The sequence below is a fragment of the Nonomuraea angiospora genome, assembly GCF_014873145.1.
Classification (GTDB): domain Bacteria; phylum Actinomycetota; class Actinomycetes; order Streptosporangiales; family Streptosporangiaceae; genus Nonomuraea; species Nonomuraea angiospora.
On the sequence record NZ_JADBEK010000001.1, the window covers coordinates 8,164,301 to 8,219,494 of the forward strand.

At 69.6% G+C, this 55,194-nt stretch carries 56 protein-coding genes and 1 tRNA gene (1 of these 57 running past the window's edge); 29 read left to right on the top strand and 28 right to left on the bottom strand.

Annotation, left to right across the window (positions count from 1 at the left end):
* On the bottom strand, positions 1–90 hold the beginning of the coding sequence (locus H4W80_RS37365; protein WP_192789366.1) for a leucine-rich repeat domain-containing protein. 162 nt of this gene lie to the left of the window's left edge; only the first 90 of its 252 coding nucleotides appear in the window; it begins with the start codon at positions 88–90; the stop codon falls past the left edge of the window.
* A gap of 94 nt (positions 91–184) precedes the next feature.
* Here H4W80_RS37365 and H4W80_RS37370 point away from each other — a divergent pair, with 94 nt between their 5' ends.
* From H4W80_RS37370 to H4W80_RS37385, 4 genes are all read left to right on the top strand, one after another.
* Positions 185–943 carry an NUDIX hydrolase gene (locus H4W80_RS37370; RefSeq protein ID WP_192789367.1) on the top strand — a complete coding sequence of 253 codons (759 nt, stop codon included), beginning with the start codon at positions 185–187 and terminating at the stop codon, positions 941–943.
* Positions 940–2,076 (top strand): 5'-methylthioadenosine/S-adenosylhomocysteine nucleosidase family protein, encoded by a 1,137-nt coding sequence (locus H4W80_RS37375; protein ID WP_192789368.1) that lies wholly within the window; start codon positions 940–942, stop codon positions 2,074–2,076. The genes H4W80_RS37370 and H4W80_RS37375 overlap by 4 nt, the downstream gene beginning before the upstream one ends.
* A gap of 136 nt (positions 2,077–2,212) precedes the next feature.
* Positions 2,213–2,578, top strand: coding sequence for a hypothetical protein (locus tag H4W80_RS37380; RefSeq protein WP_192789369.1), 366 nt, complete (start codon positions 2,213–2,215; stop codon positions 2,576–2,578).
* Entirely contained in the window at positions 2,575–4,674 is a 2,100-nt protein-coding gene (locus H4W80_RS37385; protein ID WP_192789370.1) for a hypothetical protein, read from the top strand. The genes H4W80_RS37380 and H4W80_RS37385 overlap by 4 nt, the downstream gene beginning before the upstream one ends.
* Positions 4,675–4,735: 61 nt before the next feature.
* On the opposite strand, the gene H4W80_RS37390 is transcribed toward H4W80_RS37385, so the two are convergent.
* From H4W80_RS37390 to H4W80_RS37400, 3 genes are all read right to left on the bottom strand, one after another.
* Positions 4,736–5,533, bottom strand: coding sequence for a hypothetical protein (locus H4W80_RS37390; RefSeq protein WP_192789371.1), 798 nt, complete (start codon positions 5,531–5,533; stop codon positions 4,736–4,738).
* The gene (locus tag H4W80_RS37395; protein WP_192789372.1) at positions 5,530–6,291 is read right to left on the bottom strand and encodes a GntR family transcriptional regulator; all 762 of its coding nucleotides are present in this window, start codon (positions 6,289–6,291) and stop codon (positions 5,530–5,532) included. The genes H4W80_RS37390 and H4W80_RS37395 overlap by 4 nt, the downstream gene beginning before the upstream one ends.
* Positions 6,292–6,366: 75 nt before the next feature.
* A complete protein-coding gene (locus tag H4W80_RS37400) occupies positions 6,367–7,197 on the bottom strand; it encodes a phosphotransferase family protein (RefSeq protein ID WP_225963870.1) in 831 nt (276 codons plus the stop codon).
* Between the two features lie 229 nt (positions 7,198–7,426).
* On the opposite strand from H4W80_RS37400, the gene H4W80_RS37405 reads away from it, so the two are divergent.
* On the top strand, positions 7,427–8,035 hold the full coding sequence (locus H4W80_RS37405) for an SLAC1 family transporter (protein ID WP_192789373.1): 609 nt from the start codon (positions 7,427–7,429) through the stop codon (positions 8,033–8,035).
* Between the two features lie 208 nt (positions 8,036–8,243).
* Here H4W80_RS37405 and H4W80_RS37410 read toward each other — a convergent pair whose 3' ends face one another.
* On the bottom strand, positions 8,244–8,891 hold the full coding sequence (locus H4W80_RS37410; RefSeq protein WP_192789374.1) for a response regulator transcription factor: 648 nt from the start codon (positions 8,889–8,891) through the stop codon (positions 8,244–8,246).
* Positions 8,831–10,762, bottom strand: coding sequence for a sensor histidine kinase (locus H4W80_RS37415; protein WP_192789375.1), 1,932 nt, complete (start codon positions 10,760–10,762; stop codon positions 8,831–8,833). Before H4W80_RS37415 ends, H4W80_RS37410 begins: the two co-directional genes overlap by 61 nt.
* Positions 10,763–11,000: 238 nt before the next feature.
* On the opposite strand from H4W80_RS37415, the gene H4W80_RS37420 reads away from it, so the two are divergent.
* Positions 11,001–12,140 carry an acyltransferase family protein gene (locus H4W80_RS37420; protein WP_192789376.1) on the top strand — a complete coding sequence of 380 codons (1,140 nt, stop codon included), beginning with the start codon at positions 11,001–11,003 and terminating at the stop codon, positions 12,138–12,140.
* Positions 12,141–12,151: 11 nt separating this feature from the next.
* Here H4W80_RS37420 and H4W80_RS37425 read toward each other — a convergent pair whose 3' ends face one another.
* Positions 12,152–13,066, bottom strand: a complete 915-nt coding sequence (locus H4W80_RS37425; RefSeq protein WP_192789377.1) for a LysR family transcriptional regulator — start codon at positions 13,064–13,066, stop codon at positions 12,152–12,154.
* A gap of 99 nt (positions 13,067–13,165) precedes the next feature.
* On the opposite strand from H4W80_RS37425, the gene H4W80_RS37430 reads away from it, so the two are divergent.
* Positions 13,166–13,558, top strand: coding sequence for a VOC family protein (locus H4W80_RS37430; protein ID WP_192789378.1), 393 nt, complete (start codon positions 13,166–13,168; stop codon positions 13,556–13,558).
* A complete protein-coding gene (gene wrbA / locus H4W80_RS37435; RefSeq protein WP_192789379.1) occupies positions 13,555–14,166 on the top strand; it encodes an NAD(P)H:quinone oxidoreductase in 612 nt (203 codons plus the stop codon). Before H4W80_RS37430 ends, wrbA begins: the two co-directional genes overlap by 4 nt.
* A gap of 139 nt (positions 14,167–14,305) precedes the next feature.
* Here wrbA and H4W80_RS37440 read toward each other — a convergent pair whose 3' ends face one another.
* The 4 genes from H4W80_RS37440 to H4W80_RS37455 all read right to left on the bottom strand — a co-directional run bounded on the left by H4W80_RS37440 (position 14,306) and on the right by H4W80_RS37455 (position 19,224).
* Positions 14,306–14,773, bottom strand: coding sequence for an ester cyclase (locus tag H4W80_RS37440; protein ID WP_225963871.1), 468 nt, complete (start codon positions 14,771–14,773; stop codon positions 14,306–14,308).
* 20 nt (positions 14,774–14,793) lie between these two features.
* Positions 14,794–15,138, bottom strand: coding sequence for a DUF4333 domain-containing protein (locus tag H4W80_RS37445; RefSeq protein WP_192789380.1), 345 nt, complete (start codon positions 15,136–15,138; stop codon positions 14,794–14,796).
* Between the two features lie 202 nt (positions 15,139–15,340).
* On the bottom strand, positions 15,341–17,677 hold the full coding sequence (locus tag H4W80_RS37450) for an AfsR/SARP family transcriptional regulator (RefSeq protein ID WP_192789381.1): 2,337 nt from the start codon (positions 17,675–17,677) through the stop codon (positions 15,341–15,343).
* 317 nt (positions 17,678–17,994) lie between these two features.
* Positions 17,995–19,224, bottom strand: a complete 1,230-nt coding sequence (locus H4W80_RS37455; protein ID WP_225963872.1) for an MFS transporter — start codon at positions 19,222–19,224, stop codon at positions 17,995–17,997.
* Positions 19,225–19,285: 61 nt separating this feature from the next.
* Here H4W80_RS37455 and H4W80_RS37460 point away from each other — a divergent pair, with 61 nt between their 5' ends.
* The gene (locus H4W80_RS37460) at positions 19,286–20,260 is read left to right on the top strand and encodes an ArsR/SmtB family transcription factor (protein ID WP_192789382.1); all 975 of its coding nucleotides are present in this window, start codon (positions 19,286–19,288) and stop codon (positions 20,258–20,260) included.
* Positions 20,261–20,324: 64 nt separating this feature from the next.
* On the opposite strand, the gene H4W80_RS37465 is transcribed toward H4W80_RS37460, so the two are convergent.
* From H4W80_RS37465 to H4W80_RS37480, 4 genes are all read right to left on the bottom strand, one after another.
* Positions 20,325–20,936, bottom strand: a complete 612-nt coding sequence (locus H4W80_RS37465) for a DJ-1/PfpI family protein (protein ID WP_192789383.1) — start codon at positions 20,934–20,936, stop codon at positions 20,325–20,327.
* Positions 20,933–21,859, bottom strand: a complete 927-nt coding sequence (locus H4W80_RS37470) for a DMT family transporter (RefSeq protein ID WP_192789384.1) — start codon at positions 21,857–21,859, stop codon at positions 20,933–20,935. Before H4W80_RS37470 ends, H4W80_RS37465 begins: the two co-directional genes overlap by 4 nt.
* Positions 21,823–22,335, bottom strand: coding sequence for a MarR family winged helix-turn-helix transcriptional regulator (locus H4W80_RS37475; protein WP_192789385.1), 513 nt, complete (start codon positions 22,333–22,335; stop codon positions 21,823–21,825). The genes H4W80_RS37470 and H4W80_RS37475 overlap by 37 nt, the downstream gene beginning before the upstream one ends.
* Positions 22,336–22,413: 78 nt before the next feature.
* Entirely contained in the window at positions 22,414–22,671 is a 258-nt protein-coding gene (locus H4W80_RS37480) for a cupin domain-containing protein (protein ID WP_318787242.1), read from the bottom strand.
* A 134-nt stretch (positions 22,672–22,805) separates the two neighbouring features.
* Between H4W80_RS37480 and H4W80_RS37485 the strand changes: the two genes are divergently transcribed.
* Positions 22,806–23,645 (top strand): MFS transporter, encoded by an 840-nt coding sequence (locus H4W80_RS37485; protein ID WP_192789386.1) that lies wholly within the window; start codon positions 22,806–22,808, stop codon positions 23,643–23,645.
* Between the two features lie 68 nt (positions 23,646–23,713).
* Here H4W80_RS37485 and H4W80_RS37490 read toward each other — a convergent pair whose 3' ends face one another.
* Positions 23,714–24,343 (bottom strand): TetR/AcrR family transcriptional regulator, encoded by a 630-nt coding sequence (locus H4W80_RS37490; protein WP_192789387.1) that lies wholly within the window; start codon positions 24,341–24,343, stop codon positions 23,714–23,716.
* 111 nt (positions 24,344–24,454) lie between these two features.
* On the opposite strand from H4W80_RS37490, the gene H4W80_RS37495 reads away from it, so the two are divergent.
* Positions 24,455–25,888, top strand: coding sequence for an MDR family MFS transporter (locus H4W80_RS37495; protein WP_192789388.1), 1,434 nt, complete (start codon positions 24,455–24,457; stop codon positions 25,886–25,888).
* 403 nt (positions 25,889–26,291) lie between these two features.
* Positions 26,292–27,665, top strand: a complete 1,374-nt coding sequence (locus H4W80_RS37500; RefSeq protein ID WP_192789389.1) for an MFS transporter — start codon at positions 26,292–26,294, stop codon at positions 27,663–27,665.
* 295 nt (positions 27,666–27,960) lie between these two features.
* On the opposite strand, the gene H4W80_RS37505 is transcribed toward H4W80_RS37500, so the two are convergent.
* Positions 27,961–28,034: transfer RNA gene (locus H4W80_RS37505), tRNA-Pro, on the bottom strand.
* A 63-nt stretch (positions 28,035–28,097) separates the two neighbouring features.
* Positions 28,098–28,961 carry a metallophosphoesterase gene (locus H4W80_RS37510; protein ID WP_192793977.1) on the bottom strand — a complete coding sequence of 288 codons (864 nt, stop codon included), beginning with the start codon at positions 28,959–28,961 and terminating at the stop codon, positions 28,098–28,100.
* A gap of 96 nt (positions 28,962–29,057) precedes the next feature.
* On the opposite strand from H4W80_RS37510, the gene H4W80_RS37515 reads away from it, so the two are divergent.
* Positions 29,058–29,513, top strand: coding sequence for a GatB/YqeY domain-containing protein (locus H4W80_RS37515; RefSeq protein ID WP_192789390.1), 456 nt, complete (start codon positions 29,058–29,060; stop codon positions 29,511–29,513).
* A gap of 226 nt (positions 29,514–29,739) precedes the next feature.
* On the opposite strand, the gene H4W80_RS37520 is transcribed toward H4W80_RS37515, so the two are convergent.
* Complete coding sequence (locus H4W80_RS37520; protein WP_318787243.1) at positions 29,740–31,974, bottom strand: transglycosylase domain-containing protein; 2,235 nt, start codon at positions 31,972–31,974, stop codon at positions 29,740–29,742.
* Between the two features lie 243 nt (positions 31,975–32,217).
* On the opposite strand from H4W80_RS37520, the gene H4W80_RS37525 reads away from it, so the two are divergent.
* Positions 32,218–32,514, top strand: coding sequence for a WhiB family transcriptional regulator (locus H4W80_RS37525; protein WP_090771382.1), 297 nt, complete (start codon positions 32,218–32,220; stop codon positions 32,512–32,514).
* 51 nt (positions 32,515–32,565) lie between these two features.
* Here the strand turns inward: H4W80_RS37525 and bagB are convergent, their stop codons facing one another.
* Entirely contained in the window at positions 32,566–33,693 is a 1,128-nt protein-coding gene (gene bagB / locus H4W80_RS37530; RefSeq protein ID WP_192789392.1) for an ATPase BagB, read from the bottom strand.
* Positions 33,690–34,694, bottom strand: a complete 1,005-nt coding sequence (bagA, locus tag H4W80_RS37535) for an ATPase BagA (protein WP_192789393.1) — start codon at positions 34,692–34,694, stop codon at positions 33,690–33,692. Before bagA ends, bagB begins: the two co-directional genes overlap by 4 nt.
* 146 nt (positions 34,695–34,840) lie before the next feature.
* Here bagA and H4W80_RS37540 point away from each other — a divergent pair, with 146 nt between their 5' ends.
* The 4 genes from H4W80_RS37540 to H4W80_RS37555 are packed head-to-tail and all read left to right on the top strand — an operon-like array spanning position 34,841 to position 37,055.
* Positions 34,841–34,996: a Sp36 family protein gene (locus tag H4W80_RS37540; RefSeq protein ID WP_091100512.1), complete on the top strand. Its 156-nt coding sequence runs from the start codon at positions 34,841–34,843 to the stop codon at positions 34,994–34,996.
* Positions 34,993–35,451 carry a RidA family protein gene (locus H4W80_RS37545; RefSeq protein WP_192789394.1) on the top strand — a complete coding sequence of 153 codons (459 nt, stop codon included), beginning with the start codon at positions 34,993–34,995 and terminating at the stop codon, positions 35,449–35,451. Before H4W80_RS37540 ends, H4W80_RS37545 begins: the two co-directional genes overlap by 4 nt.
* Positions 35,452–35,457: 6 nt before the next feature.
* Positions 35,458–36,270: an NUDIX hydrolase gene (locus H4W80_RS37550; RefSeq protein WP_192789395.1), complete on the top strand. Its 813-nt coding sequence runs from the start codon at positions 35,458–35,460 to the stop codon at positions 36,268–36,270.
* Complete coding sequence (locus tag H4W80_RS37555) at positions 36,267–37,055, top strand: MBL fold metallo-hydrolase (protein ID WP_192789396.1); 789 nt, start codon at positions 36,267–36,269, stop codon at positions 37,053–37,055. Before H4W80_RS37550 ends, H4W80_RS37555 begins: the two co-directional genes overlap by 4 nt.
* Here H4W80_RS37555 and H4W80_RS37560 read toward each other — a convergent pair.
* Complete coding sequence (locus H4W80_RS37560) at positions 37,037–37,717, bottom strand: Crp/Fnr family transcriptional regulator (protein WP_185069893.1); 681 nt, start codon at positions 37,715–37,717, stop codon at positions 37,037–37,039. The genes H4W80_RS37555 and H4W80_RS37560 overlap by 19 nt on opposite strands.
* Positions 37,718–37,884: 167 nt before the next feature.
* Complete coding sequence (locus H4W80_RS37565) at positions 37,885–38,325, bottom strand: hypothetical protein (protein ID WP_192789397.1); 441 nt, start codon at positions 38,323–38,325, stop codon at positions 37,885–37,887.
* A gap of 84 nt (positions 38,326–38,409) precedes the next feature.
* On the opposite strand from H4W80_RS37565, the gene nth reads away from it, so the two are divergent.
* Positions 38,410–39,132, top strand: a complete 723-nt coding sequence (nth, locus tag H4W80_RS37570) for an endonuclease III (RefSeq protein ID WP_192789398.1) — start codon at positions 38,410–38,412, stop codon at positions 39,130–39,132.
* Between the two features lie 40 nt (positions 39,133–39,172).
* Entirely contained in the window at positions 39,173–39,820 is a 648-nt protein-coding gene (locus tag H4W80_RS37575; RefSeq protein ID WP_192789399.1) for an NUDIX hydrolase, read from the top strand.
* Here H4W80_RS37575 and H4W80_RS37580 read toward each other — a convergent pair.
* On the bottom strand, positions 39,817–40,329 hold the full coding sequence (locus H4W80_RS37580) for a HEAT repeat domain-containing protein (RefSeq protein ID WP_192789400.1): 513 nt from the start codon (positions 40,327–40,329) through the stop codon (positions 39,817–39,819). The genes H4W80_RS37575 and H4W80_RS37580 overlap by 4 nt on opposite strands.
* A gap of 81 nt (positions 40,330–40,410) precedes the next feature.
* Here H4W80_RS37580 and H4W80_RS37585 point away from each other — a divergent pair, with 81 nt between their 5' ends.
* Positions 40,411–41,601 carry a MarP family serine protease gene (locus H4W80_RS37585; RefSeq protein ID WP_192789401.1) on the top strand — a complete coding sequence of 397 codons (1,191 nt, stop codon included), beginning with the start codon at positions 40,411–40,413 and terminating at the stop codon, positions 41,599–41,601.
* A 10-nt stretch (positions 41,602–41,611) separates the two neighbouring features.
* Here H4W80_RS37585 and H4W80_RS37590 read toward each other — a convergent pair whose 3' ends face one another.
* From H4W80_RS37590 to H4W80_RS37600, 3 genes are read right to left on the bottom strand one after another with little or no spacing between them, the layout of a single operon-like run.
* Entirely contained in the window at positions 41,612–42,055 is a 444-nt protein-coding gene (locus tag H4W80_RS37590; RefSeq protein ID WP_192789402.1) for a DUF309 domain-containing protein, read from the bottom strand.
* Entirely contained in the window at positions 42,052–42,972 is a 921-nt protein-coding gene (locus H4W80_RS37595; protein WP_192789403.1) for an alpha/beta fold hydrolase, read from the bottom strand. The genes H4W80_RS37590 and H4W80_RS37595 overlap by 4 nt, the downstream gene beginning before the upstream one ends.
* Positions 42,962–43,402: a phage holin family protein gene (locus H4W80_RS37600; protein WP_192789404.1), complete on the bottom strand. Its 441-nt coding sequence runs from the start codon at positions 43,400–43,402 to the stop codon at positions 42,962–42,964. Before H4W80_RS37600 ends, H4W80_RS37595 begins: the two co-directional genes overlap by 11 nt.
* On the opposite strand from H4W80_RS37600, the gene H4W80_RS63005 reads away from it, so the two are divergent.
* Positions 43,401–43,532: a hypothetical protein gene (locus tag H4W80_RS63005; protein ID WP_264086021.1), complete on the top strand. Its 132-nt coding sequence runs from the start codon at positions 43,401–43,403 to the stop codon at positions 43,530–43,532. The genes H4W80_RS37600 and H4W80_RS63005 overlap by 2 nt on opposite strands.
* 170 nt (positions 43,533–43,702) lie before the next feature.
* Here the strand turns inward: H4W80_RS63005 and acs are convergent, their stop codons facing one another.
* Positions 43,703–45,676, bottom strand: coding sequence for an acetate--CoA ligase (acs, locus tag H4W80_RS37605; RefSeq protein WP_192789405.1), 1,974 nt, complete (start codon positions 45,674–45,676; stop codon positions 43,703–43,705).
* 299 nt (positions 45,677–45,975) lie between these two features.
* Here acs and H4W80_RS37610 point away from each other — a divergent pair, with 299 nt between their 5' ends.
* The 7 genes from H4W80_RS37610 to H4W80_RS63010 all read left to right on the top strand — a co-directional run bounded on the left by H4W80_RS37610 (position 45,976) and on the right by H4W80_RS63010 (position 55,166).
* On the top strand, positions 45,976–46,758 hold the full coding sequence (locus H4W80_RS37610; RefSeq protein WP_192789406.1) for a Fic family protein: 783 nt from the start codon (positions 45,976–45,978) through the stop codon (positions 46,756–46,758).
* Between the two features lie 1,393 nt (positions 46,759–48,151).
* Positions 48,152–49,192, top strand: coding sequence for a septum site-determining protein Ssd (gene ssd, locus H4W80_RS37615; protein WP_192789407.1), 1,041 nt, complete (start codon positions 48,152–48,154; stop codon positions 49,190–49,192).
* Complete coding sequence (locus H4W80_RS37620; RefSeq protein ID WP_192789408.1) at positions 49,189–50,373, top strand: TadA family conjugal transfer-associated ATPase; 1,185 nt, start codon at positions 49,189–49,191, stop codon at positions 50,371–50,373. The genes ssd and H4W80_RS37620 overlap by 4 nt, the downstream gene beginning before the upstream one ends.
* Positions 50,374–50,395: 22 nt before the next feature.
* Positions 50,396–51,103, top strand: a complete 708-nt coding sequence (locus tag H4W80_RS37625) for a type II secretion system F family protein (protein WP_192789409.1) — start codon at positions 50,396–50,398, stop codon at positions 51,101–51,103.
* A gap of 979 nt (positions 51,104–52,082) precedes the next feature.
* Positions 52,083–52,871 (top strand): type II secretion system F family protein, encoded by a 789-nt coding sequence (locus H4W80_RS37630; protein ID WP_192789410.1) that lies wholly within the window; start codon positions 52,083–52,085, stop codon positions 52,869–52,871.
* Positions 52,872–53,375: 504 nt separating this feature from the next.
* Positions 53,376–53,579 (top strand): hypothetical protein, encoded by a 204-nt coding sequence (locus H4W80_RS37635; RefSeq protein WP_192789411.1) that lies wholly within the window; start codon positions 53,376–53,378, stop codon positions 53,577–53,579.
* Positions 53,580–54,698: 1,119 nt separating this feature from the next.
* The gene (locus H4W80_RS63010; protein WP_264086022.1) at positions 54,699–55,166 is read left to right on the top strand and encodes a DUF4244 domain-containing protein; all 468 of its coding nucleotides are present in this window, start codon (positions 54,699–54,701) and stop codon (positions 55,164–55,166) included.
* Positions 55,167–55,194: the final 28 nt, after the last annotated feature.

Here is a 55,194-nt window from a genome sequence, read left to right on the forward strand (position 1 = left end):
GATGTGGTTGTCGCTCAGGTCGAGCACGTCGAGCGAGCCGAAGCTCCGGCGGCATCCTACAGATCTTGAAGGCTGTTCGTGCCGCGCCACGGCCGCTCATGGCTGAGATCAGGCCATTACTGTCCGTGGGAATCGATGCCCTCCAAGACTTCCTGTCGATCTGACAAAAAGCTATGGTGTCCTCATGCACGCCGAACAATGGGAGCCGCCGGCCGTCCTGCTCGCGGTCGATCTTGTGATCTTGACCCTCCGTGACGCACGCCTCCACGTACTGCTCGTCGAACGCGGGATCGAGCCCTACAGGGGCGCGCTCGCCCTGCCGGGAGGATTTCTGCGCGACGAGCACGAGGGCATCGAGGAGGCGGCGCGGCGGGAGCTGTCCGAGGAGGCCGGGCTGGTCGACGTGCATCTGGAGACGCTGGGGGTGTACGGCGAGCCGGGGCGCGACCCCAGAGGTCGCGTCGTGTCCATCGCCCACCTCGCCATCGCGCCGCGCCTGCCGGAGCCCGTCGCCGGGACCGACGCGGCCGGCGCCTGCTGGACTCCGGTGGAGGACGCCTTGTCCTCCGGCGTGGAGCTGGCGTTCGACCACAGGCAGATCATGTCCGACGGCGTCGAACGCGCGCGCACCAAGCTCGAGTACACCGCGCTCGCCACCGCGTTCTGCGGCGAGACGTTCACCATCTCGGAGCTCCAGCAGGTGTACGAGGCAGTGTGGGGGATCCGGCTGGATCCCCGGAACTTCTACCGCAAGGTGCAGGGCTCACGTGGCTTCATCGTCGCGGACGGCCCGATGCGGCGTACGGCGAACGGCCGCCCCGCCCGGCTCTTCAGAGCGGGTCCGGTCCAAATGCTGAATCCCCCCATGGTCCGTTCGGCCCATGTCATGCCGCAGGGCGGCTCGGCGGTTCAGACCCCAGCCGAGGGAGGCGGGCAGGCATGAACGAGCGTCCCATCGCGATCCTCACCGCACTGGACCTGGAGTATCAGGCCGTCCTGAGGCACGTGGCCGATCCGCGGCCGCATCGCCATTCCGCCGGCACGCGGTTCGAGGTCGGCACGATCGCGGGTGGCGGGTGCCAGGTGGCCTTGGGACTGGTCGGCAAGGGAAACCATCCCGCCGCGGTGCTCGCCGAGCGGGCTATCGCGGAGTTCGCCCCGTACGCCCTGCTGTTCGTGGGCGTGGCCGGGGCCCTCTGGCCCGACGTCGGCCTGGGCGACGTGGTGGTCGCGACTCACGTGTACGCGTACCACGGCGGCACCAGCGAGGACGACGGGTTCAAAGCGCGCCCGCGCGTCTGGGAGATCGCGCACGAGCCGGATCAGATCGCCCGCCACCTCTACAGGAGCGGATCCTGGAGCCGGCGCCTGCCCGAAGGGGCAGCCGTGCCGAAGGTGCGCTTCGGGCCCATCGCGGCCGGCGAGGTGGTGCAGGACTCCAGGATCTCCGCGCACGCCCAATGGGTCCGCCAGACGTACAACGACGCGCTCGCCATCGAGATGGAAGCCGCCGGTGTGTCGCAGGCCGGCCATCTCAACAGGTCGCTGCCCACGGTAGTGGTGCGGGGCATCAGCGATCGGGCGGACGGCACCAAAGTGACCAGCGACGGAGCCGACTGGCAGGTGAGGGCGGTGGCCAACGCGGCGGCGTTCGCCATCGCCCTCGCCCAGGAACTGGCTCTGGAGCCGCACCACCGGCGATCTGCCGATGCGGCGGGGAACGGTAGGGCCGAGAGCGTGCGGATCATCGCCCGCGGCCACGCGCACGTGGGCGTGCAGGCGGCGAACATCTACGGCGACATCTTGATCCCGCAGGCATCCGGGGGTGTTCTCGATCCTGCGGCCCAGCTCATGGAGCTTCGCGACAAGCTCAGAAGGGCGCTGAAGGCCCACGAGTTGGACGAGGTCACCTTCGCCGCGGCGGAGGAAGAGATCGCCGTCGCCACCGCGTACCTGTCGGAGCGCGCCGGGCACGGCACGGAAAAGGCGAGGATCGCGCTCAAGAGACTGCGGGGCCTGCTCGGCGACGTCGCCGAGCTGGCCTCGTACGTGTCATCCGTCATCTCCGCGCTTTGAGGCGTCCGACGAGCCCCTGACGCCGTGAACAACTGGCTGAGATTCCTCGTAACCAGTTTGCAAGGCCCGTACAGCTCCTTTTGTTCGATGGGTTCATCGACATACAGAGTCGATGAACGAGGCTGGGAGGTAGCCGATGTCGGAGCGGTATAAGAACGTCGCCGAGGGCAACGCTCGCGTCGGCGCACAGATCGGCAAGGTCGTGGGGAATGTCACCGTCGGATCCGCGCCACCCCGTGAGGATGATCTACAGGTCAGGGTGGCCGAGCTGCGTGCGGCAATGCGCCGATCGGTCGCGTCGGGAGCCCTTGAGGCCGAGGTCCACGAGGCGGCGGAGGCCGAATTGGCCGAGGTCGACGCCTATCTCAGGCGCGGGGGGCAGGAGCGCCACGGGAAAATGGTGCTCGCGCTGAAGAAAGTGCGGGGCCTGCTCGGCGACGTCGCCGACCTGGCGTCGATCGCCGCCGTCGTCCTCGCGGTGGGCCAGGGGCTGAACCGATGAACGGCGGCTGGCACGGCGCCACCAACGTCGCTATGGACGATGCGCATGTTGATGCGCAAATAGGCTATTTAAATGGAAATGTCACCATATATACGGTGGCTCCGAGTGATCCTCCGCAGCGTAAATACCAGGTCGGGCTCGCCTATCTCAACGGAGACATGCCCCGTAGGGCGGAGCAGCTGATCGAGGAAGCGGCGATGCACGGTCACGAGTCCAACGAAGTGGCCTATTACTGGGTCCTGGCGACGCTGAGCGATCGCACGCTGGACCATCTCGGGGAGCCCGAGTTCGCCCATCTGGCGGCCGCCGGTGCAATGGCCGTGAAGTTCCCGCGCGACCCATGGCGGCAGGCGTTCGAGGTAGTGACCGAACTTACTCACTGTATCGCCGAGGACGATTCTGAACCGCTCGACGACAAGCGCATGTCCGCCGCGATCGAGGCGTACCAGGCGCTGCCGAGGGAGCGGCAGGACGAGATTCACCGCCACCTCGAAATGGTCATGGGCGGGTGGATCCAGGATCGGATCGAAGCCCTGGAGAGAGACCATGTGAAGGAGATGCGCGTCAGTGGTCGTCGTCGGCACCGGGTCTGGAAGTTCTTCGAACCCGTCCCCGAGCCGCCCAGGAAGATCGTGCGGCCCAGGCCCGTGCTGGAACCCGGCAAGCGGTTCAAGGTCATCAGCGGCGCCGTGCTCGGCGGGCTGGGGGTTGTCTGGATGGTCGGCCTCATGGCAGCGGACAGCCCCATCGGCCTGGCCGTCGTCCTCGCGCTGGCCGGCGCCTGGTTGATCGCCACCTTCAAGGTCGGCCTGCCACAGCGCTCCACGGACAAGCGCCCACCGCCGACGTGGCGGCACGCGGGCTTCGGCGCGGAGGTCTCGGCCAGCGTTGACCGCTGGTTCGACAAGTCGGGGCCGTCCGATCCTGTTGCGGCACGGCAGTGGCAGTGGGCCAGCACGCCGGTGCGGGCGGCGCTGGCGGCCGACCTGCTCCACCTGTACGGCGGTGACCAGCAGTCGGTGGGCCCGATCAGGTGGCTCATCAAGTGGTACGCAAGGAACGCTGCGCAGCAATTCCACGACGGCGTCCAGCTGACTCCCAGCGGCCCACCGGCCGCCGTCGTGGCGGGAAACGCAGCACTGGTGCTCGCCGGGCTGATCGCGCTCGTCGGCACGGCGACCGCCAGCTTCCTCGGCATGCTCGGAGTCAGTCTTCTGCTGGGCCTGGCCGCGGCTATGGCCTGGTCCGACACGTTCGACTATCTCGCGGCGGTCATCCGCCATCCGCGCGACAACGAGGAGTTGCACCGGCGGTTCATCGCCGAGCAGCAGGAGTACGAGCGCTGGTCCGGCGTGCTGGCCGACCGGCCCACCGACAGCGAGATGGCCGCGTGGCTGGATTACGACAAGATGATGATCAAGTCGCAGGCCCTGAAGGACTACGGCCTGAGCAACCGCGACGTCATCGCGCACCTCACACTGACCGAGGCCGATGACCCCTGCCTGCGCGCCCGCGTCCGGTACGGTCCGCTTCGCTACTCGGCCTACAAGGTGCTGCTCTTCCTGCTCACCGAGGGCGGCGTGCGGCAGGTCACCGTCAGACTCGACTTCGCCACGGCCACCACGCACGACGAGGAGCGCACCACATTCAGGTACGAGATGATCGCCTCGGCAAGGGTCGTAGAGGCGAGCGTGCGCTTCGAACACGGTCGCCGGCAGGTGATGACCCGCGACAAGATCCGCCCGTACGAGCAGCCGAACCTGGTCTTCAGACGGGCCTTCCAGCTCTCGCTTGTCAATGCCTCCTCCATCGAGGTCCTCATGGACAACTACGAGGAGGGCCTGATCGACCGCGTCCAGGAGAACATCAATTACCTGTACGCCCTCGCGCTCGACGTCTCGGGCGTGACTGGAGCACTCAGGATCCTGGAGGCGGTGTCCGCGGAGGGCAGGGAGTGGCTCACCCACGAACGCGACCGTCGCCGGCGCAGACTGCGCGACTTCAGAGAAAGCCAGAAACTCCCTGGCGCCGTCGGCACGCAGCAGCTGCCGATGATCCTGCCCGGCATGCGCGACGAGGTCCCCACAGAGGACTGAGCCCCATACCGCTGCCAGGCTCCGTCGCGGCGACGGTGCTCGGGCACAGATCACCTGCTGGCTAACGTGACGGCAGGTCCACCAGGGCAGGCTGGGACATCGTGCGTCGCTCTGCCGGGAAGAGCCGGTAGATCGTGTCACGGAGCGCCTCGTCCCGTACGGAGACGACGAACTCCTCGGGCGTGCTCCCGCACAGCCGGCGCAGCTCAGGCGACTCGTCCAGAAGGCACTGGATCAGCGCCCGCTGATCCGCGAGCCGTCTGGCCTCGCCGGTCTCGTCCACCAGACACCCATGCCTGCCCACATAGACGAAACAGGACGGGAGCGGGCCTCCGGAGTCGAGCGTCACGGGGTGGCGCTCGGCGGGCAGGCGGCGACGCCAGTAGTTCGGCTCGGTGAGGTCGAGCACGGCCAGCTCGCGTTCGTCGAGCCAGAGCACGAAGAGCCGCGAGGTCTCGCCCGGGGCCTCCACCGGCACGGCCGGCACGTAGCCCCACCGGTTGACGTGCGCGGAGACGCCCGGAGCGAGGCCGTCCACCTCGGCCGGCGTCATGGGGATGACCGGCGGGATCCCGCGGCCGGCGAACTTGCGGCGCAGCTGGCCGGGTGAGGCGTTGGAGCCCACGGCGACGACCGGGTGGCGCTCCGACATGGGGGAGCGGCCGAGGCGCGCCAGGAGCTCGCCCAGCGTCTCGTCTCCGGCCTGCCAGTCGTCCGCCGGGGCGGACTCCTCTAAGCCCAACTGCAGGTACGCGCCGTCCATCAGCACGCCGGAGGTGGCAGGGGCGCGTCCCGGGTAGGTCAGCGGTTGCGTCATGGGGTCGCCGTGGAAAAGGTCCACGGCCTCGGCCATGGTCATGAGGCATCGAGTTCGTAGACGAGCGTGTGCCGGTCTCCGGGCGCGACCGTGACCATCACGCGCACCGGCCGGCCTTCGGCGTCATAGCCGGTGCGCATGTGCTCGGCCACCGGCGTGCCCGCAGGCAGCCCCAGCCGGGCGGACTCGTCCCTGGTGGGCATCCGGACCTGGATCTCGTCCACCAGCCGTCGCTGGGGGTGACCGATGGACGCGAGCAGGCCGCCGGGGGCGCTCACGTTCTTCGGCCGCATCAGCGCCGTCCCTCTGGCCAGGTCTTCCGGGAAGTAGCTGTCGGCCAGCTGGAAGGGAAGGTCGTCCACGTACCGCACCCTGCGCCGGACCACGACAATGTCCTGGTCGGGGTCGAGATCGAGGCGTTCGGCCACCGCTTTCGGCGGGATCTCCAGGCCGACGCTCACTTCCTGCAGGGGGACGCGGCCCTGGTCCTGGACCTCGGCCGCCCACGCGTCCGCGTCGGCACGGTGGCTCGCCCGGCGCTCGAAGTGGGACAGGCGCCAGCGCAGGCGCGTCTGCGAGCGCACGGTACGGCCGCGGCCCCGCCCGCTGCTGAGCAGCCCCTCGTTGGTGAGCTGTTGCAACGCCTGTCGCACCGTCTGACGCGACACGCCATGTCTGTCTGCCAATTCCTGCTCTGGTGGCACCGTGTCTCCTGGTGCCAGTTCGCCTCGCTCTATCGACGTGCGCAGGGTGTCCGCGACGCGTTCGTACAACGCGCGGGGGTCGGGTCCGGCCGGCACTTGAGTTCTCCTTGGACGACTTGTACGTACTCACCGTACCAAGAGACCCTATGGTGACCGCAAAATCACAGACTGTTAGGAAGACGAATCGAGCCAGGCGACGATGCTGCGCACGTACCCGTCGACGTTCGTCAGCGGACGGCCGTCGAGGATCCCGACGAGATGCCCGACCCCGAACGGCGCGTCGTAGGCGCGGGCGCGCCGGTAGGTCTCGGGGTCCACGGCCAGCCTGACGGTGTCCCAGCCGTGCCAGGCCATCAGGGCCGCGTCGACGGCGGGATCGAACAGATGGGCCTGGTCCCAGTCGAGGACGCCGACCAACCTGCCGTCCCGGCCCCAGTGCACGTTGGCGCCGCCCAGGTCGCCATGGACCAGCGCATCCGGTACGGCTTCCAGAGCCGCCGCCGCCTCCAGGCGCCTGCGGCACTCGTCCCGCCACCTGTCCGGCAGGCGCGGCACCACCTGCCCGGCCAGAACCTCGGCCCAGCCCTTCTCCCTGGGGGCGTTGAGCAGTTGCCTCAGGCGCGGCGTGACGGGGACCTCGCGCACGGCACGCAGCAGCTTTCCGATCTGATCCGGGTCGCCCTGCCCCTCGGGCTGCTCCTCCCCGTGGATCCACGAAACGGCGACCGCCGCGCGCTCACCGAACCGGGTCACGGGAGTGAGCGGCTCCGGCACCGCGAAGGGCAGCCCGGCGTCCGCGATCTCCCGCAACACCTCCATGCGGCGCGGCATCTCCTCCGCCGACGACGGCCGCTTGCTCACTCGTACGGCCGCTGTGCCCGGGACGAGCACGACGTGATGAAGATTGCCCTCGGTGATGCGGGCGGCGTCAAGGGAGCGGCCGGGGAGGAGGGCGTCGGCGATCTCCAGCAGTTCGCCGGCGGACATGGGGGTTTCGGTCATGTTTTTACCAACATGCTCTGGGACCACCTCATTGCACGGACCTGAGCGGAGGAGCCCGGTGGCTGTCTGATCTTGTTCGGCATGGATCACGCATGTGACATGGGCATGGGTTCTCAGGGTAGGTCGAACCTCCAGAGGACAGGATCCATGACGTCATCCAGACGACCATGGTCAGCGTCAGCGAATTCGCAGAGGGCGCGCAGCCGCCGGTATTCGCGGTGGGGGCTCGATGAACACGCGAACAGTTCAGCGTCAGGTCGGGATCACCCCGAACATGTTCGGGATCTCCTACGGGTTGGCTGGTCTGGCCACCTGCTGGGGGTATGCGGCGATGCTGGGGGTGGTGCCCGGACTGGTGGCCGACGTCCTGTTCATCGTCACCGCCGTCGTGTGGCTGGTGCCGCACGCTCTCACCGCCGGCCGATGGCTGTTCAGGCTGATGTTCCGCCCCCGGCTGCCCGCGCCACTGCTGCCCACCCTGGCCATCGAGATCGCGCCGCCCGCTCTCGCCGGCCTCGCCTACCTGGTCATCACGCACGACAGGTTCGACGCCGTCGCCCTGGTGTTCGGCGGCTTCACCGCGCTCGCCGTCATCGTCCAGCTCCGGTTGATCCCCGTGTACCGCCGGCTGGCGTTCGGCCCCGCGTTCTGGTCGTTCGCGTTCCCCTACGCCGCCGTCGCCACCTTTGCCCTGCACTGGATCAAATACGGAAGACCCGTCGGATACACGGTGTGGGCCTGGGTCGTACTGCTCGCGATCACAGCGTTCATCGCCGTGCTCGTCGCCAAGACAACGGCCGCCCTCGCCCGCCGTAGGTTCCTGCCCCAACTCCAGTGACCGCGAGTACCGCGGTCACGGCATACCAGCCGAGCAAGCAATCTCACGCTCGCCTACATCCGGCAAGCCAAGCGGCGTGGCCGCCTGTCATCGTCCTCGGGGCCTGCCTGACAGACCGGCCGGCACGACTGCCTCTACGGTGGATGGGGCGCAGCCAGGTCGGCCCGCGATGGCCGTGGCCGGCGCCCAGCTTGAGCCCGCCCCAGGGTCAGCCCTGGTTGAGGTACGCGAGCACGGCCAGCACGCGGCGGTTGGTGTCGGTGGTGGCTTCGATGTCGAGCTTGGTGAAGATGGCGGCGATGTGCTTGCCGACGGTTCCCTCGCTGACGAACAGCTGCCCGGCGATGGCGGCGTTGGAGCGTCCCTGCGCCATGAGCTGGAGCACGTCGCGTTCGCGCGGGGTCAGCAGAGCGAGCGGGTGCTGTGGTGACGTGCCGCCGAGCAGCTTGGAGATCACCTCAGGGTCCATGGCGGTGCCCCCGGCCGCGACCCTGCGAAGCGCGTCGACGAAGTGACCGGTGTCGAAGACCCGATCCTTGAGCAGGTAGCCGACGCCGCCGGCGCCATCGGCCAGGAGCTCTCGGGCGTAGATCTGCTCGACGTACTGGGACAGGACGAGTACGGGGAATCCAGGATGGCGCTTGCGGGCCTCCACGGCGGCCCGCACGCCCTCGTCCGTGTAGCCGGGTGGCAGCCGCACGTCCACGATCGCAAGGTCGGGCCGGTGGCCGGCGAGGGCGTCCAGTAGCTCGTCACCGGTGTCCACCGCGGCCACGATGTCGATGCCGTGGGCCCTCAGAAGGTGCGTGAGCCCTTCTCGGAGAAGGTAGACGTCCTCGGCGAGGACAACGCGCATGGAATCTCCAAGGTAGCTACGGTGGGTCCGCCCGGCGGGCTCGAGATGACGAGGACGCCGTCGAACCCGTCGAGGCGGCGTCGGATGCCGTGCAGCCCGCCACCGCGCCCGGCCGTCGCGCCGCCGAGCCCGTCGTCGGTGACGGTGGTCGTCAGGAGACCGCCCTCATGGCGCAGCTCCACCGACACCTTCGACGCGGCGGCATGCTTGGCGACATTGGTCAGCAGCTCGGACACCGCGAAGTAGACCGCCGCCTCGATCGGAGGCGGCACCTGGCCTGCCATGTCCACCAGGACCTCCGCCTCCAGCGGGGCATCCAGCGCCAGAGTGCGTACGGCGTCCGCGAGCCCCCGATCGGCGAGCACCGGGGGGTAGATGCCACGGATGAGTTCGCGCAGCTCGGCGAGCGCGGTCACCGACACGTCCTTGGCGCGGGCGATCATGGCCTTGGCGGCCTCCGGGTCGGCGCTGATGAGCTGCTCGACCGCCCCCAGCTGCATCCCCACCGCGATCCACCTGGCCTGGGCGCCGTCGTGCAGGTCGCGCTCGATCCGGCGCAGCTCGGCGGCCTGCGCGTCGCTGATCCGGGTACGGCTGCTGGCCAGCGCGCCGACCCGCCGCGTCAGCACGGCCGTTCTCGTGGGACCCAGCAACGACCGGCTCAGACGGGCATGGCAGCGCAGGAGCGCGGGAGCCACCGCGATGCCGAGCGCCGCGGCCACCAGGCCGGCGACCGGAGCCGGGAGGCCGGCCAGTGCCGGCACGGCGGCCCAGAGCGTGTCGTCGGGCGACCAGCCGATGCTCGCGCCGACCAGGCCGAGCGCTTTGATCCACACCCACAGCCAGCAGCACGCCACGAACCCGCCGATGATCAGCGCGGCTGGCACGGCGTACAGCATGGCGGCGACGGGAACCTCCAGGGACAACCACGCGAGATCGCGCCAAGAGGCGGGATCGCGAACGGTCCACCGCCACCGCTGCGCGCGGACGGCCGATTCCCGTCTCCGGTGTACCGTGCCGAACTCGCCCCACCCCGTCCGGTAGGAACCGTCGGGGTTCGGCGCGGGCATCGGCGGTTCGTCCAGGTACGGTGAGACGATCCGTACGCCCGTCCAATCGCCGATCAGAGTTCGACGCCAGGACACGAAACGGCGCGCGGCCAGCACCGCATCGGGCCACAGTCGCATGGCCGTCACCACGATCGCCGCCACGTGAGCCAGCGCCGGCGCCGCCGCCGCCACTGCCAGTCCCACGCTCGCGCACAGTCGCGCCCCGGCCACCAGTCGCGGGACGAGGACCGCCGCCGACCCGCCCCGCCCTTCCCGCGGCGCCGGCGCGAGGAGCACCCGGCTCCAGCGGGCATGGAAGCGCACCATCACCGGCCCCATGGCGATCCCGAGCAGCACAGCCGCCCCGCCGAGGACCGGGTGGCGCAGCCAGATCATCGCGATGCCGCCGGCCGTCAGGGCCGGTGGCACGACGACCGGCAAACCGCCGACCACCGGATTCACCGCCATCCAGTACAGGTCACGCCAGGTCGCAGGGTCGCGGAAGATCCACCGCATCTTCATGACGTAACCAGGAAGGAACGCGGAGCGGAACAGGTCGTCACCGTCGCGGTACCAGCCGTCGGCGTCGCGCCTGGGCGGCGGGGGAGCCGGACGGTAAGGCGGGGAGATCTCCAGCCCGCCCCAGCGTCCGGCCAGCCGCCGGGCGAGCGCCGGCAGACGGCGGGCCTGCTCGACGAAAAAGGCGGGGGAGGGCAGCCCGAGGTGCGATCCCACGAAGACGGCGGCCAGTAGCGGCCATCCCAGCGCGGCCAGCCCGGCCAGCGCCAGGCACCGTACGGGGGCGATCGCATACGTGCGCAACCTTCCGCCACCTTCCGCCTCACGCGTCCCCGGCCGTCCCATCCGATCGACTCCTCGATTCTGCGTCCCGCGCAGCGCTGTGGCATGGACCTCAAGGTGAGGAAACCAGGTCGCGGACTTCATCGGTATGGGTGCCAACCCCCATTCAAACCGGAGGCAAGGCCCATTACCCCAGGGCTCGGCTCATTCCTAGCGTGACGTCACGACCTGACCGAACGAGGAACCGAGGAGCGAGGCCATGACAGCCGGTCACCTCACCGTCGACGACGCCACCCCCGCGGCCGGACGCCTGTACTTCGTCGACCGCGTCCGCGTGCTGCTCACCGTGCTCGTCGTCCTGCACCATGTCGCCCTGACGTACGGGAGCTTCGCCCTGTGGTACTACCACGAGCCGACCATGAGGACACCGCCCCCGCCGGCGAACGAGTGGGGGCGACTGCTGGACCTGTTCCTGCTGCTCAACCAGACGTACTTCATGGGCCTGTTCTTCCTGATCTCCGCCTACTTCGTACCCGGAGCTCACGATCGCAAGGGAGCGGGCCGGTTCCTCGCCGAGCGCGCGCTCAGATTGGGGATCCCCCTGCTCGTCACCGTCTTCGTCGTCGTCCCGCTCGCCAAGCTGCCGCTGTTCCGGTGGGAAGCCGATCGAGGGCCCATCACCTTCGTCGACTTCTACATCCGTGAGCTGGAGCAGGGGCCGGCGTGGTTCCTGGCGACCCTGCTGGTCTTCGTGGCGGCGTACGCGGCGATCCGGGCACTGAGGTCCGCGCAGCGGCGGCCCCGCACGACCCGCCTGCGGGCGCCCGCCGTCGTCGGCTTCGCCGCGTTGCTCGCGGTGTTCGGCGTGGTGTGGCGGGTGTGGCAGCCTGTCGAGCGCATCCCGGTGCTGCAGCTTCCGGTGCCGGAATACCTGCCGCAGTACGTCTGCATGTTCGTCGCGGGAGTGCTCGCCTACCGGCGCGGGTGGCTGACCACCATATCGGCACGGGCCACGCGCTGGGGATTCGCCGCCGCCGCGCTGGCGGCCGTGACGCTCCTTCCGGTCGCACTGGGTACGCCGAACGCATCGTTGCCGGCCCAGGTGGCGCACGGTGTCTTTGACGGCGTGTTCTGCGCCGGCATGTCACTGGGCATCCTCGGCCTGTTCAGCCGCCGCCTCGCCGGGCCACCCACACCTTTCGGCCGATTCCTGTCCGGTAACGCCTACGCCGTCTATGTCTTCCACGCGATCGTGCTCGTCGCCGTATCCGTCCAGTTGTCGGGTGTCCCCGGCGGGCCGCTGGAGAAATTCGCCCTCGCATCGCTCCTCTCGCTCCCGCTGTGCTGGGGCGCGGCGGCGGTCGCCCGGGCGCTGCCGTACGCCAAGCGGGTGTTGTGAGCCCGGGCGGGTCAATCGCGTTTCCGTACAGCGGCGAGGACGTTCTCGGCGGTCTGCGCCAGGGCGATGATCCGGGCCGTGGTCCTCCTGGTGAGCCATGCGAGCGCGGTACGTGAGCGGGGGAGCCCTGTGACGGGGATGTAGGCCACGCTCGGATAGCGGTAGTGCTCGGCGAAGGAGCGCACGGTGGCGTGCGCGGCCGCTCCGAGGGCGATGAGGGGAAGGATCTCGGTCAAGCGGTGCACCTCGAGGCGCGGGATCGGCCGTCCTGACGGGGTGAGGGGCGGGAGGAAGGCGTTCATCAGCTCGCGGGGCACAGTGGCGATGTCGATCATCATGAGATCGCCGAGGTCTTCGGCGTCCGCCTGGCCGCGGCCGGCGAGGGGGTGGTCGGCGGCTATCGCGAGCACCCGTTTCTCGTCGGTCATGGTGGGGCCGATGGTCAGGTCCGAGGCGGAGTTGGGCAGGCGGATGACGAGCGCGTCCCCGGCGCCGGATCGCAGCCAGTCGAGTTGCGCCTCGAACGGGACGTCGCGCAGGAGCACCGTGCAATTCGGGTAGCGGGTCTCGAAGGTGCGGACGATACGGGTGATGTGGGGGCCGGCGTATATCGGCGGGTTGAACATTCCCAGGTGAATCGTTCCGGCCACGCCACGGGCCGTCTCACGCGCTGCGGTGAGCGCTGCCGCGAGTGCGTCGTGTGCCGGCTGCAGGTGGTCGCGAAGCTGCCGGCCCAGTGGGGTCAGAGCGACACGGCGGCTGGTGCGATCGAACAAAGCCCCGCCGATGCGTGATTCCAAGGAACGGATGGACTGGCTCACCCGAGAGGACGTGAGACCGACCCGCTCGGCCGCACGGCCGAAGTGCAACTCATCGGCGACCGCAAGGAATGTGCGGATTTCCCGCAGTTCGATTCCCTCGATCATGTAGCCAGGCTACCCGGTGGGCGAAGAGATGTGTTCTTGATCGGTATTCCCGGAACTGTCGAAGATTGGCTTGTCCAGCCAATTCATTTGGGAGGTCACATGGCAATCGAGTTCAACCACACGGTGGTGGCGGCGCGTGACAAGGATCAATCGGCGGCCTTTCTCGCCGAGGTCCTGGGGCTGCCGCAGCCTTCGGAGTTCGGCCCCTTTGCGGTGGTCGAGACGTCCAATGGCGTCAGCCTTGACTTCTTCGCCACCGACGGGCCGGTGCTTTCACAGCACTACGCATTCCTGATATCGGAGGCGGAGTTCGACGCCGTATGGGACCGCTTGCGCGCCCGGGGCATCACGTACTACGCCGATCCCGGTCACCAAGAGGCGGGCAAGATCAACAGGAACGACGGTGGCCGCGGGATGTACTTCGCCGACCCGGACGGGCACAACCTCGAAGTGATCACTCGCCCCTACGGCAGCGGGGAGGCGCAGTCATGATCTCGCGCATCGCGGTCGTCTACTACTCGGCGACAGGCAACGTCCACGCCACGGCCAAGGCCCTGGCTGAGGGCGCGCAAGAGGCCGACGCCGAGGTGCGCCTGCTGCGGACCGCGGAGACGGCCCCGGACCGGGCGATCGACCGCAACCCCGACTGGCGTGCGCACCTGGACGTGACCGCGGACGTGCCGGTCGCCACCCTTGACGACCTGATCTGGGCCGACGGCTACGGCATCGGCACCCCGACCCGGTACGGCAGCATCGCCGCGCAACTCAAGACCTTCCTCGACACGACGGGAGGCATCTGGGAGGCGGGTCATCTCGCCGGCAAGCCGTTCACCGCATTCACCAGCACGGGCGAACGGCACGGGGGACAGGAGTCCACCCTGCTGTCTCTTTACAACGTGGCCTACCACTGGGGCTCGATCATCGTCCCCACCGGTTATGTCGACTATGACGTCATCCACGCGGCCGGCGGAAACCCCTACGGGCTGAGCAACGTCTCCGGCGAGGGCGAGCCGAGTAAGGAACTGCTGGCGGCCGCGCGATATCAGGGAGGCCGGCTGGCGCGCATCGCCGCAGCGGTGGCCCCTCTGCGCGCCGCATGACTCCTGCCGCAGCGATCTCGAGGCGTCCGTCTCGGTCACGGGTTTGCTGATCAGACCGGCGGACCGTTCGTGATGACGTGCTTCAGGGGGCGGCGCCGCGCGAGCTTGCCGTCGTTCCGGTTCCCCGGCCCCCAGCACGTCAGCGCTGGAGCGAATCTCCCCACTGCCCCGGCCCGGCTCTGTCCGCCTCCGCCGGCCTTATCTGCGCCATGAGCCCCATGATGTCGGGCGCTACCCACTCCTCGGCTATCTTGCCGGCTTCTATCCGGTATATCTCGACACTCCGGAAGCTGACCGGGCGACGGGTGGCTTCCACTCCGTTGAAGGACCCTTGGTGCGTGCCCTTGAAGTGGACGATCACTGCCACCTTGTCATCCGCTCCGAACATGTGCTGGACATCGATGCGCATGTCAGGGAACGCGTCCCGCATGGTCTCGGCGCCCCTCGCCCAGATCTCCCGTCCGTGAAGGGGGCCGGCCACCCCGGGGACGTGGGCGACGAAGTTCTCGGTCAGAAGCTCCGCGCATCTCTCAAGGTCGTGGCTCTCCAGCATCTCGTACGCTCGGCGCATCAGCGCCATGTTCGTCTCGGTTGCGTCTGCTCCCATGATTCTCCCTTCGACAGCAGTCAAGAGCCGGTCGCCGGCTGGTCGTCGACCTTGATGTCGAATCGCACCTGTCTTCCCTCCGTGGACTTGATCGTGGCGGTGACACCGAATTTGGTGCCGTCCTCGGCCTCGAGCTGACATTTCAGGGTGACGCCTTTCGTTGCCTTCATGTCACTCGGGCACACCACAGCTTTCGGCCGTTGACCGACGGCTTTCGCCAACTGGTCACTGATTTGCTGCTCCATCGCGGACTTCGCCACTGTCGCGCTCGTGTCGCCGCCGATATCGACGCTTGCGCTACACGCGCTCAGACCGCCGATTGACAAAACCGCCGCGCACAACACGCCGGCCAATGCCCCTCTCATCTGACGAATTCTCCTGCCGTAGGAAATTCCCTGTGGCTCTCCGGAGCCTCGCGAGCGGTCAAGAGCCTGACAGACTCCGCTGTCTCTTCTCTTTCGTGCTGCTGACGCGGGCCGGATCCGCAGCGTGGACGAATGCCGACGGCATGGAACGCGCGTATGGACGCGCCGGCGGCATGCGGGGCGAGGACGCGGAGCCCTCCCCTCACCTCGACCACCTCGACCGGGCCGACCCGGCGAGGCGGCCCTCACTCTCGCGGCCACGCCTCATCGCCCGGTTCGCCTCGTCCAGGCGGCCCGACTGGGGGTGGGCCACTCCCGGATCGCTCTGATCGACTTCCGGCGGGGCGGCATCCTCGACATCCGCCAACGTCAGTAACGCTGCCGCCATGCCCTCGACGTCCTGTTCTTCCTCGGCGGCGGTCACGGCCACGTGCGCGCACGACAGCCAGTCGGTGGTGCGTCCGCCGGTACGGAAGTGGCCGCGCAACGCGTCGGTCAGCAGCCACGCGGACCGGCGCGGGCCGGACAGTGCCGCTTGGTGGATGGCCGCCACGAGGTTGCGATGCTCGGCCGCCAGCCAGTCCGCCGCCGAGGCGGGGTCGTCGAAGGAGACCGGTGCCACGCCGGAGTCAGCGGCCGGCGGCAACAGGACACAGCCGGGGTACAACCGCCTGGCCGCGGCGCGGGTACTGCGTAAATACCAGTCGTATAGCCTCTGCCTGGTCTCTTCTACGCTTTCTGGGCTTTCCTCCGCGTGGGCGCGGTCGGCGGCGAACAGGCGCAGCAGGTCGTGAAAGCGGTAGCGGCCAGGCGCGTGCTGATCGATCAGGTGGGCGGTGGCGAGCCGGGTCAACTGGCGTCCGGCCTGATCGATGGTGGACCCGCGCAGGGCGGCGGCGCATTCGACGGTGACGTCCGGCCCAGGTACGAGGCCGAGCAGCCGGAAAAGGAGACGCTCGTCCGGAGTCAGGGCGGCGTAGGACAGGCCCAGCGTTCCGCGAACGGCGTTCTGCTCGTCGCCGTCGATGCGCAGCGCGGCGAGCCGGTCGCCTCGGCGCATCTCGCCGACGTATTCCGCCACGCTCTGGTGCCGGTCCAGCATGACGTTGGCCATCGCGATCCGCAGCGCCAGCGGAAGATGAGCGCACAGCCGTCCGAGCTCCGCTATCGCCTCCCGCTCCGCCTGCGCCTGGTCGGGGCCGAGTATCGAGGTGAGCAGCGCCGTGGACTCCTGCGGGGAGAAGACGCTGAGCGTCACGTGCGAGGTGTCGCCGTGCATGGACATGCCGCGTAGTTGGTCGCGGCTGGTGATCAGCACGACGCAGTCCGAGCTGGGCAGGAGCGCGCGCACCTGGGAGACGTCGCGCGCGTTGTCCAGCACGATCAGCATGCGACGATTCGCCAGCAAGCTGCGCAGCAGCGCCGAGCGGGCGTCCAGCTCCGCCGGGATCCTCTCAGCGGCGACGTCCAAGCCCTTGAGCAGCACCTCCAACGCGGTCGCGGGCTCCAGCGGGCTGCCTGGGCCGAAGCCGCGCAGGTTCACGTACAGCTGGCCGTCGGGGAAGGACCGGACCATTCGGTGACCCCAGTGGACGGCCAGGGCGGTCTTGCCCACGCCCGCGGTGCCGGTGATCACCGCGATCCTGACCAGTCGCGTCGCCTCGCTCTCGTCGGGTCGCACCAGGCCGTCCAAGGTTCGCAGCTCGTCGGCACGGCCGGTGAACGCGGCGATGTCGCACGGTAGCTGCCGCGGGCGTACCGCCACGGAATCGTGCTGCCCGTCGAGGCCGGCACCGGCTGATGGAACGCTCACCTGCGGCATCAGTCCGGGGTCGGCGGCGAGGATGGACCGGTGCAGCCGGCGCAGCTCGTCCCCCGGGTCAATGCCCAGCTCCTCCGCCAGCAGGTCGGCGACCGTGAGGTAAGCCTGCAGCGCCTCGCCCTGCCGGCCGCCCCGGTACAGGGCGAGCATGAGCTGCTCCCAAAGCCGTTCCCGCAGGGGGTACACGGCGATGGCGGATCGCAGATCGGCGACGATCTGCCGGTGCAGACCAGCCTGAAGATCCAGGTCGAACGAGCGCTCCAGCGACTGCACGCGGTCCTCGGTGAGGCGTCCGGCGTACTCGCGGTGCAACGACTCCGACGGCACGTCGGCCAGCGCAGGTCCGCGCCACAGATCGAGCGCGTCGCGCAGCAGGGCGGCCTCCGCTCGTGCTTCGGTCGCTCTCTGGGCACTGCGAACGAGACCGTGGAACCGGCTGACGTCCACCTCGTCATCGCCGGCCTGGATCAGGTATCCATCCTGGCAGGTGCGGATCAGCTGGGTGTCGTCCGTGTGATCACCGAGGACGCGGCGCAGCCTGGCGACATGGGTGTGCAGGGTCGCCCGCACATTGCCCGGTGTGTCACTGTGCCAGATGTGATTGATCATCAGCTCTGTGGAAACGGGCTGGTTCGGGTGGAGCAGGAGGGTGGCCAGCAGGATTCTCTGCTTGGCCGCGGGGACGAGGATTCGTCGTCCCCGCCTGGTCACCTCCATCGCGCCCAATAGTCCGAAGGCGGTTTCCGGCTCTGGCTGCTGCCCGTGCGGCAAGGCTGCTCCTGTGTCCGTAGTGACCCCATGAGTCGGGGGGCTTTTCGGCTATGTGAGCTCTTCCGGGGAAGGATCCTCGGCCGGCGCAGGCCTGCTCATGCCTGGCCGATGTCTCCGTCGACCTTGCGGTAGGCGTTCTTGACCCGGATCCGGTCGCCGTCGAACTCGTACAGGTCGCAGCCGTCCACCCGGTGCACCCGCCCGTTCTCGTCCGTGCGCGTGTAGGACCACTGCCCGGCCCCGCGGTCGCCTGGCGCACCGGCTCAGGGCTCGTGACGCAGCCGTGAGAAGAGGAACGGGACCCAGCTCACGGCCATGATCACGGCGCCGAGCCACAGCGCGGAGCGCACGCCCCACACCTCGCCGAGCGCGCCCGCCAGCAGGCCGCCCACCCCGACCGCGCCCATCAGGAGCAGACGCATCGTGGCCGTCATCCTGCCGAGCATGTCATCGGGCGTGACCCGTTGCCGCAGGCTGGTCAGCAGCACGTTGTTGACCCCGGTGCGGAACGTCAGCACGAACCATCCTGCCGCTGCCGCCCACAGCCACGGCCCCCGGCCCAGGAACGGGATCAGCAGCGAGGCGGGCGCGGTGGCCAGGCCGGCGAGCCAGGTGGCCCGTCCGGTGCCCAGGCGGCGGGCGATCGCGTGGGCGGCGGACGAGCCGGCCAGCGCTCCGAGGCCTCCGACGGCCAGGTACGCGCCGAGCACCCACTCCGGATAGCCGAGCTGGCCGACCAGGAGGACCGGCAGCAGTACCGAGCACAGAGGGAACGCCAGGTTCGCCAGCGTCCCCTGGATCAGGGCCGCCACCAGCACCGCGTTCCCGAACAGGAAGCGCACCCCCGCCACGATCTGCCGCCGGACGGGCTCCCGGGCCGGCGAGGCCGCCACCGGCGGCGGCTCGGGGACGCCGCGGAGCCAGGCGGCCGACCACAGGTAGCTCAGCGCGTCCACCAGCACCGCCAGTGGCGCGCCGATGAGCTGCACCAGCACCCCGGCCGTGCTCCGTCCGGCGATATCAGACCCCGCTCCCGTCGCGACCAGCAGCGAGTTCGCGGACGTCAGCCGTTCGCGCCCCACCAGTCCCGGCACGAGACTCATCGACGCCACGTCGAACAGCAGCGTCCCCGCCCCCATCAGCACCGCCACCGCGTACAGCTGCCCCATGGACAGCGACCCCGCCCACCACGCCAGCGGTACCGAAAACAGGACACCCGCCCGTACGACGTCGGTGACGATCATCACCGGCCGCCGCCTGACCCGGTCCACCCACGCCCCGGCGGGCAGGCCCAGCGCCAGCACCGTGATCGTGCCGAGTGCCGACAGCAGGCCGACCTCGCCGGCCCCCGCTCCCAGCACGGTGACCGCGAGCAGCGGAAGCGCGACATAGCTGACCTGACTGCCGAGCTCGCTCACCGCGCGGGCGACGAAGAGGTTGCGGAACCCGCGCATCCGCAGCAGCGGCGGCTGGTCCATCACTGTTGTTGACATGCCCGCAAGGGTGCTGAAATGTGGCCTGAAGAGGCCATCGATTAAGTGACGAGCAAATCCAATGACCCTGAACCTGACGTTCACGGCTCACGACGTCGCCAACATCCGCTTCGCCATCTCTCCCCTGGGCGAGGTCGTCGCGAGCGTCCGGGTGGTGAAGGACCCGCGGTCGCACCCGCTTCTGCGCCCCTGGGCCGACCAGGTACGCCGCAGGCTCCAGCAGGTCGACTGGCGGCTGCTGTCCGACCTCGTGCCGGTGCCGACCGCCACGATCGCGGGCTTCACCTGCACCCCGCCGTCCACTTCCATACCGGACCTGGAACTCGAACTCGCCACCATGCGAGGCGCGGCCGATCGGGTCCGCTCGGATCTGGACGAGATCCCCGGTCCACGTACGAAACGGGTGCAGGACCTCTACGACGACCCGGAAAAGGGCCTGGAGCGGCTGGCGGAGGAGGTGGAGAACTACTGGCGGGCGGCGCTGCTTCCGTACTGGCCGGCGATCAGGTCCCTGCTCGAGGGCGAGATCCTCTACCGCGCCAGGTTGCTGGCCGCCGGCGGTGCCGGGCGCATGCTGGCCGATCTCGATGACGCTGTGACCTGGCAGGACGGGACGATGCGCATCCGGCACCGCCAGGTCACGGGCACCCGGTCGCTGCGCGGCCTCGGGCTGCTGCTGGTGCCGTGCGTGTTCGTCTGGCCCAGGATCTTCTCCGTCACCACCCCGCCCTACCAGCCCACCGTCCGCTACGCGCCGCGCGGCATCGCCACGCTCTGGGAACGCCGCCGGATGGACCCGCCGGAGGCGCTGGCCGCCGTACTCGGCCAGACCCGCGCCCGCCTGCTGGCCGAGCTCGACCAGCCCACCTCCACGCGCGACCTGGCCCAGCGCGTCGGCCTCTCCCAGCCCGGCGTCAACCAGCACCTCACCGCGCTCCACAGGGCGGGACTGTGCTCAGCCCACCGCACGGGCAGATACGTCCTGTACGCCCGCACCGCCGTAGCCGAAGCCCTTCTGGGAGATCCGCCGGCGTAGGCGTAGCACGAGGTCCGCCCCGCGACGGCGGCCGTGTCCCGACGCCCGGTCGGCGCGCCGCGATCTAGCCGCAGCCAGGTTCGTCGGCGAGGTACGGCGGGGCGGGCTCGTACTGGATCGCGTTCCGGACAGCGCGGGCATGGTCGCGGCCGTGGATGCGCCCCACGAGCCACAACGCCATGTCGATCCCCGCGGACACGCCCTGGCTGGACACCAGGTTGCCGTCCACCACGTACCGGGCGTCACGTACCACCGTGAGGTCCCCAAGTCGCTCCAACTCGTCCTCGAGGGCTCGTTCCGTGGCCACCCGCCGGCCGCGCGACACCCCTGCGGCGCGCATGAGGAACGCGCCGGTGCACACGCTCGTGACCCACTCGACCTTCGCGGCCGTGGTCTTGATCCAGTCCGTGATCGCGGGGTTCCGCATTCCCGCCTCGATCCGCGAATGGGCGCCGCCCGGGACCAGGAGCACGTCCAGCGGTGGGTGGTCGGCCAGGGTGTGGTCGGGCATCACCCGCATGCCGTTGGCGCAGCGAATGAGGCCGGGCCCCTCCGCGATGAGCACGACCGTGTCGACGCGGCCCCGGCGCCGGGAGGACCCGTGGAACACCTCCCAAGGGCCGACGAAGTCGAGCTCCTGAACCCCGTCGAAGACGTAGATCCCGTAGGTGGTCATCGGACTTCCTCTCTCTTGAGCACAAGGTCGCTCGCCGGGGCGGTCCGCGCGTCGGCGACCAGGCTGCCGACCACGAGCGCGCCCCCGGCGAGGTCCAGCCACGTCACCTGCTCTCCCAGCACGAGCACCGCGCCCAGCACCCCGAACACCGGGATCAGCGTGAGGTAGCCGGCCGCGCGCGCCACCGGCATCCTCCTGAGGGCGGTGAGGTACAGCCAGAACGGCAACGCGTAGTTGAGGATGCCGGCCGCGCCGGCCAGCAGCAGCTGGGTCGGCGTCACCGAGAGCCGCAGCGGGCCGGCCAGCACGAACTGGCAGACGATCACGAACCCCAGGGCCCACACCTGCTGCGTGAGCGCCGCAGGAAGCGGTGCGATGGCGGTGACCTGTCTGGAGGCCACCACCACGTAGAACGCGGCCGCGACGACGCTCGCGACGACAAGGCCGTCGCCCGCCCACGACCCGGCGCCTCCGCCCGCTGAGAACGACACCAGCGCCGAGCCCGCCGTCGCGCCGGCGATGACGACGACGAGCCGCCAGTGCGGTCGCTCCCGCAGCAGGGCCCAGGCGATGAGCGGCACCATCACCGGCTCGAGGCTCCCCAGCACGCTCGCGTTGGCGGCGCTGGTGAGCGCGAGCCCGGCAAGTCCTAACTGGTAGGCGATCCCGGGCTCGAGCAGGCCGACCCAACCGGGCCGCCACGCACCCCTGAGCGAGGCGCCGGTGACCGCGCACGCGGCGGCGAGCGCGCCGACGGAGGCGATCAGCTGGACCACCAGCACCGAGCCGGGCGCCGCCCCGGTGACGTCGAGTGTGGCCTTCGTGAGGACCAGCCCGGCCGCCCATGTCGCGGCGCTCGCCACCATCAGGAGCGGCCCGCCGGCCTTCATGTGCTCGGGGCGATCGCGAGGGTGACGGGGCACCGGTCCTGCGGGCAGCGGTGCTCATCGCACAGCCGGCAGATCCGTTCTGCCGACTCCTCGTCACCGGTGATCGCGGTGAGGAGCGCCGAGACGATCCGCTCGACGTCCGCGCGCTCATCGGGCGCCAGCTGCGCGATCGTCCGCTCCAGCCGGCCGAGGCGGGCGTCGGTCTGCCGCTGCCACACCTCCGTACCCGCCGCCGTGAGGTGCAGGGAGACCGTACGGCCGTCCACGCCGGCGCGGCGCTCCACGAGCCCGGCGGCGGCGAGGCGGTCGATGGTGCGCACGGTGCCGGGGTGCGTGATGCCGAGAGCGACCCGCACCGCCCGGATGCTGCATCCGGGCGCCACGCCGACCGCGTTGAGCGCCGCCGCGTCGGTGGGCGCGAGGCCGGACGACGCCGTCAGCTCGGCGGTCTGCGCATCGGCGAGAGCGATGCCGAGGGCCCCCAGGAGGTTGGCAGTTCGAGAACACATGACTCGTTCATATAACTCATTCACATATCCGTCAACGCCTGGCCGCCGCGTGCTTGCCGCCCTCTGCCCTACGGGCGGTCATAGCCCTACGCCTGGCTGCAACACGCTGAGAGTGAACCGGGCCGGGCCGCCGGGCGCTGACACGTTCGCGTACGTGTGCGGTTGGTCGCCGCTGAAGCTCACCGCGTCTCCGGGGGCCAGGTCCAGCTCTTGGTCCCCGGCGTGGAGGCGGATCTCTCCGCTGATCATGAGGAGGTGTTCGATGGTGCCCGCGGTGTGCGCTTCGCTGCTGTGCGACTCACCGGGGAACATCGTCCAGTCCCACAGTTCCAGCACGTTGGGCGGCTCGGCCCCATCTGGACAATGGCACGCCGGCTCAGACCGCTGCGGCTTGCCATCTCGTCCAGCGTCCAACGGCGGGCCTGGCGGGCGGCGCGCACGTTGGACGCGATCACATCGGTTATGCCGACGTGCTCAAGGGCGAGAGGTACGTCCTGGGCCTGTCCATCCGGCAGATCAGCAGTCAATCTGCCCAGATCGCCGGCTTCCTCGGCGGCGGCCTGCTGGCTCAAGGGCTCACGTCGGCCACGGGACTGGTCATCGACGCGCTGACGTTCATGATGTCGGCTCTCCTGGTGCGGTTCGGGCTGCGGCGCCGGCGCGCGGCGGCAGGCGAGCGGGTACGGCGCAGGATGACGACCGGCGGGTTCGGGTTGGCCGCCGTATGGCGGGATCCACGGCTGCGGTCGCTGACGGCGCTGAGCTGGCTGGCCGGCTTCTACATCGTGCCGGAGGGCCTGGCTGCTCCCTACGCGGACGCGTTGAACGTCAGCTCGGCGGTGGCAGTGGGCGTGATCATGGCGGCGGACCCGATCGGCTGCGTGATCGGCGCCTTCGTCTTCGGCCGGTACGTCCCCGAGACGATGAGGAGCAGGACGCTGGGCGCGCTGGCACTGCTGACGGGCGTGCCGTTGATGTTGTGCGTGCTCAGCCCCGGCCTGGCCGTGTCCGCGGTCTTGTTCGGACTGTCGGGTGCTCTGTCGATCTGCTGCCAGATGCAGGTGGGCGCCTTGTTCGTGCGGATTCTCCCGGACGGTTCGCGCGCTCAGGGGATGGGCGTGCTGTCCTCCGGGCTCATCACCGTACAGGGGCTGGGGGTTTTGGCGGGCGGGGTGGTGGCCACGTGGGCGGGGCCCGCGATGACGGTCGCACTCGCCGGTCTGGCCGGGGTGGTGTTCGGCGCCTATCCGGCCTGGCGGTGGGCGGCCCCATGCGGACCAAGGACCAGTAAGCAGAGCACTCTCGGGTGAGCGCGAACCCGAGGCATGGGCCTGGCGCACCGGCGGCCGCGTGGCCGTCCGGCCGCTGGTGCGCGGGTTCAACGGCGGGCGTAGCCGCCCAGGGCGGGTTCGAGCAGGCCGAAGGCGTGGTCGGCGGTCTCGGCGAGGATGGTGTAGATCTCCTCGGAGCTCACGCCGTCGAGGACCAGGCGCTGGCCTTCGAAGAACAGCAGCCGGTCCACGGCGGCGAGCTGGGCGGCGGCGAGTTTGGGCGTGATGCCCGCGTCGCCGGTCTCGTCCGCCAGCACGGCCGCCAGCGCGTGCTCGGCCTGCTCGTGGATCTGCCGGAGGCGGGCGCGAAGCGCCGGAGTATCGCGCACCAGGCGCTGCCAGTCCATGTCGTCGTCGGGGATGAGCGGGTCGCGGCGGCGCACGCGTTCGAGATAGTCGCGGCGCATGGCGGCCAGGGCGGACTCGCCCGGGGCGCGCTGCCCGACCGCCCGGGCGAGCGCGCTGACGTGTTCCTCGTGCATGTCGAGGACGAGGTCCTCCTTGAGCGGGAAGTGGTTGGTGACCGTCATCTTGGCCACGCCCGCGGCACTCGCGACCTCGGCGATCGTCACCTTGTCGAAGCCGCGCTCCTTGAACAGCTGGGTCGCGACGTCAGAGATCATCTGACGCGTCCGGCGTTTCTTGACCTCGCGCAACCCCTCGGCTCGCACGCTCATGACCTCATGCTACCCACGGTCGCAAGGACGGACCCAAAATTATGTTTGACCTAATAAAGTGTCCGACCTATATTTAGGTCCGACCTAACTAATCACGGCGAGAGGGTGACAATGGCCGCGGACACGCACCCGTCGACGCGCGAAAAGCTCGACCCCCGGCTGACCCGCATAGGGCTCGTCCTGATCGCCGCTCCCATCCTGGCCACCGTGGACGCGACGGCCGTCGGGGTCGCGACGCAAGCCATGACCGCCCACTTCCACGCCTCGCTGGCCGACGTCCAGTGGGTGGCGACCGGATACCTGCTGGCGATCGCCATGGTGATGCCGCTGTCGGGCTGGCTGAGCGAGCGCTACGGCGCCAAGCGGATGTGGATCAGCGCTGTGGCGTTGTTCACGGTGGGCTCGGCCCTGTGCGGCCTCGCCTGGTCGCTTCCCGCACTCATCGGCTTCCGGCTGCTCCAGGCGCTGGGCGGCGGTCTGATGAACCCCATCTCGCAGGCGATCGTGGCACGAGCAGCCGGGCCGTCCCAGGCAGGCCGAGTCCTCGGGCTGCTGTCGATCCCGGCGATGTTCGCACCGGTCCTCGGGCCGGTCCTCGGCGGGCTGGTCGTGCAGAGCCTGGACTGGCGTTGGATCTTCTACGTCAACCTGCCCATCTGCCTGACCGTACTCCCGCTCGCCGCACGCCTGCTGCCCGCCGACGGCGCCGAACGGGACGCCGTCCGTCCGCTCGACGTGCTCGGCCTGCTCCTGCTGTGTCCCGGTGCGGCTGCCGTGATCTACGGCTTGTCCCTGGCGGGCGAAGGCGGCGGACCGGGAGCGCCCATCGTCACCGCCGTCCTCGGCGCCGGGCTGCTCCTGATCGGCGGCTACGTCCTCCACGCGCTGCGGGCCGGCGACGCGGCGATGATCGACGTGCGGCTGTTCGCCCGCCGCGGCTTCGCTGCCGCGACTGCGACCTCGTTCCTGCTCGGCGCCGCACTCTACAGCTCCATGGTCCTGCTGCCGCTCTTCTACCAGCAGGTTCATCACACGGACGCGTTCCGCACCGGGCTGCTCCTCATCCCACAGGCGATCGGCGCCGCCATCGGCGCGTTCGCCGCGGGACGGCTCGCCCAGCGCCACGGAGCGCGCACCGTCGTGCTCACCGGCCTCCTGCTCATGGCCGTGGGAACGGTCGTCTTCACCCAGGCGAGCGCCGGGCCGGCCGCGTGGTCACTCACCGTCTCCTTGGTGGTCCAGGGGCTGGGGCTCGGCAGCGTGATGGGTCCGACGATGGGAGCCGCCTACGCGTCGGTCGACCAACGGGAGACACCGCGCGCCGCGAGCGCCTTGAACGTCCTCAACCGGATCGGCGGATCAGTGGGTACCGCGATCTTCCTGATCGTGCTGGAGAACCGGCTCGCCGGCGCCCAGGCCGGTCCCGCGCCGGCGTTCGGCGTCACGTTCGGCTGGGCCCTGGCCCTGGTGCTGCTCGCCCTCGTCCCCGCGGCCATGTTTCCCCGAGGAGATCGTCGCAATCCTGAGCCGGCGACAGCGACATAGTGCTCGGGAACGCCCCGCTTGCGGTGACCAGCGGGGCGAGCTGGTCGTCCAACTCGGCGATCTCCTCGCTCAGGTGCCGATGACGGCGGGCCAGGCCGCGCAGCGCCGTCCTGGTCGAGGCCGTGACCGCATCCGCCCCGTGGTCAGGCCGCAACCGCAGACAGGCCGCCACGATAGTGCCCTCCACTCGCCCGTCCCTGGCTTTGGGCACCAGCGCACGCCATGCATGCGCGCACCATGGCGGGCGTACGCCAGCTCTACGGCGGCGTGGCGCACTTGCCGAGCTCGAATTCATAGATTGACATATACCCCACCCTGGTATACAAAACTCCCGACGCCATACCCCTAAGGGGTATCTGTTCGGCGCTTGATGGTGACTGCGGTTGCCCGGGAGGAGACGGACATGGGATTGTTCGCGATTCGCGACTACCGGCGGCTGTTCAGCGCTCAAGTCATCGCGTTGTTCGGTACCGGTCTGGCCACCGTCGCGCTGGGGCTGCTCGCGTACGAGCTCGCAGGTCCGCGTGCCGGTGCGGTTCTCGCCACCGCGCTGACGATCAAGATGGTCGCGTACGTGGTCGTCGCACCGCTCGCGGCCGCGTACGTCGATCGGCTGCCCAGACGCTGGTTTCTCACGATCCTCGACGTGGTGCGCGCTCTGGTGGTGATCGCGCTGCCGTTCGTCACCGAGGTGTGGCACATCTACGTCCTGATCGGGGCTCTCCAGACCGCGTCAGCGGCATTCACCCCGACGTTTCAGGCGGTCATCCCCGACATCGTGACCAAGGAGGCCGACTACACCCGCGCCCTGTCCGCATCGCAGGTGGCCTACACCATGGAGAGCCTGTTGAGCCCCGTGCTCGCGGCTGTGGCGCTCACCTTCATGTCGTTCAACCTGCTGTTCATCGGCACCTCCGTCGGGTTCGCCGTGTCCGCGCTGCTGGTCCTGTCCACGCGCATCCCCAACGCGCGCCCCAGTTCGCGTACGAGCGCCTGGGACCGGGCCGTGGCGGGGATCCGCACTTTCGCGGCCACCCCGAGTCTGCGCGGTGTCATGGCACTGAACCTCGTGGTCGCCGCCGTCGGCTCCATCGTGGTCGTCAACACCGTGAACTACGTCCGCGACGTTCTCGGCGGAGCCCAATCCGACGTCGCCTGGGTGCTCGCCGCGTCCGGAACGGGGACGCTGCTGGTGGCCCTCGTCCTCCCGCGCGTCCTGGACCGGGTGGCGGACCGGTTCGTGATGCTGATCGGTGCCGCCGTGCTGGTATCGGCGGTCGGCGCGGCGGTCACCATGTCCGCGGCGAGCGTCGCCGCATCACTGCCGACCGTGGTGATCTGGGTGGCGATCGGCGGTGGGATGGCGCTGATCGTCACGCCGACCGGGCGGGTGCTTCGCCGGGCGGTCGATCCCGCCGGAATTCCCGAGGTCTTCGCCGCCCAGTTCTCGCTGTCCCACCTGGCCTGGTTGGTCACCTATCCCATCGCCGGCTGGGTCGCCACGCAGGCAGGCTTCACGATCACCTGGACCGTGCTGGCGGGCCTGGCGGTAATCGGAGCTGTCACGGCACTGGTGGTCTGGCCGCGCGAGGAGAAGGCCGGGGTCGGAGGGCGTGCGGCAGTGGCGGTCCGGCCACGCATCAGGAAGGCCGAGGCCGGAGCCCGCACCGCGGCGGCGGTTGCCTCCGCCAGGACCGAAGTCACCACGCGTGAAGCCGCAGAGGCTGCGGAGGGCACGCTCGCGGCAGGCCAGTGCGCCTGCGTTCGCACCGTCTGAGTTCGCCGACCGACACCGTGTAGACAACGACGCATGAGCAGGTCCACTACCGGAATGGGAGCTTCATCCGCCCCCATGAGCGTCGGGTCAGCGAGTCCGCTGTGGCAGCAGGGGGCGGCGGCCTGCTGTTGCTCGTCCTCCTGAGTGGAGTCGGCTGATCATGGTTCCAGGAGAACTCGTTCGAACCCGCCGGTGACCCCTGGCGCCGTTCGGACGGACGGCCAAATGACGGTCAAACGGTCAAGGGCCTGACCACTGTCTCCAGTGATCAGGCCCTTGACCTGTAACTACCGTGTCGGGGTGGCGGGATTTGAACCCACGACCTCTTCGTCCCGAACGAAGCGCGCTGCCAAGCTGCGCTACACCCCGGCGCACGCCGTCTTGCGCGTGCTTGGAAAAGTCTAGCGGACTCCCAAGGTACTTGTGACCGTGTCAACGGCGAGGAACGAGGGTAAGCAGTGACGCCTCCGGGAAGCAGGCGAAGCGGGCGGGGGCGTAAGGGGAGGTGCCGAGGCCGGCCGAGACGTGGAGCCAGGCGTCGTCGTGGCGGCTCAGGCCCTTGACGCGGGCCCGGTCGATGCCGCAGTTGGTCACCAGGGCGCCGTAGAACGGGATGCAGAGCTGGCCGCCGTGGGTGTGGCCGGCCAGCAGGAACTGGTAGCCGTCCGCGGCGAAGCGGGTCATGTTGCGGGGCTCGGGAGAGTGCATGACGCCCAGCCGGAGGTCGGCGTCGGCGGGGGCCGGGCCGGCGACGAGGTCGTAGCGGTCGCGGTTGATGTGGGAGTCGTGGATGCCCGCCACCGCCACGTCGAGGTCGCCCACCTTGATGCGGGCCGTGGTGTTGTTCATGTCGAGCCAGCCCTCGGCCGCCATGCCGGCCCCCAGCTCCTCCCAGGGCAGGGAGGGCACGTGCTGGCGGCGGTCGTTCTTGGAGGTGCGCCAGAGGTAGCGGACCGGGTTTTTGGGCTTGGGCGCGTACAGGTCGTTGGAGCCGTAGACGAACAGGCCCGGACGCGACAGCAGGGGCTCCAGGGCGTGCAGGAGCGAGGGGACGGCGTCCGGGTGCGCGATCGAGTCGCCGGTGTTGACCACCAGGTCCGGCTTCAGCGGGCCCAGGGAGCGGACCCAGTTGATCAGCATCGTGCGGCGCGGCGTCAGATGCAGGTCGGACAGGTGGAGAATGCGTACGGGACGCTGACCGCGCTCCAGCACCGGCACGTCGAAGCGGCGCAGCCGGAACCAGTTGCGCTCCACGACAGAGGCGTAACCCAGCCCGGCCAGGCCGAGACCGAGCATGGACAAGGGCACTGCGACGGCTTTCCTCACCTTCTCATGATGCCCGACATCGGGCGCGCGGCGTCCGGAGTCCGCGCAGACGGCAAGATGGAGCGCATGAGCGCATTGAAGGACAAGCTGAAGGCCGATCTGACGGCCTCGCTTAAGAGCCGGGACGAGGTACGTCTCCGGACGATTCGGATGGCACTGGCCGCGGTGAACGTCGAGGAGGTCGCCGGCAAGGAGGCTCGGGAGCTGACCGACGACGAGGTCATCAAGGTGCTGACCAAGGAGGCCAAGAAGCGCAAGGAGGCCGCCGAGGCGTTCGGTAACGCGGGGCGGGCCGAGCAGGCGCAGGCCGAGCTGGACGAGCAGGCGGTGCTGGAGGAGTACCTGCCGGCGCAGCTCAGCGACGAGGAGCTGGGCGCCCTCGTCGACGCCGCCATCGCGGAGACGGGCGCCGCCGGGCCGCAGGCCATGGGGCAGGTCATGAAGGCGGTCAACCCGAAGGTCGCCGGGCGGGCCGAGGGCGGCCGCGTGGCCGCCGCCGTCCGCGCCCGACTGGCGGGGTAGAGCCTCCCGGGTGTTGTTCCGTCGCCCGCTGGCCGGCTGTCTCATCACCCCTTGCGCTAGGACGCCCCCAGAAGGGCCTGGAGGCGTCTCAGCGGGCCGGAAACGGGTCCCCGCCGCCCAGGGGTAGCGGCGGGGGCCGGAGCGAGCCTCAGGCCGTCAGGCGGCGGCGCGGCCGGAGTGGGGGGCCGGGCCGTCAGAGGGCGGGAACCCGAAGCGGGCCTTGGGGTCAGCGGCCGCGGCCGTTGCCACGGCCGTTGCCCGGCCCGTCCCCACGGTCCCCGTTCTGCGGGTTGAAGATGTCGAACGGGTCGCCGTCCCCGTCGGTGGGCGGCCCTTCCTCGTCCTTGTCCTTCTTCTCGGGCTTCTTCGGCGCGCAGTTCTCCGTGCACCCGCCGAACCGCGACTGGTCCACCGGCTTGAACTCCGCCGCCTCGACCCCCTTCAGCGCGGTCAGCATCGCGTCTTTCCAGATCCGCCCGGAAATGGAGGCCCCGTACACGTACGAGTAGTAGCGACCCCCGATGGTGACCCCGATCAGCTCGTTGCCCTTGGTGCCGCGCGGGTCGCCCAGGCTGACGGCCGACGACATGTTGGGGGTGTAACCGGCGAACCAGGCCGAGGCGTAGTTGTCGGTCGTGCCCGTCTTGCCGGCCGCGTCGCGCCCGATGCCGCCCACCTCCTGCATCGTGCCCTTGGTGAACACGCCGGACAGGATGCCGCTGACCGCGTCGGCGACCTCCTCCTCCAGGACCTGGGAGCACTTCGGCTTGTACTGCTTCGCCTTGCCGTTCCTGTCCTTGATCTCCGTGATCGCCAGCGGCTTGCAGTATTGCCCGCGCGAGGCGAAGACGGCGTACGAGCTGGCGATCGTCACGGGGTCGACCTCGTTGACCCCCAGCGTGAACGTCTCCACCTCCGACAGCTTCTGCCCGTCGGCCCGCTTGACCCCGAGCTTCTTGGCCATCTTGACCACGCTGCAGAGCCCGACCTTCTCCTCCAGCTTGAGGAAGAACGTGTTGACCGAGCCCCAGGTGCCGGTCTGCAGCGTCTTGAAGCCGCCGCCGCCCTCGCTGGAGTTGTGCACGGTGTGGGACGGGTCGCCGACGTTGTTGCCCTTGCAGTCCTTGAACGTGCTGTAGCCGCTCGCCTGGTAGCCCGCGGGCGACGGGAAGCCGTCGCCGTACTTCAGGCCCTCCTCCAGCGCCGCGGCCAGCGTGTAGACCTTGGCCGTCGAGCCCTGCTGGAACCCGCGACCGCCGCCGTGCGCCGCGTCGGCCACGACGTTGTAGCTCATCTCGTTCTTCTTCTTGCTCCCGCCGAACTTCCGCGAGGCGGCCATGGCCTTGATCTCGCCGGTGCCGGGAACGACCATGGCCTGCGAGGCCACGGGCTTGTCCTTCCTGGAGACGTACTTCTTGATCGCCTTGTCGGCGGCGGCCTGCATCTTCGGGTCGATCGTGGTCTTGATCGTCAGGCCGCCCCGCTGGAGCAGCTTCTTGCGCTCGTCCTGGTTCTTGCCGAAGTCCTCGTTGTTGAGGATCTCGTACTGGACGTAGAGGCAGAAGTACGGAAATTTGCTGGCCTCGCAGCCGCCGGGCGCCTTGATGTTCTTCCAGCCCAGCTTCTTCGCCTTGGCCTCGGCGGCCTCCTGCTGCGAGATCTTGCCGATCTCGGCCATCCGGTCGAGCACGATGTTGCGCCGCTGCAGCAGCCGGGCCCGCGACTCGGGGCCGACGCTCGGGTCGGTGCGGGCGGGATTCTGGACGGCGCCGGCCAGGGTGGCGCTCTCGGCGAGGTTGAGCTCGGAGGCGGGCTTGTCGAAGAAGCGCCGGGCCGCGGCCTGGATGCCGTGGGCGCCCGCGCCGAAGTAGGCGATGTTCAGATATTTCTCGAGAATCTGGTTCTTCGAGTACTTCTTCTCGATCGCCATCGCGTTACGCAGCTCGGACAGCTTGCGGGAGAGCGTCGGGGCGATGGCCGCCGCCTGCTCCTCGGGCGTCTCGGCCTTGTTGACCAGCACCTGCTTGACGTACTGCTGGGTGATCGACGAGCCGCCCTGCATCACGCCGCCGCCCGACAAATTCTTCACGAGCGCTCTGGCCGTTCCTTCAACATCGATCGGCCCGTGCTGGTAAAAACGGAAGTCCTCGATCGCGATCAGCGCGGTCTGCATGATCGGGGCGACCTGGTCAAGGCGGACAGACTGCCGGTTCTCAAAGTAGAACTGGGCGAACTGCTTGCCGTTGGCGTCCTTGAGGACGGTGCGTTCGGGAAGAGGGGGTTCGTCGAGCTCTTCGGGCTTGAGATTGAGGCTTTCCACAGCGCTCTTCGTGGAGATCCCCGCCCCTCCCACCGCAGGCAGGGCCACGGCCGCGGCGAGCACCCCGGCGACCGATCCGGCGATGATCAGACGCAGGATGCTGAGGACGGGGTTGGAACGATCTTTGCGCTGCGCTTGCACGCTACCAAGAGTACGTGGAAAGACTGACCGAATCGGTAGCACGACACCATTTCGCCTTGACTGACGGGGGTGACTAGTCATTCCCGGTCAAGATGGCCGCGAGAAATTGGTCCTCTGGGGTCTGTCGGCCCGAACGTGAAGTTGCGTACGTTCTCCTCTGCGGCAACTGAATACGGAGGCTCGGCGCCCGCGCCCGTCGGCCCCAAATGACGACTGACCACCTAAGGGGAGTGGGGTCGAACAATGTGGATCACGGATTGGACCTCCCGTGCCGCCTGTAAGGGTGCGGATCCGGATGCCCTGTTCGTGCAGGGCGCCGCGCAGAACAGAGCCAAGCTCATCTGCCGGGGCTGCCCGGTCCGTACTGAATGCCTCGCCGATGCGCTGGACAACCGCATCGAGTTCGGGGTGTGGGGCGGTATGACCGAACGCGAACGGCGTGCGCTGCTTCGACGGCGGCCTGACGTGGACTCGTGGCGAGACCTGCTCGAGTCGGCCAAGGAAGAGTACGAACGAACCAACGAGCTGATCGCGGGCTGAACCAAGCCCGGCGAGCCGTAGTACGGCCGGCGCCGTCCGCCGGCCGTACTTTCATGCGCTCGCCAGCAAGTCCCCGATCTGCCGCAGACCAGTGAGATCGTGGACGTCCTCGGACATGGCGCGAACCTGCACCACGGGCACCGTGGGGTGGGCCGAGACGAAATGCTCCTGCTCGCGGTGCTCGCGAGCGGTGAGCTGCATTCGCCCGGCGTGCAGCCGCAGCACGGCGGCGGTCAGCTCATGCTCACCCCGCGCCTCCAGGTCCTCCGCGGCCGCGGCGCTACGGGCGGCCGAGAGGACCGAGGCGGGTGACATGTGCACGCGGTTGACCACCAGGCCGGCCAGTGGCATGCGCTCTTCGGCGAGCCTTTCGACGAAGTAGGACGCCTCCCGCATGGCGTCCCGCTCGGGCGCGGCCACCACGAGGAAGGCCGTCCCGGGGGCCTGCAGCAGCTGGTACGTCATCTCGGCCCGCTGCCTGAAGCCGCCGAAGACGGCGTCGAGCGCGGACACGAACGTCTGCAGATCCTTGATCACCTGCGCGCCCAGCAGTTTGGTCATCGCTCCGGCCATCAACCCGAACCCGGCGTTGAGCAGCCGGAAGGCGCTGCGTCCTCCGGCCTTGGCCGGTGCCGTCAGCAGCCGGATGAACCGTCCGTCGAGGAAGCGCCCGAGCCGCTCGGGCGCGTCGAGGAAGTCGAGCGCGGACCTCGACGGCGGCGTGTCCACGATGATCAGGTCCCACTCGTCCGACCGGCGCAGCTGGCCAAGCTTCTCCATGGCCATGTACTCCTGCGTGCCGGAGAAGCTGGAGGAGAGGGACTGGTAGAAGGGGTTCGACAGGATCTGTCCGGCACGCACCGGATCGGCGTGCGCCTCGATGATCTCGTCGAACGTGCGCTTCATGTCGAGCATCATGGCGTAGAGCTGGCCGCCGCCCTCGGGCGAGCTGACCAGGCGCGGGGTGTTGTCGAGCTCGGTCAGCCCCATCGACTGGGCCAGCCGGCGCGCGGGGTCCACGGTGAGGACGACGGCGCACCTGCCGCGTTCGGCGGCCCGCAGCCCGAGCGCCGCGGCGGTCGTGGTCTTGCCCACCCCGCCGGCTCCGCAGCAGACGATGATCCTGGTGCCGGAGTCGTCGAGTATCGCGTCGATGTCGAGTGCGGCGGGCTTCTTCACGCTGCTCCTTGGGTGCGCATGCTCTCTGCCAGCTCGTACAGGCCGGCCAGGTCGACGCCGTCGGCCAGCAGCGGCAGCTCGTAGCTCTTCAGCCCGGCCTCGCCCAGCGACTCGCGCTCGGCGCGCTCCAGCTCGGTGCGGCGGGCGTGCTCGGAGATCTCCTCGGCGAGCGCCTCGGCGATCCTCGTCGCCTCCGCCCCGTCGGCCACCCCGGCGGCCTTGAGTCCGAGCACGAGCTCCCCGGGATCGAAACGGCCTTTGACAGCCGTGTCAAGAGCGGCCTGTGGGATCAGTGATTCACGCACCATATTGACGAAAATTCCGCCCGCGGGAAGCCCGGCCGAACGCAATTCGGAGATGCCGTCGAGCGTCTCCTGCACGGGCATCTCCTCCAGCAGCGTCACGAAGTGCACCGCCGTCTCCGGCGATTTCACGACCCCGTTGACCAGCTCGGAGTGGTTCTTGATCGGCCCGACCTTGGCCAGGCCCGCCACCTCCTGGGTGACGTTCAGGAAGCGCGTGATGCGGCCCGTGGGGGGCGCGTCGAGCACGACCGCGTCGTAGATCCTGCGGCCGTTCTTGCCCCGCCTGCGCACCGCCTCGGTCGTCTTGCCCGTGACGAGCACGTCGCGGAAGCCGGGGGCCACGGTGGTGGCGAAGTCGACGACGCCCATCTTGGTCAGCGCCCGGCCCGCTCGCCGCATCCCGTAGAACATCTCCATGTACTCGAGCATGGCCTCCTCGGGATCGACGGCCAGCGCGTACACGTCGCCGCCGGAGGGCGCCACGGCGATCTTGCGCTCCTCGTAGGGCAGCGGCGGCAGGTCGAAGATCTGCGCGATGCCCTGCCTGCCCTCGACCTCGACGAGGAGCACCTTGCGACCGCCCGCGGCCAGCGCGAGCGCGAGCGCGGCGGCCACGGTCGTCTTGCCGGTGCCGCCCTTGCCGGTGACCACGTGCAGCCGCACGCCGGCCCAATCCGTGTCCGGAGAGTCCACCATTCGAGGCTACCGAAGGGTCATTTGCCGGAAGCCGACGACCACCCTTTGAGATTGCTCACACCTCGGCCGGGAACTTGCCGGCGACCACCGTCTGAGCAGGCACAAGGCAGGCCGGCGGGCGGGTTTCTTGTGAGAAGCTGACCTTCATGAAGAAATGGGAGTACCTCACCGCCCCGGTGCTGATCCACAACACCAAGATGATCCTGGACAACTTCGGCTCCGACGGCTGGGAGCTGGTCCAGATCGTTCAGGGTGCCACGCCCGAGCAGCTCGTCGCCTACTTCAAGAGGGAGAAGCAGTGACCCCCGAGCAGAAGATCGCCGAGCTCGGCCTGACGCTGCCCGAGGTGGCGGCGCCGGCGGGCGCCTACGTGCCGGCCGTGCGCACGGGCAACCTCGTCTACACCTCCGGCCAGGTGCCGTTCGTCGACGGCAAGCTGCAGCGGACCGGCAAGCTCGGGGCCGACCTGACCACCGAGGAGGGCGCGGAGCAGGCCCGCATCTGCGCGCTCAACGCGCTTGCCGCCCTGAAGGCCGAGGTGGGCGACCTGCAGAAGGTCGTGCGGATCGTGAAGGTCGTGGTGTTCGTGGCCAGCGAACCGTCCTTCACCGAGCAGCCCAAGGTCGGCAACGGCGCCAGCGAGCTGCTCGCCGAGGTGCTGGGCGAGCCGGGCAGGCATGCCCGCAGCGCCGTGGGCGTGGCCGTCCTCCCGCTGGACGCACCTGTGGAAGTGGAGCTGATCGCCGAAGTAGCCTGAGGCACTATGACCGATGTGACCGGATTGCTGCTTCCAGCCGAGCTAGCCGCGCGGGCGCGGGACCTCCTCGCGGGGCGGGTCGAGCCGGTCCCGGCCCGCGACGCCGCCACGGTCGTGATTCTGCGGGAAGGACCGGAAGCGTACCTGCTGCGGCGCAAGGCCACGATGGCCTTCGCGGCGGGCGCGTACGTCTTCCCCGGCGGCTCGGTGGACGTCCGCGACACCGACCAGGCCGTCGCCTGGGCCGGCCCGTCACCGGCCGAGTGGGGCACGGTCTTCAACGCGAGCGAGCAGGTCGCGCGCGGGCTGGTGTGCGCGGCCGTACGCGAGACGTTCGAGGAGTCCGGCGTGCTGCTGGCCGGTCCAGGGCCCGATTCCGTGGTCGCCGACACGACGGGCGACGACTGGGAGTCCGACCGGCTGGCGCTGATCGACAGGAGCCTGGGCTTCGCCGACTTCCTCGCCAGGCGCGGCCTGGTGCTCCGGTCCGACCTGCTCAAACCGTGGGCCCACTGGATCACCCCGGAGATCGAGCACAGGCGCTTCGACACGCGGTTCTTCGTCGCCGTGCTCCCCGAGGGCCAGCGCACCCGGGACGTCGGCGGTGAGGCCGACCAGGTGGCCTGGAAGCGCCCCGCGGAGGCGATCGAGCTGGCGCACCGGGGGGAGATCTTCCTGATGCCGCCGACGTACCACACGCTGAGCGAGCTGGCGGCCCACGACGGCGTGGCGGGGATCCTGGCCGAGCGCAGGGAGATCGTGCCGATCATGCCGAAGGCCGTGGAGATCCAGGGCGAGATGCGGCTGGTGACCCGGTGAGCGGCCTGCACATCCCGATCGGGACGCCCGACGGCTCCCGTACCGAGCACGCCGAGAACCTGCTCGCGCCCAACCCGTCCGCCATGACGCTCGACGGCACCAACACCTGGGTCATCGGCGGGGACGACGTGGTGGTGGTGGATCCGGGGCCGGAGGACGAGGCGCATCTGCGCCGCGTACGCGATCACCTCGGGGAGCGGCGCGTCACCGAGATCCTGCTGACCCACGGGCACTTCGACCACAGCGGCGGCGCCAGGCGCTTCGCCGAGATGGTGCGCGCCCCCGTCCGGGCGCTCGACCCGCGGCACCGGCTGGGCGAGGAGGGGCTCGCCGACGGCGACGTGGTGACCGTGGCGGGGCTGGAGATCCACGTGTACGGCACGCCGGGCCACTCGTTCGACTCGCTCTGCTTCTGGCTGCCGCAGGACCGCGCGATGCTGACCGGCGACACCGTGCTCGGCAGGGGCACCACGATCATCGCCCGCGACGGCGGCCTGGCCGACTATCTCCGCAGCCTCGACCGGCTCAGGGCGGCCGCGGAGGGCCTGGAGGCGCGGGCGCTGCTGCCCGGCCACGGCCCCGTGCTGCCCGACCCGATCGCCGCGCTGGACGGCTACATCGCCCACCGGCGCCGGCGCCTCGACCAGATCAGGGCGGCGCGCGCCCAGGGCGCGAGCACGCCGCGCGAGATCGTCAAGATCGTGTACGCCGACGTCGACCGCTCCCTCTGGGCCGCCGCCGAGATGTCGGTCGTGGCCCAGCTCGACTACCTGGACCGGTTGTAGAGCCGGTCCATGTCGAGGATGACCACGGCCTTGGCCTCGATCCGCAGCCAGCCGCGCTGGGCGAAGTCGGCCAGCGCCTTGTTGACCGTCTCGCGCGAGGCGCCGACGAGCTGGGCCAGCTCCTCCTGCGTCAGGTCGTGGTGCACCCGCAGGCCGTCGTCCGTCTTGGTGCCGAACCGCTCGGCCAGGTCGAGCAGCTGCTTGGCCACGCGCCCGGGCACGTCGGTGAAGACCAGGTCGGCCAGCACGTCGTTGGTGCGGCGCAGCCGCTGGGCGAGCGCGCGCAGCAGGTGGAGCGCCACCTCGGGGCGGCCGGTCAGCCAGGGGCGCAGGTCGTCGTGGCCGAGCCCGGCCAGCCGCACGTCGGTCAGCGCCGTCGCAGAGGCCGTACGCGGCCGCGGGTCGAACAGCGACAGCTCGCCGAACATCTCGCTCGGCCCGAGCACGCTCAGCAGGTTTTCCCGTCCGTCGGGCGAGGTGCGGGACAGCTTGATCTTGCCTTCCAGCACGACGTAGAGCCGGTCGCCGGTCTCGTTCTCGTGGAAGAGCGTCTGTCCCTTGGAGAGCTGGACCTCCGTGATGCTCGTACGCAGCGCCGCGGCGCTCTCGCGGTCCAGCGCGGCGAACAGGGGGGCCTTGCCCAGCACATCTTCGGTGTTCACTCTGCCTCCTCTGCTGCCATTGTGACTCACCCCACTCTGCGTGGCACACACAGGTTATGGGAATGCTGGAGTGTTCTGCGCTTGTCGGATGAGTCGTATCCAGGGGAAAGGTACCTGATGCCCTGATTTCAGGGGCTATCGACCCTCCCCTGTGCCGCAGAAGAGTCTCAGGAGGCGAGAAGGCCGTCCACGGAGGCCACCGCGGCCGCCACCGACTGGCCGAGCAGCACGCGGAGCACGTCGGCCGCGCGCGGGCGGGCCGTGGGGTCGGCCTGGCGGCACTGCCGTACCGCCAGGTGCAGCGCGGGAGGCAGGACGGCGGGGTCGCCGTCCGTGCGGCCCGTGGCCGCGAAGACCACCAGGTCGGCCCAGGCCAGCACGTCGTCGGCCGCCGAGCCCGGCGTGACGCCGGGCTGCCAGCCGATCAGCACCTGGCCGTGGGCGCCGAGCGCGACGCTCTTGTGGCTGAGCCGGAGCCCCACGTTGCCGCGGGCGTGCAGCTTGGCCACCGCGGAGGCGCAGGCCAGGGCCAGGCGATGCAGCGCCTGCCCCCGCAAAGGCCCCGATGTACGCACGAAGTCCGACAGCACCGCACCCTGACCGCTCATGGCCACCGCCTCCCGTGTCGCCCCCTTGTACGCGAGAAGGCGGTCCTGGGTTCAACGGTTCGCGGAAGCTTCTAGTCTTGCGGCATGGCCACGAACGCGGCGGGGCGCAAGCCGGAGACCCGGCTCGCATTGGTACGGCGGGCCCGCAAGATCAACCGCATCCTCGCGGACACCTATCCAGAGGCCCACTGCGAGCTCGACTTCGGCAACCCGTTAGAACTCCTGGTCGCGACCATCCTCTCCGCCCAGTGCACGGACAAGCGGGTCAACATGGTCACCCCCGTCCTGTTCGCGAAATATCCGACAGTGGAGGACTACGCCGCCGCCGACCGGTCCGAGATGGAAGAGATCATCCGCTCGACCGGCTTCTTCCGCGCGAAGACCAACAGCATCATCGGCATGGCACAGGCGGTCTGCGAGAAGTACGGCGGCGAGGTGCCCGGCAAGCTGAAGGACCTGGTCACCCTGCCCGGCGTGGGCCGCAAGACCGCCAACGTGGTGCTGGGCAACGCGTTCGACGTGCCGGGCCTCACCGTCGACACCCACTTCCAGCGGCTGGTACGGCGTTTCGGCTGGACGGAGGAGACCGACCCCGTCAAGATCGAGCACGTCGTGGGGGAGCTGCTGCCCAAACGCGAGTGGACGATCTTCTCCCATCGGGTGATCTGGCACGGCCGCCGCATCTGCCACGCGCGCCGGCCCGCGTGCGGCGTGTGCCCGCTGGCCGCGCTCTGCCCGTCGTACGGCACCGGCCCCACGGCGGCGGCCGAGGCCGAGAAGCTCGTCAGGTCCGGCCCCTTCTCGTGATCGCGGGAAGTCCCCGGAGGCCCGGCGTGTTGGAGGATGCGTGACCCAAGTGCCCGACTGGCTCGACCGACTGGCGGCGCAGGCTCAGCGCTTCGACGTACCGGGATGGTGGACGCCTCCCAACGGGAGCGGCCGGGCCGCGGCGGTGCTGATGCTGTTCGGCGAGGGGCCGCTCGGCCCCGACGTCCTGCTCATCCAGCGCAGCACGCGCGGGCGCAGGCACCCGGGCCAGCCCGCCTTCCCCGGCGGCGGCGTCGACCCCGACGACGGCGGGCCCGTCGCGGCGGCGCTGCGCGAGGCCGAGGAGGAGACCGGGGTCGATCCCGCGGGCGTCCACGTGCTGTGCACGATGCCCGAGCTGTACCTCGGCCACAGCGACAACCGGGTCACGCCCGTGATCGCCTGGTGGCGCGAGCCGTCGGCCGTGCACGCGGCCTCGCCGCACGAGGTGGAGTCCGTGGAGCGGGTGCCGATCGCCGAGCTGGTCGATCCCGCCAACCGGGTCACGCTGCGGCATCCGCGCGGGACGGCGGGGCCGGCGTTCCGGGTGCGGGGGATGCTGGTGTGGGGGTTCACCGCGATGGTGCTCGACACCGTGCTGCGCGCGGGCGGGCTGGAGCGCCCGTGGGACTCCGCGCAGGTGGAGGACCTCCCGCAGGAAGTGATCGACCTGGCGTCGAGGGGTTAGCGGGCCGAGCGCAGGGCCACGCCCAGGGAGGCCCAGCCGGCCACGTCCTTGTCGCTGTCGGCCGCCAGCGCGCGCAGCGTCTCCAGGCCGGCCCGGTCGGGGGGATCGCCGAGCACGTGCTGCAGCGCGTACGCCGCGCCGTAGCGCACCCTCGCGTCCTCGTGGCCCGCCAGCTCGATCACGGACGGCAGCGACCGCGGGTCGGCCAGGTGCCCGAACGCGATCAGCACCGAGTAGAGCACCATGGCGTCGTCCTCGCTGGCCGCCAGGTAGCGCAGCACCGGCAGAGTGCGGTCCACGAACGGCCGCAGCATCCCCATGATGTCCACGCCGAGCAGCCGCTCGGCCACGGTGTCCGCGGCGCACAGCCGGCGCGCCTCGATGAAGGACTCCAGATCACCGCGCTGACGCAGCACGGAGATCACGTGCCAGCGCAGGGGGCCGTCGGGGTCGGTGTCGCACAGAGCTGCCTCGATGAGATCGCGCACTGTTCCCTCGGCCGACGGCATACCGCTCAAGGTAGCCACGCGGTGACGCCGTCCTGGCGGAAGACGTGCACACTTGACCGTATCCCTGGTTAGCTTTGAAGCGTGCGCGGTGATCTGCTTGACCTCATCTTGATCGGCCTCGTGATCGCCTTCGGCGTCTCGGGTTACCGGCAGGGCTTCATCATCGGGGCGATGAGCTTCGTGGGGTTCGTCGGCGGGGCCGTGCTGGGCGTCTTCATCGCGCCACCGATCTCCAAGGCCCTGGTCAGCGGCGACACCCCGCAGGCGCTGCTGGCCATCGTGATCGTCTTCCTGGCCGCCACCATCGGCCAGTTCGCGTCCTCGACGCTCGGCGCCGTCGTGCGCAGCCACGTCACGTGGGAGCCCGCCAAGGTCGCAGACGCGGTCGGCGGCACGTTCTCCAGCGCGCTGTCCGTGCTGGTGATCGCCTGGCTGATCGGCTCGTTGATCGTCTCCACGGCCTTCAGCCCCCTCGTCGACCAGGTGAAGAACTCCGCGCTGCTGACCACCGTCGACGACGTGATCCCGCAGGCCGCGCGCAACTGGCAGCAGCCGTTCAAGAAGTTCGTCGACCGGTCGGAGTTCCCGCCGGTCTTCGACGCCATCGGCGGGGGCACGATCATCGACGTGCCGCCGCCCGACCAGAGCGTGCTGCAGGGCTCCAAGCTGAGCCGGGCCCGGCGGGCCATCGTCAAGGTCCAGGGCAACGCGGAGAGCTGCAACAAGCACATCGAGGGCACCGGCTTCGTCTACGCCCCCGGCCGGATCATGACCAACGCCCACGTGGTCGCCGGCGTGACCCGTGACCTGCAGGTCATCGACTCCACCAACACGCCCCACGCGGCCACCGTCGTGCGCTACAACCCGCGCCGCGACATCGCCATCCTCTACGTGCCCGGCCTCGACCTGCCGCAGCTCTCCTTCGACGGCGACGGCTCGCGCGGCGACAGCGCCATCATCGCCGGGTTCCCCAAGAGCAAGGGGTTCACCGCGGAGCCGGCCAGGATCGGCGGCCAGCTCGAGGCCGAGGCGCCCGACATCTACCGCGACGCCACGGTCAGGCGCAAGGTCTACGCGATCCGCGGGAAGGTGCTGCCCGGAAACTCGGGCGGCCCGCTGCTCACGGTGGACGGCCGGGTCTACGGCGTGATCTTCGCCGCCGCGATCAACGAAGAGGAGACCGGCTACGTCCTGACGGCCGAGGAGGTCGCCCCCGACGCGGCCCAGGGCCGCGACGACACGACCCCGGCCAGCACCCAGAAGTGCGACTGACGCCCGGCCCTCAGCCGGGCAGCTTGTCCAGGATCGAGGCGATGGCCTCGTCGGGGTCGCTGTCCTGCCCGAAGCCCGAGGCCGCCTTGCCGACCGCGTCGTACGCGCCGCCGTACCCCTGGACCCTGGCCGCGCCGCGGCCGAAGAGGGTCAGCGCCCCGCGCCCGTTGCCGCGCTGCAGGTGCGTCAGCCCGACGCAGATCTGAGCGAGGCCCTGCCACAGCTCGCGCTCGTCCTCCGGCGCGCATTTCCAGCGGCCCTCGAACACCTCGTGCGCGTTGAACGGCAGGCCCTCGCCGAGGAAGCCGCGGGCGTCGGCCAGGGCCTGCTCGGTGGTGGGGGCGTAGTCGTCGGGGACCCGGGGCACGCCGGGTTCGCCGTAGGGGAGCGGCCTGCCGTACGCGTCGCGCGGCCTGGCGTTACGCGGCCTGCCCTCGGGATCGCGGTCTCTCATCGTTCGGGCTCCGGATCGGCCAGCCAGCCGAGCAACTCGGTGTCGAACACGTCGGGGATCTCCTCATGGGGGAAGTGGCCGGCTCCTTCGAGCAGCCGCCACCGGTACGGGGCCGCCACGTAGCGGCCCGAGCCGTGCGCCGTACGCGGCAGGGCGCGCGGGTCGAGCGCCCCGTGCAGGTGGAGCGTGGGGGCCTCGACCGCGGTGCGCATGGCCCTGGCGTAGCGGCGGCCGTCCGGGCGCAGCTGGGAGCGGCCGAACCAGCGGTGATACTCCAGCGCGCAGTGTGCCACGGCGGGGATGCGGAACGCCTCACGGTATGTGCGCGCGGTCTCGGCATCGGGCCAGCCGGGCCGCGACCAGTCGTCGAGCAACCGGCCCACCAGGGCCCCTTCGCGGCGCCTGAGCCGGTGCTCGGGCAGCAGCGGCAGCTGGTGGCCCAGCGCCTGCCGGCTGGCCCTGAGCTGGCCGAACGGGTCGGTCAGCAGCGCCTTGCGCAGGCGCAGCGGATGCGGCGCGGACACGGCGACCAGCCGGTGCACGCACTTGGGATCGAGCACGGCCATGGTCCAGGCCAGCAGCCCGCCCCAGTCGTGCCCCACCACGATCGCCCCGGTCTCGCCCAGCGCCCTGATCAGGCCGGTCGCGTCGGCGGCCAGCGTGGGCAGGTCGTAGCCGCGCGGCGGCTTGTCGCTGCCGCCGTAGCCGCGCAGATCGGCCGCGACCGCCCGGTAGCCCGCCTTCGGCAGCGAGACGAGCTGGTTGCGCCACGTCCACCAGAACTGCGGGAACCCGTGCAGCAGCAGCACCAGCGGCCCTTCGCCCGCCTCGACGACGTGGAAGCGGGTGCCGCCCGCGTGGACCGCGCGGTGCGTCCAGGGCCCCTCGATCTCGACGACCGACTCGTCAGGTGCCATCACGTGTCACCGGCTCACGATCGGGACGAACCGCGGGCAGCGTCTCGTCCTCGGGCGTGGCGATCTCCTTGAGCCCCTTGATCGACCTGGCGGTGCGCTTCATCCCGGCCAGCCCCTTGAGCCGCCTGACTCCGATGAACACCAGCAGACCCGCCACCACCAGGTAGAACACGGTCACGATGAGGAAGGCGAGCCAATTGGGCAGCCACTGCGCCAGCACGAACGCGATCGTGAATGAGGCGAGGATCAGGCACAGGTGCGCCATGAAGGCGGCGGCGGCGAACAGGCCGCCGGCCGTGCCGACCCGCTTGGCGTCGAACCTGAACTCGGCCTTGGCCAGCTCGATCTCCGAGCGGACCAGGTCCGAGATCTGACTGCTCGCCTGGGCGACCAGCGAGCCCAGGGATTCTTCCTCGGGAGTCTGCGGCATGAACGTCTCCTATCGAGGCCTGGCGGCCGTGTCAAACATCATCCAGCGCGATGCGACGCTCGCGTACCGTGTGAAGCGGCACCGCCGCCAGGAGCTCTTCCGACAGTTTCGCCAGGCCGAGCCGCGCTGACAGCCAGGCGCCCCGAACACGCCGAAACTTGTCGAGCGCGAGTCCCGCTATCCCAGAACTACCCGATCGAACAAGATAGCGCCCGCATCGGGTGCGCCGGGCTTCGCCCCAGGCTCTCAGGAGCCAGGCGCATGTCCCCATATTTCGGGACATGCGCCTGGGGGGTGGGATCAGTCCTCGGACTTGGCGGACGGGAGCTTCTCCGAGATCAGGTTCATCACCGTGCTGTCGGCCAGCGTGGTGACGTCGCCGATGCTGCGGTTCTCGGCCACGTCGCGCAGGAGGCGGCGCATGATCTTGCCGGAGCGGGTCTTGGGCAGCTCCGGCACGACCAGGATCTGGCGCGGCTTGGCGATCGGGCCCAGGGTCTTGGCCACGTGGTTGCGCAGTTCGGCGGCGATGTCGTCGCTCTCCTCCGCCGAGCCGCGCAGGATCACGAACGACACGATCGCCTGGCCGGTGACCGGGTCGGTCGCGCCGACCACCGCCGCCTCGGCCACCTTCGGGTGGCTGACCAGCGCGCTCTCCACCTCCGTGGTGGAGATGTTGTGGCCGGAGACGAGCATGACGTCGTCCACGCGGCCGAGCAGCCACAGGTCGCCGTCGTCGTCCTTCTTGGCGCCGTCGCCGGGGAAGTACATCCCCTCGAACCTGCTCCAGTACGTGTCGATGTAGCGCTGGTCGTCGCCCCAGATCGTGCGGAGCATCGACGGCCACGGCTCGCGTACGACGAGGAAGCCGCCGCCCCCGTCGGGGACGCTGTTGCCCTGGTCGTCCACCACGTCGGCGGCGATGCCGGGCAGCGGGCGCATCGCGGCGCCCGGCTTGCCCGCGGTGACGCCGGGCAGCGGGCTGATCATGATGGCGCCGGTCTCCGTCTGCCACCAGGTGTCGACCACGGGGCAGCGCTCGCCGCCGATGTGCTCGCGGTACCAGACGTACGCCTCGGGGTTGATCGGCTCACCCACGGAGCCCAGGATGCGCAGGCTGGACATGTCGAACTTCGCGGGGATGTCGTCGCCCCACTTCATGAACGTCCGGATCGCGGTGGGCGCCGTGTAGAGGATCGTGACCTTGTACTTCTGCACGACCTCCCAGAACCGGCCGCGGTGCGGGGTGTCGGGGGTGCCCTCGTAGATGACGCTGGTGGCGCCGTTGGCGAGGGGGCCGTACACGATGTAGGAGTGGCCGGTCACCCAGCCGATGTCGGCCGTGCACCAGTAGATGTCGGTGTCGGGCTTGAGGTCGAAGACCGCGTGGTGCGTCCAGGCGGTCTGGGTGAGGTAGCCGCCGGTGGTGTGCAGGATGCCCTTGGGCCTGCCGGTGGTGCCGCTGGTGTAGAGGATGTACAGCGGGTCCTCGGCGTCGTGGGGCTCGGCGGTGTGCTGGTCGCTCTGCCGGTCGACCAGGTCGTGCCACCAGACGTCCTTCTCGCCGAAGGCGACGTCCTGGCCGGTACGGCGTACGACGATGACCTTCTCGACCTGCGGGCACTCGGCGACGGCCTCGTCCACCGTGGGCTTGAGCGCCGACGGGTTGCCCCTGCGGTAGCCGCCGTCGGCGGTGATGACGAGCTTGGCGTCGGCGTCGTCGATCCGGCTCTTCAGCGCCGTGGCCGAGAAGCCGCCGAACACCACCGAGTGGATCGCCCCGATGCGGGCGCAGGCCAGCATCGCGATCGGCAGCTCGGGGATCATCGGCATGTAGACGGCCACCCGGTCGCCCTTGCCGACGCCCAGCTCCTGGAGGGCGTTGGCGGCCTTGCTGACCTCGCGCTGGAGGTCGCTGTAGGTCAGCGTACGGCTGTCGCCCTCGGGCTCACCCTCCCAGTAGTAGGCGACCTTGTCGCCGCGGCCCTCCTCGACGTGGCGGTCGACGCAGTTGTAGGCCACGTTGAGCTCGCCGCCGACGAACCACTTGGCGAAGGGGGCGTTCCACTCGAGGGTCGTCTCCCACCGTTTGGCCCACGCCAGCCTGTCGGCCGCACGCTCCCAGAAGGCGAGACGGTCGGCGGCGGCCTCGGCATATGCGGCGGCGGTCACGTTCGCGGCCGCCGCCAGGTCAGCCGGCGGTGCGAACCGGCGATTCTCCTGTAGCAGGTTGGACAGCGCCTGGGTCTCGTTGCCCGGGGTCTCGGGGGCCACCTCGTGCTCCTTCTATGGCCAGATTGGATAGGTCGTGTCCCACTTCACCAGCTCACAGCCTCCGCACACAAGAGGTCTAGACAGGTCTGTACCGAGGGGCTTCGCTTATCAGGTCGCATGACAACCGCTATTGAAACGTTGTCATCCTGAAATCTGGCGGGGACCCATAAAGGGTTCCGCATATTCGGCGCCTGGGGATTTCCGGCTTTTGAGCGCGCGCCGCCTTGCTGCCGGGGCGCTGGTACGGTCGTCACCCGGTGGAGCGAGAGCGGTCGTACCCGCCGGTAAGGTCGGTTTCCGTGAGTGACCCACTGGCTGTCATCGCGGAGTTCCCCGGCGTCCCCGAGGCGGTCGACTCCGCCAGGCAGGCCGTCGACCGGCTGTACCGCCATCGAGTCCTGCGCCGGGCCAGCCCGGCCGTCTCGACGGAGTCGTCCCTGCGCGGCGCCCGGGCCTCGGCGGCCCTGGAAGGCGTGGACGTGTCCCTCGACGCCCTGCGCCGGGACGAGGTCCACGACCCGCTGGTCCAGGGAGCCCTGCGGGCGTCGGCGGAGCTGGGCCGGCTGGGCTCGATGTGGCGGACGGCGCCGCGGCAGGTGCTGGCCCGCCTGCACACGGTGGCCGCCGCCGGCCTGGCGCCGCAGTCCGCCCTGGGCCGTCCGCGGGCGGCCGACGAGGCGCCGGACCCGCTGGGGCTGGGTCCCGCGCCGGGCGCCTCGGAGACGGCGACGCGCATGGAGGGGCTGCTCGGGCTGCTCGAACGGCCCACGAAGGCGCCCGCGATCGTGCTGGCCGCCGTCGTACACGCCGAGCTGGCCGTACTGCGTCCCTTCGGCGCGGCGGACGGGATCGTGGCGCGCGCGGCCGAGCGCCTGACCCTGGTCGAGTACGGCCTGGACCCGAAGTCCCTCGTGGCCGTGGAGGTCGGGCACCTGGAGCAGTCCGCGTACGCCGGGGGGTTGGGCGCGTACCTGGGCGGGACCCCGGAGGGCGTCGCCCAGTGGGTACAACAGTGTGCCTCCGCAGTAAGTCTGGGAGTGCGCGAGGCGACCGCCATCTGCGAGGCGATGCAACGAGGCTGAGGCCGCGGCGGCGGAGTCGCAGGTGGGGGCGTTGGGCCGGGGCGCCGACATAGCTGACGGCGTCTCAGTCAAGAGACGCCGTCTGCTTGCGCATCACACCGGGTTACCAAGCGTGCACCTCTATTCGTCGGAACGGGTCAAGCCCGTCACGACGCGCCTCCCGCGGCTGGTCGCGCGTGGGTACCCGGCTGATGCGCCCGGACTAGGGGTCCGTGACACCTTTCTACGTCGGATCCGCCCTGATGGGAAGCCCTCGGACCAAGACCTTTACCCGCCTATGAGGGGGCTCCTGGCATACCTCGCCACCGCCACCCTGTGTGATCTGGTTACCAACCTGTGATGACTACAGAGAGTGACTGTCTTTATGTGATCGTTATGGCGCAGACAAAAAACTTGGCGAAAATGCGAGATTGCTCCTCGACGAAACTCGAGTCCATCGGGCAGCATACGGGGGTATCGCCCGAAACTGGAGCGATCGTGCACGGGGCCGCTTTGCCAGTCCCTTGCCAGGCTCTGGTGAAGTGATGAAAGCTTTCTTCTGAAACGGGACCGGCTCTACCCCCCCGGAGCCGGACCGATCAGGCGACCCCCGCTCTCCCCCCCGGCGGGGGTCGCCCCTTTTCCGCCCCAAGCTCCGTACACGCGCATCCTCCAGAAGCCCACCCAACCCGCCACGCCCTCCCACGGCCGCCACTACGGCGCTTTCCCGCGGCTGCCAGCCAGCCCTCCCCGCGGCCGCCAGCTACGCCGCCTTCCCTCGGCCCTCAGCCACGGTGCCTTCCCGGGGCCGCCAGCCACGGCGCCTTCCCGCGGCCGCTAGCCAGCCCTCCCACGGCCGCCAGCTACGGCGCCTTCCCTCGGCCCCCAGCTACGGCGCTTTCCCACGACACGCCTCTCACCGAGCGCTTCCCCCGCGGCTCCCTCCCCACGGTGCACTCCTCGCCAAGCGCCCCCCTATCGCGGCCTCACCTGCCGCCCCTGGCCAAGCGCTCTTCGCTACGGGGCTTCGTCAGCGCGCCTCCCGCCAAGCACTCCCCGGCAAGCGCTCCCCGCCACCGCGCCCTGACGGCGCACCTCGCCGAGCGCTCTTCGCCACCACACGCCCTCCACTGCAGCGGCACCCAACCACCCCGCCGCATTCGTATGCCCCGCCGCCGTCGTTGCCGCGACTCGACCGCTGCACTTACCTCCAGCCCGCGGCACCCCACGACAGCAGCGCCACCACAGCCCCGTGCGCCCTCCCGCGCGCAGGCAGTTATCCACAGGCCCACCACAACCCCCACCCAACAATCCCCAGAACCCCGTTCACCCTCTCCCCAACCCACCCACCTCCAGCAAGGTTGGCCTCCCAACACCCACCCCACCCCAACCCACCCCCGAGAGGCCGACTGGAATGCACCGCCCCCTCGTCATCACCGAAGACCACGCCCTGCTCGACGACCTGGTCCGCATAGCCGCCGCCGCAGGCGCCCAACTCGACGTGGCCCACGTCCCCGCCCACGCCCGCCCGTTCTGGAACCTGGCCCCGCTGATAGCGGTAGGCGCCGACCAGGCAGACGCCGTGGCCGCGAGCTCACCCCCCACCCGAGACCAGGTCCTCCTCGTGACCCGGGCCCCCGACGACCCGGACACCTGGCGAAAATGCGTGGCCGTGGGCGCCCAGGCCGTCGTGACCCTCCCCAACGACGAGCGCCACCTGGTGGAGCGGCTGGCGGACGCCATGGAGCCCGACCCCCGCTCAGGATCCGTAGTCTGTGTGATCGGCGGCCGAGGCGGGGCAGGCGCGAGCGTGCTGTCGGCGTGCCTGTCCCTGCGAGCCTCGGGTGACCACCTCCGGACCTTGCTGGTGGACGCCGACCCGCTGGGCGGCGGCATAGACGCACTGCTGGGCCACGAGGAGGCATCGGGCGCCCGCTGGGGAGACCTGGTCGCCAGAGAGGGCCGGATCAACTCCAGCGCACTTCAGGCCGCGCTGCCGTCGTTCGGCGACCTGGCGGTCCTCTCCTTCCACAGAGGGGAGGTGGCGGCGATCCCCGCCCAGGCCATGCGCTCCGTCCTCGAGGCAGGCCAGCGAGGCTTCGACCTGATAGTCGTCGACCTCCCCCGCCACCTCGACCCAGCCGCGATCGAGGCCCTCACCAGAGCGAAGACCACGTTGATGGTCGCCACGGCCGACGTACGCGGCATTCTCTCGGCCGTACAGGTGCTGGGCGAGACCCGCAAACACACCTCGGACATCCGCGCCATCCTCCGCCCGGGCGTGGTGGACGACGACATGGCCGCGGGCGCCCTGGGCATCCCGTCCGCCGGCACCCTGCCCGACCAGCCGAGACTCACCGCCACCCTCAACCGGGGCGAGCTGCCCAAGCTGGGCCCCCGCACGGTGATGGGCGCCCTGTGCGGCACTCTCCTACGAGACCTCCTCCCGGCATGAGCGCCCCGCAACCGCCGGCTCCCGCTGGTGCCGTGTCCCAGGAACTGGTCGAAGCGGTCCGCGTACGCCTCGCCAGAGCGGGCGTAGAGCCCAGCGCCGCCCAGGTGGCAGTGGCCCTGCGAGCCGAGAAATCCGTGTACGGCGACGCGGAGATCCTCGCGGTGGCCAGGGCACTCTGCGCCGACCTCATGGGTGCCGGCCCTCTGGAGCCGCTCCTGGCCCGGCCAGACGTGACAGACGTCCTGGTCAACGGCCCGCGCGAGGTATGGATAGACGATGGCGGCGGCTTACGCCGTACCTCTGTGACCTTCGCGGACGACGGGGCCGTACGCCGGCTGGCCCAGCGCCTGGCGTCCGTCGCTGGCAGGAGGCTCGACGACGCCTCCCCGTACGTGGACGCGAGACTCGCCGGCGGCGTCCGCCTCCACGCCGTGCTTCCGCCGGTGGCGTCCGGTGGCACCTGCGTGTCGCTACGCCTACCGCCGCGCCGTACGTTCACCCTGGACGACCTGGTGTCGGCGGGCACGATCACCCCATTTGCCATCCCGGTGCTGACAGCCATGGTGACCGCCAGGCTGGCATTCCTGGTGACGGGCGGCACAGGCACCGGCAAGACGACCCTCCTGTCCGCCCTGCTCTCGCTCGCCGACCCGGCAGAACGCCTGCTCCTGGTAGAGGACTCAGCCGAGCTCCGCCCCCTCCACCCCCACATCGTCCGCCTGGAAACCCGCCCGGCGAACCTCGAAGGCGCGGGCGGCGTGAGCCTGCGCGACCTGGTACGCCAAGCGCTGCGCATGCGCCCGGACCGTTTGGTGGTCGGGGAGGTCAGAGGCAGCGAGGTGGTGGACCTGCTGGCCGCCCTCAACACGGGCCACGAAGGCGGCTGCGGCACGCTTCACGCCAACACCGCCGCCGACGTACCCCCTCGCCTGGAAGCACTGGGCTGCGCAGCAGGGCTGACCAGGGAAGCCGTACACAGCCAGCTGGCCGCGGCGCTCGACGCGGTCATTCACCTGACCCGCGGCCGCCCGGACGGCCGACGCCGCATAGCCGAGATCTGCCTGCTCTCCAGAACGTCAGCCGGCTTCGTCGAGTCGATCCCGGCCCTGACCTTCGACGCGAGGGGCAACTCCCAACCCGGCCCTGCCTACGACGCCCTCTCCAAAAGAGCCCAGCCATGATTCCCAGCACAAAGGCCACGCCATGACCGGCGCCCTCATAGCAACACTGTCCACAGCCTGCGCCGTATGGCTGTGGACAGCCCCGGACACCCCCACCACCCGCCTGGCGAGGCTAGTGACAGGCAGGAGCAAATACAGCCGGACATCCCTCACCACCCGCCTCACTCGCCCCACCGCCGCCCGCCGCGCGCAGCACTGGCGCCACGCATCAATCGAGCTATGCCAGTCCCTGTCGGCAGAGCTGTCGGCCGGCCGCACCCCAGGAGAGGCCCTGACCAGGGCAATCGCCTCAGTGGACTTCCCAGCCGCAGAAACCCTGCGTCCGGTCGTCGCCGCCGCAAGAGACGGCGGCGACGTCTCCGCGGCCCTCACCGCATCGGCCCCGCCCCAGGGCGGCGAGGGCCTCCGCCAACTGGCGGCCTGCTGGGAAGTAGGCGTCACAGTAGGCGCGGGCCTGGCCGTATTGGTCGAGCGAGTCGCGAGCACGCTACGCGCAGCCCAAACCCACCGCCAGGACGTCGCCGCCCAACTCGCGGGCCCCCGCACCACAGCCCGCCTCCTGGCCGTACTGCCGGCCCTCGGCCTCCTCATGGCCGCCGCCCTCAACATGCACCCGCTGGACTTCCTCCTGGGCAGTCTCCCCGGCCTCATGTGCCTGATAGCAGGCATCGCCCTCGACGCCTGCGGCCTGTGGTGGACCAACCACATGGCCACCCAAGCGCAAACCTAACCACCGCCCCAATCCCAAGAGAGCAGCCCACGCACAACCCCGAACCCCAACCCACCCACACAGCACCACCATCGGGGACCGGACCGCCAGTCCCACAGCACCTTCACCCCTTCAGAACCGCCAATCGGCTGTGCAATCCGCCATGGCGCGGCTCCCGTGCGATGTCTACAGCCGCTCCGACTCTCGACCCACTTGCAACCACCCACACAGCTTCCACCCAGCTGAAACCGGCCCGAGCAGAACGCCCGCCCCATCAAGCGCGCCACTCAGACCGCGCAGTCGCCAACCGCAGCCACCGGCCAGGCCCGCCATCCGCCAGGCCTGCGACCTTCAGCCCGCCAGCCACCAAATCGCAGCCACCCCACCAAGCCCGCCACCCGTGTCAGCCACCCTCCGGCTTGCCAGCCACCACAGCGGCCACGCCGGTCACAGTGGCCACGACGACACGTCCGCCACAAAAGCCACACCGCCACGCCAGCCACGCGTCCACCACATGCCCAGGGCCATGCCGCCCACGGCGGCCACCCACCCGTCAGCTACCGCCACGCCGCCCCGGCCACACTTCCCACGCCGCCACTTAGCGCCACGACGCCACACAGGCCAACTTCCCACGGCCGCCACCTACCGCCACGCCGCCACACCCGCCGCGCAACCCACGGCCGCCAGCCAGGTAACGCCACGCTGCCACACCCGCCATGCCCCCCGTCCTCCACTCACCGCCAAATACCGCCGGTAGGCCCGCCACCCGCTAGACCGGCCACGCCGGCCACGCCGGAAACCCGGCCACGCCGGCCACGCAGGCAAGATCCGTCAGGCACGCCACCCGCCAGGGCGGCCACCCACAGGCTCACCAGCCACCAAAGGCACTACCCACCAAGCCGGCCACCCACTAACGCCCATCCACCCACTAAATGCCCATCCACTCACCAAACGCGCCGCTCACCAAGCAACCCCACACTGAACCGATCGGACCTCGCCAATGCTCGAATGGCTCTCTGCCTTCCTCGTCGGCCTGGCTACATGGCTATGGCTCTCTCCCCGAACCCCGGCAGAGCGCCTCTCCCAACTACGCCCGCCATCCAATCCGCACCCTCAACAGCCACATCCAAACCAGCAAACGCAATCCCGCAGTGACGAGCCACTCTGGCAAGATTCCCCACCCACCGGCATCACCCGCAAGACGATCACCATCGCCACCTGCACCGGCCTGTTCACTGCCCTCCTGATCGGCGGCATCCCCGGAACCATCGCCGGCCTCCTGATCACCCCAGCCGCCGCAGCCTTCCTCCACAAGAAACAACCCCAGCAAACCCACCACGACCGCCGCCGAATCTCGGCCGACCTCCCATTCGCCGCGGACTTGATGACCGCATGCCTGCTCGCCGGCCGCCCAGTGAGCGACGCCACGGAAATCGCAGCCAACGCGATCGGCGGGCCCCTCGGCCAGCGGCTGAAATGGGTCAGCACCCAACTACGCCTGGGCGCCGACCCCGACCCCACCTGGGCCGCGCTCGCCAAGGACCCATCCACGGCCCAACTCTCCCGCGCCATGAGCCGAGCGGCTCAAAGCGGCGCACCGGTAGCGGACGTCCTTACCCGCCTGGCCGACGACGCCCGCGAAGCCGCCAGAGCCGATTCCGTCGCCTCAGCCAGAAGCGTCGGCGTAAAGGCAGTAGCCCCGCTCGGCCTCTGCTTCCTCCCGGCATTCGTCCTGCTGGGAATCATCCCCGTAATAGCCGGCCTGGCCTCCACAATCATCATTCCCTGAACCTTCTGCATTCCCCGAACAAACTGGTTACTTAGAGCGGAAGGACCACCCTCGCCAAACCCGGGATCGCAAAAACAGCCCTCAACACCAGGCCCACCCAGCGCACCGATAGAAGCCCATACAGCGAGCTCCCCCGGACGACGGGGGCGATGACCACCAATCAGGGCGATACCTGCGGCCGCGGCACCGAGCCGCGCGATCGAGGAACACAGGGCCATTCAGGCAAAACGACCACTCTAGTTCGCCTCGCACTCCCACCGGCATCGAGCCCCTTCGAGGCAACGACCGCCGAAGCGTCCTTCCCGGCCGGCCCGCCACCAAATGGGCAGCCGACGAACGCCACCACCCCTCTATCGGGCACGTCCTGAGCTTTTGGTGCAGACCGGAGAGATCAGTCCAAACCGCGTGCATGGTTCGGTGAGCGCTTCAGCTTGAGTCGTCGGCGGATCACTCCGCTCGATCGTGATCGGGGTCTTTACAACATCGTGGTCGGTGGGATGCGAAGTGCTCGTTCATATGCCGTCGAAGGGCTGCGACCTCGTCTCCCTCGCCGCCAAGAGCGGCGAGGTCTTGCCTTATCTCGATCTGGACCTCGCTGATCTCGGCCTTCAACTGGGCCATGTTGGTCGCCGTGCCATCGTTGCTGCGGCACTGGCCCGCTTTGAGCGTGCGGAGGTGCAACAGCAACTCGAGGATTTGTGCCTCTAGGTCCATGAATTCCTGCCTTTGTGCCAGCTCAGACGGATTGTAGGGTCTGGTGACGGGCCGGATTTGGCTGCGTAAGAACACGATGACAGAAAGTCCACGCGCAGGGCAGCCATCATCACTTGTAGCAAGAGTGAAGTTCTTCATACGCAAGCTGATGTTGTTGCTCCCGCAGGGGATGATCGGGCACCGTAGATGCGGACGCAAATGGGCCCATGGTAGGCGGAAACGGTGCATCCGACCCAGCATAAGGGCACAACGACGCTTCTCGCGTCCTCTATATCGCCTTCTGTGTACTTAGCGCCACCTCTAGCAGACTATGGTCTATCGGGCCTTTTGCGTCGCTGCTTTGTGCGCATTAACACCCCTCAGATCAAGCAACTCATTCCTGGTGCGCGTGTACCAATGCCGCTTTGACGAGACAACTCCGCCTCTGAGCCCACGAGCGCCGGGCCCGAGTCCAAGCAGCGCAGCCTTCGAGTCCGGACAGTGCCTCGTCCGGCCCGGGCAACACCGCGTGCGGGCCCAGGCAACCCCGGGTTGGAGTCCAGGCAGTGCCGCTTCCGGCCATGCGGCCTCCGGCCCGGGCAGCGCCGCCTCCGAGTTCGGACAGTGCCTCTTCCGGCCCAGGTAACACCGTGTGCGAGCCCCGGCAACCCTGGGCCGGAGCCAGGCAGCGGGGCCTTCGGGCGGGGCAGTGCGGCCTCTGGCTCGGGCAGCGCGGCCTTCGGGCGGGGCAGCGCGGTCTTCGGCCCGGGCAGCGGGGCCTTCGGGCGGGGCAGCGCCGACGCCGCCTCCGGGCTCAGACAGAGTCGCAACTGAGCACAGGTATCGCCGCCTCCGAGCGCGCAACCCGGTGCCTGGGCCCTCTCCGCCGCAACGCCATCTCCCAGCCCTCTACGCGACCTCCAGGTCCCAATGGCGGTCTCCGGGGCCCCAAGCCCATGCCCCGATCCGCTTCGAGACGCTGTATCCACAACGTTGGGCTGCGCGATCTCGTCCATCCACAGAACGCCGTTCGGCCCCTCTCCGGCGACCCGGCTTCCGCCAACCTAAGGACTCCCGCCGGACAAGACCCGGCTCCGAGCACCACCTGGAGGCACGATGCACAGTCCCGCCACCATGCCAGACGACATCAAAGCCACCCCAGCACTCAGTCACACCACATCGAGCAACAAAACAGCCGGCAAGTTCTCGCTCAGCCGCACCCACATCGCCCGAAGCGCCCCGTCAGTCCTCAACACCGCCGCAGAAGCCACTACTCACACCGCCGGGCCCCAAAGGGAAACCTCGATCAAGTCTCAAAAGGAAACCTCGACGCCGCCCAAGATTGCCGCGAGGGTACAAAACGGATCACCCGAGTCGGTCCCGACCGGGCGTACCACCAGCCCCGCTACAGCGCGACCCAGCAAATGGCTTCATTACGCGACGGTCAATCGTGAGCGTGGCATGTCCACAGCCGAATATGCAGTAGGCACGATTGCGGCCTGCGCCTTCGCCGCGCTTTTGTTCAAGGTGGTGAGCAGTCCCGAAGTCCAGGAAATGCTGAAGACCCTCGTCGATCGAGCACTCAACACCGCCACCGGATGACCGTCCGCCAAGCGCGGACCCCCCTGGG

Coding starts and splice junctions, on each gene's coding strand:
- H4W80_RS37385 (WP_192789370.1), top strand. CDS start 2,575: ATGAACGGCGGCTGGCACGGCGCCACCAACGTCGCTATGGACGATGCG.
- H4W80_RS37600 (WP_192789404.1), bottom strand. CDS start 43,402: ATGCCGCAGACTCCCGAGGAAGAATCCCTGGGCTCGCTGGTCGCCCAG.
- H4W80_RS37510 (WP_192793977.1), bottom strand. CDS start 28,961: ATGCTCGGTCTCGGCCTGGCCGGGCTGGGTTACGCCTCTGTCGTGGAG.
- H4W80_RS37620 (WP_192789408.1), top strand. CDS start 49,189: ATGAGCGCCCCGCAACCGCCGGCTCCCGCTGGTGCCGTGTCCCAGGAA.
- H4W80_RS37565 (WP_192789397.1), bottom strand. CDS start 38,325: ATGAGCGGTCAGGGTGCGGTGCTGTCGGACTTCGTGCGTACATCGGGG.
- H4W80_RS37405 (WP_192789373.1), top strand. CDS start 7,427: ATGAACACGCGAACAGTTCAGCGTCAGGTCGGGATCACCCCGAACATG.
- H4W80_RS37580 (WP_192789400.1), bottom strand. CDS start 40,329: ATGCCGTCGGCCGAGGGAACAGTGCGCGATCTCATCGAGGCAGCTCTG.
- H4W80_RS37370 (WP_192789367.1), top strand. CDS start 185: ATGCACGCCGAACAATGGGAGCCGCCGGCCGTCCTGCTCGCGGTCGAT.
- H4W80_RS37525 (WP_090771382.1), top strand. CDS start 32,218: ATGTGGATCACGGATTGGACCTCCCGTGCCGCCTGTAAGGGTGCGGAT.
- H4W80_RS37430 (WP_192789378.1), top strand. CDS start 13,166: ATGGCAATCGAGTTCAACCACACGGTGGTGGCGGCGCGTGACAAGGAT.
- H4W80_RS37490 (WP_192789387.1), bottom strand. CDS start 24,343: ATGAGCGTGCGAGCCGAGGGGTTGCGCGAGGTCAAGAAACGCCGGACG.
- H4W80_RS37465 (WP_192789383.1), bottom strand. CDS start 20,936: ATGACCACCTACGGGATCTACGTCTTCGACGGGGTTCAGGAGCTCGAC.
- wrbA (WP_192789379.1), top strand. CDS start 13,555: ATGATCTCGCGCATCGCGGTCGTCTACTACTCGGCGACAGGCAACGTC.
- H4W80_RS37515 (WP_192789390.1), top strand. CDS start 29,058: ATGAGCGCATTGAAGGACAAGCTGAAGGCCGATCTGACGGCCTCGCTT.
- H4W80_RS37595 (WP_192789403.1), bottom strand. CDS start 42,972: ATGGCACCTGACGAGTCGGTCGTCGAGATCGAGGGGCCCTGGACGCAC.
- H4W80_RS37380 (WP_192789369.1), top strand. CDS start 2,213: ATGTCGGAGCGGTATAAGAACGTCGCCGAGGGCAACGCTCGCGTCGGC.
- H4W80_RS37500 (WP_192789389.1), top strand. CDS start 26,292: ATGGGATTGTTCGCGATTCGCGACTACCGGCGGCTGTTCAGCGCTCAA.
- H4W80_RS37420 (WP_192789376.1), top strand. CDS start 11,001: ATGACAGCCGGTCACCTCACCGTCGACGACGCCACCCCCGCGGCCGGA.
- H4W80_RS37625 (WP_192789409.1), top strand. CDS start 50,396: ATGACCGGCGCCCTCATAGCAACACTGTCCACAGCCTGCGCCGTATGG.
- H4W80_RS37590 (WP_192789402.1), bottom strand. CDS start 42,055: ATGAGAGACCGCGATCCCGAGGGCAGGCCGCGTAACGCCAGGCCGCGC.
- ssd (WP_192789407.1), top strand. CDS start 48,152: ATGCACCGCCCCCTCGTCATCACCGAAGACCACGCCCTGCTCGACGAC.
- H4W80_RS37455 (WP_225963872.1), bottom strand. CDS start 19,224: ATGTCAACAACAGTGATGGACCAGCCGCCGCTGCTGCGGATGCGCGGG.
- H4W80_RS37450 (WP_192789381.1), bottom strand. CDS start 17,677: ATGGAGGTGACCAGGCGGGGACGACGAATCCTCGTCCCCGCGGCCAAG.
- bagA (WP_192789393.1), bottom strand. CDS start 34,694: ATGGTGGACTCTCCGGACACGGATTGGGCCGGCGTGCGGCTGCACGTG.
- H4W80_RS63010 (WP_264086022.1), top strand. CDS start 54,699: ATGCCAGACGACATCAAAGCCACCCCAGCACTCAGTCACACCACATCG.
- H4W80_RS37390 (WP_192789371.1), bottom strand. CDS start 5,533: ATGACCATGGCCGAGGCCGTGGACCTTTTCCACGGCGACCCCATGACG.
- H4W80_RS37540 (WP_091100512.1), top strand. CDS start 34,841: ATGAAGAAATGGGAGTACCTCACCGCCCCGGTGCTGATCCACAACACC.
- H4W80_RS37375 (WP_192789368.1), top strand. CDS start 940: ATGAACGAGCGTCCCATCGCGATCCTCACCGCACTGGACCTGGAGTAT.
- H4W80_RS37400 (WP_225963870.1), bottom strand. CDS start 7,197: ATGACCGAAACCCCCATGTCCGCCGGCGAACTGCTGGAGATCGCCGAC.
- H4W80_RS37495 (WP_192789388.1), top strand. CDS start 24,455: ATGGCCGCGGACACGCACCCGTCGACGCGCGAAAAGCTCGACCCCCGG.
- H4W80_RS37440 (WP_225963871.1), bottom strand. CDS start 14,773: ATGGGAGCAGACGCAACCGAGACGAACATGGCGCTGATGCGCCGAGCG.
- H4W80_RS37460 (WP_192789382.1), top strand. CDS start 19,286: ATGACCCTGAACCTGACGTTCACGGCTCACGACGTCGCCAACATCCGC.
- H4W80_RS37410 (WP_192789374.1), bottom strand. CDS start 8,891: ATGCGCGTTGTCCTCGCCGAGGACGTCTACCTTCTCCGAGAAGGGCTC.
- H4W80_RS37445 (WP_192789380.1), bottom strand. CDS start 15,138: ATGAGAGGGGCATTGGCCGGCGTGTTGTGCGCGGCGGTTTTGTCAATC.
- H4W80_RS37425 (WP_192789377.1), bottom strand. CDS start 13,066: ATGATCGAGGGAATCGAACTGCGGGAAATCCGCACATTCCTTGCGGTC.
- nth (WP_192789398.1), top strand. CDS start 38,410: ATGGCCACGAACGCGGCGGGGCGCAAGCCGGAGACCCGGCTCGCATTG.
- H4W80_RS37550 (WP_192789395.1), top strand. CDS start 35,458: ATGACCGATGTGACCGGATTGCTGCTTCCAGCCGAGCTAGCCGCGCGG.
- H4W80_RS37475 (WP_192789385.1), bottom strand. CDS start 22,335: ATGTGTTCTCGAACTGCCAACCTCCTGGGGGCCCTCGGCATCGCTCTC.
- H4W80_RS37630 (WP_192789410.1), top strand. CDS start 52,083: ATGCTCGAATGGCTCTCTGCCTTCCTCGTCGGCCTGGCTACATGGCTA.
- H4W80_RS63005 (WP_264086021.1), top strand. CDS start 43,401: ATGAACGTCTCCTATCGAGGCCTGGCGGCCGTGTCAAACATCATCCAG.